This window comes from Saccharopolyspora endophytica, assembly GCF_018070075.1.
GTDB lineage: Bacteria > Actinomycetota > Actinomycetes > Mycobacteriales > Pseudonocardiaceae > Saccharopolyspora > Saccharopolyspora endophytica.
Genome location: NZ_JAGPXE010000003.1, coordinates 565,837 through 623,507, shown reverse-complemented (window position 1 = coordinate 623,507; position 57,671 = coordinate 565,837). Strand labels below are relative to the sequence as shown.

At 70.7% G+C, this 57,671-nt stretch carries 50 protein-coding genes and 1 riboswitch (1 of these 51 running past the window's edge); of the genes, 33 read left to right on the top strand and 17 right to left on the bottom strand.

Annotation, left to right across the window (positions count from 1 at the left end; translation table 11 throughout):
- The 3 genes in view from KBO27_RS10515 to KBO27_RS10505 are tightly spaced (at most 41 nt apart) and all read left to right on the top strand, a layout consistent with a single transcriptional unit that may run on beyond the window.
- Positions 1–1,406 carry the 3' portion of a (2,3-dihydroxybenzoyl)adenylate synthase gene (locus KBO27_RS10515; protein ID WP_210969749.1) on the top strand. Its footprint begins 220 nt before the window's first position, so the window shows 1,406 of its 1,626 coding nt (coding positions 221–1,626); its start codon lies off the left edge, out of view; the stop codon is at positions 1,404–1,406.
- 41 nt (positions 1,407–1,447) lie between these two features.
- A complete protein-coding gene (locus KBO27_RS10510) occupies positions 1,448–2,101 on the top strand; it encodes an isochorismatase family protein (RefSeq protein WP_210969748.1) in 654 nt (217 codons plus the stop codon).
- Positions 2,102–2,132: 31 nt separating this feature from the next.
- Entirely contained in the window at positions 2,133–2,369 is a 237-nt protein-coding gene (locus KBO27_RS10505; protein WP_210969747.1) for a phosphopantetheine-binding protein, read from the top strand.
- Between the two features lie 115 nt (positions 2,370–2,484).
- On the opposite strand, the gene KBO27_RS10500 is transcribed toward KBO27_RS10505, so the two are convergent.
- On the bottom strand, positions 2,485–4,071 hold the full coding sequence (locus KBO27_RS10500; RefSeq protein WP_210969746.1) for a beta-N-acetylhexosaminidase: 1,587 nt from the start codon (positions 4,069–4,071) through the stop codon (positions 2,485–2,487).
- A gap of 95 nt (positions 4,072–4,166) precedes the next feature.
- Positions 4,167–5,021 (bottom strand): NAD(P)H-binding protein, encoded by an 855-nt coding sequence (locus KBO27_RS10495; RefSeq protein ID WP_210969745.1) that lies wholly within the window; start codon positions 5,019–5,021, stop codon positions 4,167–4,169.
- Positions 5,022–5,154: 133 nt separating this feature from the next.
- Here KBO27_RS10495 and KBO27_RS10490 point away from each other — a divergent pair, with 133 nt between their 5' ends.
- A complete protein-coding gene (locus tag KBO27_RS10490; RefSeq protein WP_307870334.1) occupies positions 5,155–5,730 on the top strand; it encodes a TetR/AcrR family transcriptional regulator in 576 nt (191 codons plus the stop codon).
- Here the strand turns inward: KBO27_RS10490 and KBO27_RS10485 are convergent.
- Positions 5,727–7,640, bottom strand: coding sequence for a propionyl-CoA synthetase (locus tag KBO27_RS10485; RefSeq protein WP_307870333.1), 1,914 nt, complete (start codon positions 7,638–7,640; stop codon positions 5,727–5,729). The two genes, KBO27_RS10490 and KBO27_RS10485, sit on opposite strands and share 4 nt — an antisense overlap.
- Before the next feature lie 290 nt (positions 7,641–7,930).
- Here KBO27_RS10485 and KBO27_RS10480 point away from each other — a divergent pair, with 290 nt between their 5' ends.
- From KBO27_RS10480 to KBO27_RS10415, 14 genes are all read left to right on the top strand, one after another.
- Complete coding sequence (locus tag KBO27_RS10480; RefSeq protein ID WP_372448837.1) at positions 7,931–8,155, top strand: hypothetical protein; 225 nt, start codon at positions 7,931–7,933, stop codon at positions 8,153–8,155.
- Between the two features lie 151 nt (positions 8,156–8,306).
- Positions 8,307–9,002: a cardiolipin synthase ClsA gene (gene clsA, locus KBO27_RS10475; protein ID WP_210969742.1), complete on the top strand. Its 696-nt coding sequence runs from the start codon at positions 8,307–8,309 to the stop codon at positions 9,000–9,002.
- 84 nt (positions 9,003–9,086) lie between these two features.
- On the top strand, positions 9,087–9,488 hold the full coding sequence (gene gcvH, locus KBO27_RS10470) for a glycine cleavage system protein GcvH (RefSeq protein WP_246536634.1): 402 nt from the start codon (positions 9,087–9,089) through the stop codon (positions 9,486–9,488).
- A 118-nt stretch (positions 9,489–9,606) separates the two neighbouring features.
- The gene (gene garA / locus KBO27_RS10465; protein ID WP_132673653.1) at positions 9,607–10,074 is read left to right on the top strand and encodes a glycogen accumulation regulator GarA; all 468 of its coding nucleotides are present in this window, start codon (positions 9,607–9,609) and stop codon (positions 10,072–10,074) included.
- Between the two features lie 395 nt (positions 10,075–10,469).
- The gene (locus KBO27_RS10460; RefSeq protein WP_132626999.1) at positions 10,470–10,946 is read left to right on the top strand and encodes a bifunctional nuclease family protein; all 477 of its coding nucleotides are present in this window, start codon (positions 10,470–10,472) and stop codon (positions 10,944–10,946) included.
- 267 nt (positions 10,947–11,213) lie between these two features.
- On the top strand, positions 11,214–11,786 hold the full coding sequence (locus tag KBO27_RS10455; protein ID WP_132673654.1) for a MerR family transcriptional regulator: 573 nt from the start codon (positions 11,214–11,216) through the stop codon (positions 11,784–11,786).
- 83 nt (positions 11,787–11,869) lie between these two features.
- A riboswitch (glycine riboswitch) is annotated at positions 11,870–11,971 on the top strand.
- Positions 11,972–12,134: 163 nt separating this feature from the next.
- Positions 12,135–15,023, top strand: a complete 2,889-nt coding sequence (gene gcvP, locus KBO27_RS10450; protein WP_210969842.1) for an aminomethyl-transferring glycine dehydrogenase — start codon at positions 12,135–12,137, stop codon at positions 15,021–15,023.
- Positions 15,024–15,107: 84 nt separating this feature from the next.
- Positions 15,108–15,377, top strand: coding sequence for a HesB/YadR/YfhF-family protein (locus KBO27_RS10445; RefSeq protein ID WP_125089038.1), 270 nt, complete (start codon positions 15,108–15,110; stop codon positions 15,375–15,377).
- Positions 15,378–15,665: 288 nt separating this feature from the next.
- Positions 15,666–16,334, top strand: coding sequence for an energy-coupling factor ABC transporter permease (locus tag KBO27_RS10440; protein WP_210969841.1), 669 nt, complete (start codon positions 15,666–15,668; stop codon positions 16,332–16,334).
- On the top strand, positions 16,331–16,666 hold the full coding sequence (locus KBO27_RS10435; RefSeq protein ID WP_210969741.1) for a PDGLE domain-containing protein: 336 nt from the start codon (positions 16,331–16,333) through the stop codon (positions 16,664–16,666). Before KBO27_RS10440 ends, KBO27_RS10435 begins: the two co-directional genes overlap by 4 nt.
- Complete coding sequence (gene cbiQ / locus KBO27_RS10430; protein ID WP_210969740.1) at positions 16,667–17,434, top strand: cobalt ECF transporter T component CbiQ; 768 nt, start codon at positions 16,667–16,669, stop codon at positions 17,432–17,434.
- On the top strand, positions 17,422–18,198 hold the full coding sequence (locus KBO27_RS10425; RefSeq protein ID WP_210969739.1) for an energy-coupling factor ABC transporter ATP-binding protein: 777 nt from the start codon (positions 17,422–17,424) through the stop codon (positions 18,196–18,198). The genes cbiQ and KBO27_RS10425 overlap by 13 nt, the downstream gene beginning before the upstream one ends.
- 65 nt (positions 18,199–18,263) lie before the next feature.
- Positions 18,264–19,763 carry a class I adenylate-forming enzyme family protein gene (locus KBO27_RS10420; RefSeq protein WP_210969738.1) on the top strand — a complete coding sequence of 500 codons (1,500 nt, stop codon included), beginning with the start codon at positions 18,264–18,266 and terminating at the stop codon, positions 19,761–19,763.
- Between the two features lie 166 nt (positions 19,764–19,929).
- Complete coding sequence (locus tag KBO27_RS10415; protein WP_210969737.1) at positions 19,930–21,126, top strand: Bcr/CflA family multidrug efflux MFS transporter; 1,197 nt, start codon at positions 19,930–19,932, stop codon at positions 21,124–21,126.
- A gap of 18 nt (positions 21,127–21,144) precedes the next feature.
- On the opposite strand, the gene KBO27_RS10410 is transcribed toward KBO27_RS10415, so the two are convergent.
- A complete protein-coding gene (locus tag KBO27_RS10410; protein ID WP_210969736.1) occupies positions 21,145–22,833 on the bottom strand; it encodes a DUF8728 domain-containing protein in 1,689 nt (562 codons plus the stop codon).
- Positions 22,834–23,076: 243 nt separating this feature from the next.
- On the opposite strand from KBO27_RS10410, the gene KBO27_RS10405 reads away from it, so the two are divergent.
- The 4 genes from KBO27_RS10405 to KBO27_RS10390 are packed head-to-tail and all read left to right on the top strand — an operon-like array spanning position 23,077 to position 28,188.
- On the top strand, positions 23,077–25,158 hold the full coding sequence (locus KBO27_RS10405; RefSeq protein ID WP_210969735.1) for a DUF6541 family protein: 2,082 nt from the start codon (positions 23,077–23,079) through the stop codon (positions 25,156–25,158).
- Between the two features lie 2 nt (positions 25,159–25,160).
- Entirely contained in the window at positions 25,161–27,164 is a 2,004-nt protein-coding gene (locus tag KBO27_RS10400) for a DUF6541 family protein (protein ID WP_210969734.1), read from the top strand.
- On the top strand, positions 27,161–27,856 hold the full coding sequence (locus KBO27_RS10395; RefSeq protein WP_210969733.1) for a glycosyltransferase family 2 protein: 696 nt from the start codon (positions 27,161–27,163) through the stop codon (positions 27,854–27,856). Before KBO27_RS10400 ends, KBO27_RS10395 begins: the two co-directional genes overlap by 4 nt.
- Entirely contained in the window at positions 27,853–28,188 is a 336-nt protein-coding gene (locus tag KBO27_RS10390; RefSeq protein WP_210969732.1) for a DUF2304 domain-containing protein, read from the top strand. Before KBO27_RS10395 ends, KBO27_RS10390 begins: the two co-directional genes overlap by 4 nt.
- Here KBO27_RS10390 and KBO27_RS10385 read toward each other — a convergent pair.
- Positions 28,120–29,169 (bottom strand): NAD-dependent epimerase/dehydratase family protein, encoded by a 1,050-nt coding sequence (locus tag KBO27_RS10385; protein WP_307870339.1) that lies wholly within the window; start codon positions 29,167–29,169, stop codon positions 28,120–28,122. The genes KBO27_RS10390 and KBO27_RS10385 overlap by 69 nt on opposite strands.
- A 294-nt stretch (positions 29,170–29,463) precedes the next feature.
- Here KBO27_RS10385 and KBO27_RS10380 point away from each other — a divergent pair, with 294 nt between their 5' ends.
- The gene (locus KBO27_RS10380) at positions 29,464–30,780 is read left to right on the top strand and encodes a hypothetical protein (RefSeq protein WP_210969730.1); all 1,317 of its coding nucleotides are present in this window, start codon (positions 29,464–29,466) and stop codon (positions 30,778–30,780) included.
- 34 nt (positions 30,781–30,814) lie between these two features.
- Here KBO27_RS10380 and KBO27_RS10375 read toward each other — a convergent pair whose 3' ends face one another.
- From KBO27_RS10375 to KBO27_RS10360, 4 genes are all read right to left on the bottom strand, one after another.
- On the bottom strand, positions 30,815–31,693 hold the full coding sequence (locus KBO27_RS10375; protein ID WP_210969729.1) for a 3-methyladenine DNA glycosylase: 879 nt from the start codon (positions 31,691–31,693) through the stop codon (positions 30,815–30,817).
- 14 nt (positions 31,694–31,707) lie between these two features.
- Positions 31,708–33,405, bottom strand: a complete 1,698-nt coding sequence (locus KBO27_RS10370; RefSeq protein ID WP_307870332.1) for a protein kinase domain-containing protein — start codon at positions 33,403–33,405, stop codon at positions 31,708–31,710.
- A gap of 159 nt (positions 33,406–33,564) precedes the next feature.
- Positions 33,565–34,605 (bottom strand): hemolysin family protein, encoded by a 1,041-nt coding sequence (locus KBO27_RS10365; RefSeq protein WP_210969728.1) that lies wholly within the window; start codon positions 34,603–34,605, stop codon positions 33,565–33,567.
- A complete protein-coding gene (locus KBO27_RS10360; RefSeq protein ID WP_210969727.1) occupies positions 34,602–35,942 on the bottom strand; it encodes a hemolysin family protein in 1,341 nt (446 codons plus the stop codon). The genes KBO27_RS10365 and KBO27_RS10360 overlap by 4 nt, the downstream gene beginning before the upstream one ends.
- Positions 35,943–36,355: 413 nt before the next feature.
- Between KBO27_RS10360 and KBO27_RS10355 the strand changes: the two genes are divergently transcribed.
- Positions 36,356–37,834 (top strand): peptide MFS transporter, encoded by a 1,479-nt coding sequence (locus KBO27_RS10355; protein WP_307870331.1) that lies wholly within the window; start codon positions 36,356–36,358, stop codon positions 37,832–37,834.
- Between the two features lie 67 nt (positions 37,835–37,901).
- Here KBO27_RS10355 and KBO27_RS10350 read toward each other — a convergent pair whose 3' ends face one another.
- From KBO27_RS10350 to KBO27_RS10340, 3 genes are all read right to left on the bottom strand, one after another.
- Positions 37,902–39,419: an alpha/beta hydrolase gene (locus tag KBO27_RS10350; protein WP_210969726.1), complete on the bottom strand. Its 1,518-nt coding sequence runs from the start codon at positions 39,417–39,419 to the stop codon at positions 37,902–37,904.
- A gap of 100 nt (positions 39,420–39,519) precedes the next feature.
- Positions 39,520–41,601, bottom strand: a complete 2,082-nt coding sequence (locus KBO27_RS10345; RefSeq protein WP_210969725.1) for an FUSC family protein — start codon at positions 41,599–41,601, stop codon at positions 39,520–39,522.
- Positions 41,602–41,671: 70 nt separating this feature from the next.
- Complete coding sequence (locus tag KBO27_RS10340) at positions 41,672–42,265, bottom strand: TetR/AcrR family transcriptional regulator (protein WP_210969724.1); 594 nt, start codon at positions 42,263–42,265, stop codon at positions 41,672–41,674.
- Between the two features lie 253 nt (positions 42,266–42,518).
- Here KBO27_RS10340 and egtA point away from each other — a divergent pair, with 253 nt between their 5' ends.
- From egtA to egtD, 4 genes are read left to right on the top strand one after another with little or no spacing between them, the layout of a single operon-like run.
- Positions 42,519–43,679, top strand: coding sequence for an ergothioneine biosynthesis glutamate--cysteine ligase EgtA (gene egtA / locus KBO27_RS10335; RefSeq protein ID WP_307870329.1), 1,161 nt, complete (start codon positions 42,519–42,521; stop codon positions 43,677–43,679).
- Between the two features lie 26 nt (positions 43,680–43,705).
- A complete protein-coding gene (gene egtB, locus KBO27_RS10330) occupies positions 43,706–45,031 on the top strand; it encodes an ergothioneine biosynthesis protein EgtB (RefSeq protein ID WP_307870328.1) in 1,326 nt (441 codons plus the stop codon).
- Positions 45,032–45,033: 2 nt separating this feature from the next.
- Positions 45,034–45,810, top strand: coding sequence for an ergothioneine biosynthesis protein EgtC (gene egtC / locus KBO27_RS10325; protein WP_210969722.1), 777 nt, complete (start codon positions 45,034–45,036; stop codon positions 45,808–45,810).
- Positions 45,792–46,757 carry an L-histidine N(alpha)-methyltransferase gene (gene egtD, locus KBO27_RS10320; protein ID WP_307870327.1) on the top strand — a complete coding sequence of 322 codons (966 nt, stop codon included), beginning with the start codon at positions 45,792–45,794 and terminating at the stop codon, positions 46,755–46,757. The genes egtC and egtD overlap by 19 nt, the downstream gene beginning before the upstream one ends.
- 1 nt (position 46,758) lies before the next feature.
- On the opposite strand, the gene KBO27_RS10315 is transcribed toward egtD, so the two are convergent.
- A complete protein-coding gene (locus tag KBO27_RS10315) occupies positions 46,759–46,989 on the bottom strand; it encodes a hypothetical protein (protein ID WP_132683634.1) in 231 nt (76 codons plus the stop codon).
- Positions 46,990–47,448: 459 nt separating this feature from the next.
- Here KBO27_RS10315 and KBO27_RS10310 point away from each other — a divergent pair, with 459 nt between their 5' ends.
- From KBO27_RS10310 to KBO27_RS10300, 3 genes are all read left to right on the top strand, one after another.
- A complete protein-coding gene (locus tag KBO27_RS10310; protein WP_210969720.1) occupies positions 47,449–48,738 on the top strand; it encodes an aspartate aminotransferase family protein in 1,290 nt (429 codons plus the stop codon).
- 106 nt (positions 48,739–48,844) lie between these two features.
- Positions 48,845–50,302 (top strand): PrsW family intramembrane metalloprotease, encoded by a 1,458-nt coding sequence (locus KBO27_RS10305; protein ID WP_210969719.1) that lies wholly within the window; start codon positions 48,845–48,847, stop codon positions 50,300–50,302.
- 101 nt (positions 50,303–50,403) lie between these two features.
- Positions 50,404–51,279: a LysR family transcriptional regulator gene (locus tag KBO27_RS10300; protein WP_210969718.1), complete on the top strand. Its 876-nt coding sequence runs from the start codon at positions 50,404–50,406 to the stop codon at positions 51,277–51,279.
- A gap of 471 nt (positions 51,280–51,750) precedes the next feature.
- Here the strand turns inward: KBO27_RS10300 and KBO27_RS10295 are convergent, their stop codons facing one another.
- Positions 51,751–52,473 (bottom strand): haloacid dehalogenase type II, encoded by a 723-nt coding sequence (locus tag KBO27_RS10295; RefSeq protein ID WP_210969717.1) that lies wholly within the window; start codon positions 52,471–52,473, stop codon positions 51,751–51,753.
- A gap of 76 nt (positions 52,474–52,549) precedes the next feature.
- On the bottom strand, positions 52,550–53,551 hold the full coding sequence (locus KBO27_RS10290; RefSeq protein WP_210969716.1) for an aldo/keto reductase family protein: 1,002 nt from the start codon (positions 53,549–53,551) through the stop codon (positions 52,550–52,552).
- A gap of 124 nt (positions 53,552–53,675) precedes the next feature.
- Between KBO27_RS10290 and KBO27_RS10285 the strand changes: the two genes are divergently transcribed.
- A complete protein-coding gene (locus tag KBO27_RS10285; RefSeq protein WP_210969715.1) occupies positions 53,676–53,957 on the top strand; it encodes a hypothetical protein in 282 nt (93 codons plus the stop codon).
- A gap of 40 nt (positions 53,958–53,997) precedes the next feature.
- Here KBO27_RS10285 and KBO27_RS34545 read toward each other — a convergent pair whose 3' ends face one another.
- Entirely contained in the window at positions 53,998–54,849 is an 852-nt protein-coding gene (locus tag KBO27_RS34545) for a helix-turn-helix domain-containing protein (protein ID WP_210969714.1), read from the bottom strand.
- 156 nt (positions 54,850–55,005) lie between these two features.
- Between KBO27_RS34545 and KBO27_RS10275 the strand changes: the two genes are divergently transcribed.
- Positions 55,006–55,698, top strand: a complete 693-nt coding sequence (locus tag KBO27_RS10275) for a type 1 glutamine amidotransferase domain-containing protein (RefSeq protein WP_307870326.1) — start codon at positions 55,006–55,008, stop codon at positions 55,696–55,698.
- 49 nt (positions 55,699–55,747) lie between these two features.
- Here the strand turns inward: KBO27_RS10275 and KBO27_RS10270 are convergent, their stop codons facing one another.
- Positions 55,748–57,571: a glycoside hydrolase family 3 protein gene (locus KBO27_RS10270; protein WP_210969713.1), complete on the bottom strand. Its 1,824-nt coding sequence runs from the start codon at positions 57,569–57,571 to the stop codon at positions 55,748–55,750.
- Positions 57,572–57,671 lie beyond the last annotated feature (100 nt).

Below are 57,671 nucleotides of genomic sequence, written 5' to 3'. Positions count from 1 at the left end.
GCATCGGCAAGGGCGACCGGGTCGTCGTCCAGCTGCCCAACGTCGCCGAGTTCTTCGAGGTCTGCTTCGGGCTGTTCCGGCTCGGCGTGGTGCCGGTGTTCGCGCTGCCCTCGCACCGGATGACCGAGATCTCCTACTTCTGCGAGTTCAGCGAGGCCGCCGCCTACATCACCGTCGACACCGAGGCCGGGTTCGACCACCGGGCGCTGGCCGCCGACGTCGCCGCGAAGCAGGAGGGTCTGCAGGTCTTCGTCGTCGGCGACCCCGGCGAGTTCACCGCGCTGTCCGATGTGGACGCCGATGCGGTGGAGCTGGACGAGCCCACGCCGAGCGACATCGCGTTCCTGCAGCTCTCCGGCGGGAGCACGGGCGTGCCCAAGCTGATCCCGCGCACCCACGACGACTACATCTACTCCTTCCGCGCCAGCAACGACCTCTGCGGCGTCACCGAGGACACCGTGTACCTCGTGGCGCTGCCCGCCGCGCACAACTTCCCGATGAGCTCGCCCGGCACCTTCGGCGTGCTGCACGCGGGCGGTCGGGTCGTGCTCGCGCGCCGGCCGAGCCCCGATGAGGTTTTCCCGCTCGTCGAGCGCGAGAAGGTCACGCTGACCGCCGCGGTGCCGCCGCTGGCGCTGCTGTGGCTCGACGCGGCCGCCGAGACCGAGCACGACCTGTCCAGCCTGGAGGTGCTGCAGGTCGGTGGCGCCAAGTGCAGCGAGGAGGTCGCCCGGCGGGTCCGGCCGGTGCTCGGCGCGACGTTGCAGCAGGTGTTCGGCATGGCGGAGGGCCTGGTCAACTACACGCGGCTGGACGACCCCGAGGACGTCATCGTCACCACCCAGGGACGCCCGATCTCGGCCGACGACGAGGTGCTGGTCGTCGACGGCGAGGACAACGCCGTCGCGCCGGGGGAGACCGGGCACCTGCTCACCCGGGGCCCGTACACGATCCGCGGCTACTACAAGGCCGAGGAGCACAACGCGCGCGCCTTCACCCCTGAGGGCTTCTACCGCACCGGCGACGTCGTCCGGTTGACCGCCGAGGGCAACATCGTCGTCGAAGGCCGGGCGAAGGACCAGATCAACCGAGGTGGCGAGAAGGTCGCCGCCGAGGAGGTCGAGAACCACCTGCTGGCCCACCCCGCCGTGCACGACGCTGCCGTGGTGTCCATGCCCGACGACTACCTGGGGGAGCGGACCTGCGCGTTCGTCGTCCCGCGCGGTGAGCGGCCGAAGGCGCGCGAGCTGATCAAGTTCGTCCGCGAGCGCGGCCTTGCCGGCTACAAGGTCCCCGACCGCGTGGTGTTCGTCGAGCAGTTCCCGCAGACCGGCGTCGGCAAGGTCTCCAAGCGCGACCTGCGCGAGGCCATCAGTCGCGAGCTGGTGCCGAAACTCGGCCGCTGACAACGGCTTTTCACGACCAGAAGACATCGAAGGGGGAGCCCGTGGCGCTTCCGAGCATCGCACCCTACACCGTTCCGCAGGACGGCGAGCTGCCGAAGAACAAGGTCTCCTGGCGGCCCGACCCGGAACGCGCGGTGCTGCTGATCCACGACATGGAGCGGCACTTCGTCAACGCCTTCACCCCCGGCGCCGAACCGCTGAACCAGGTCGTGCCCAACATCGCGCTGCTGCGCGAACGGGCCCGCGCCGCAGGCGTTCCGGTGGTCTACTGCGCCCAGCCGGGCGGACAGACCCCGGAGCAGCGCGGACTGCAGCTGGAGTGGTGGGGCCCGGGGGTCGCCGACCCGGCCATGGAGGCGATCATCGACGAGCTGGCGCCCGGAGCGGGTGACGTCCAGCTGACCAAGTGGCGCTACAGCGCGTTCCAGCGCACGGACCTGCGTCGCCGGATGCAGGAGTGGGGACGGGACCAGCTGATCATCACCGGCATCTACGCCCACATCGGCTGCCTGATGACCGCTGCGGAGGCGTTCCAGCAGGAGGTCCAGGCGTTCTTCGTCGCCGACGCGGTCGCCGACTTCTCGCGAGCCGACCACGACATGGCCGTCTCCTACGCCGCCCGCAACTGCGGCGTCGTCGACACCACCCGCAACCTGTCCCGCGACCTCGTCGCCCACGAATCCGAAGTCGCCTGAGCCGGAACACCTTCCAGGAGAATCCCGAACCATGGCTGAGAATCTCACCCTCGAAGCGGTCCGCGAGCAGGTCGCCGAACTGCTCTACGAAGACCCCTCGGAGCTCACCGACGACGAGGACCTCATCGACTGGGGCCTGGACTCGGTGCGGATCATGACCCTCGTCGAGCAGTGGCGCAAGCAAGGCGTCCAGATCAGCTTCGCTGACCTCGCCGAACGCCCGACCCTCGCCGACTGGTGGAAGGTCCTCGAACCCAAGCTCCCCTGACACGGCCCCCGGACCCGCACGATTCGAATTTCGCGCGAAATTCGAATCGCCCCCGCCCAGCGGGAGCCGACGACGGTTCGGTTCAAGGCCGTCGGCTCCCGCTGGGTGGTGGTGGTCATGGGGTCCAGGGGATTTGGGGGCTTCGGTAGAAGTCCTGGCCCGCGGCTTGCCAGCGGGGGCCTTGGGTGGCCAGGCGGTTCTTGAACGACTCCCAGTTCAGCGCGCCCTTCGCCGACCAGCCGAGTTCGGCGATGGCCGGCAACCGCGGGAACGCCATGAACTCGATGTGCTGCGAGGTCTCCAGCGTCTCGCTGAACATCGGCGCCTCGACGCCGAGCACCGATTCCTCCGGCACGCCCTGCAGGTAACTGCCCGGGTCCCAGCCGTAGGCGTCGGCGACCTCGATGAACCCGGCCCACTGCAGGCCCAGCGGCGTGTTCTCGTCGTACTTCATGTCCAGGTAGGACTTGTTCGCCGGCGAGGCCAGGACCTTGTTGCCGCGCGCCACGGCTTCGGTGAGCAGCGGATCGCCGTTCGTGGTGCCCCAGAACTGCAGCACCGCGTCGCCCTGCGGGGCGGCCTTGCCGTACTCGTGCCAGCCGAGCGGCTTCTTGCCGTACTTCTCCACCAGCGGCAGCACCTTCGACATGAAGGCCACGTAGTCCTCGTCGGTGGTGGAGTGCGCCTCGTCGCCGCCGATGTGCAGGTACGGGCCGGGGGTCAGCGCCGCCACCTCGCGGATGACGTCCTCGACGAAGCGGTAGGTGATGTCCTTGTTGACGCACAGCGAGCTGAACCCGACGTCGATGCCGGTGTAGGGCGGCGGTGCCACGCCGTCGCAGTTGAGCTCGGCGTAGGACGACAGCGCGGCGTTGGTGTGCCCCGGCATGTCGATCTCGGGGATGACCGTCATGTGCCGGGACGCGGCGTAGTCGACGATCTCGGCGTAGTCCTGCTGCGTGTAGAACCCGCCCGGCGTGCCGCCGACCTCGGTCTGCGCGCCGAACTCGGTCAGCCGCGGCCAGCTGTTGATCTGGAGCCGCCAGCCCTGGTCGTCGGTCAGGTGCAGGTGCAGCTTGTTGATCTTGTACTTGGCGACCTGGTCGATGTAGCGCTTGACCATGTCGACGGTGAAGAAGTGCCGCGCCGGGTCCAGCTGCGCGGACCGGTGCCCGAAGCGCGGCTTGTCGGTGATCTCGCCACCGGGCATCGTCCACGGCCCCGGCTGCGCCGTCGGGCTCTCGATGCCCGCGGGCAGCAGCTGGCGCAGCGTCTGCACGCCGTTGAACAGGCCGTCGGTGCTGGTCGCGTGCACCCGCACCGCGTCGTCGGCGACCTGCAGGCGGTAGCCCTCCGGGCCCAGCGCGGGATCTCCGTCCAGCGCCAGCGCGATGTCGCCGGTTCCGGGCAGCGCGGGGTTGACCGGCACGGGGAAGCCGGTCGAGGGCCGCACCACGCCCGCCAGGTACTCGCCGACCCCGGCCGCCTCGCCGGGCGCCAGGATCGCGGTCTGCTCGGACAGCTCGAAGTCGGCCGCCGGGTTCGGCGTCACCGACTCCGGCGCGGGCACGATGGTGTCCATCGCGGAGGCCGCGGGGGCGGGATCACCGCCGGCCGGAACCGCGGTCCCGGCGGCCAGCAGGGCTCCGGCGACGACGGCCAGTCCGGCCTTCGCCGCCCTCGATCGGGGTCGTGCGCTCATCGTTCGGCTCCATCCTCGGGGGAACGGTGCCAACAAAGGTATAGACCAAAACGGAACCCGGAAGCCTCCGAACGGACGTATCGGACCGCTGCGGTTCATCCGGCGATGCCGTCCGCGAGCCGCTCGGCGACGTTCCGGGGTTCGCGTCCGAGGAGTTCGGACAGGAGCGGGTCGGCTTCGGCGAAGTGGCCGGCGCGGGCGGCCTGGTACCAGGTGAGAATGAATCCGGCTGCCTCCGGCGGCACGCCGCTCGCGACCTGGTCGGCGATCCACCGCTCGTCGTCCACGACGACGCGCTCGACGGTGCGGCCGATGAGGCGGGAGGCGGTCTCGGCGAGATGGTCGAAGGTGACGGCGGTCGGGGCGCTGAGGGTGACCGGGCCGTCGTGGTGGTGGCCGGCTGCCAGGACGACCGCGGTGCCTTCGGCCACGTCCGCGCGGTCGGTGTAGGGAACGGGGCCGTCGGCCGGCTGAGCGATCTTGCCGGTTCGCCGCCACGGGCCGAGCACCTCGTCGAGCGGGCCGTAGGCGGCGTTGCGCAGCGAGGTCCAGGCGATCCCGGAGTCGGCGAGCATCGCCTCCGTGGAGAGGTGCATCCGCGCTGGCGGGTACGGGTTGTCGGGGGTGGCGCCGTGCTGGCTCGTGTAGACGATCCGCTGGACACCCGCTGCCGCGGCGGCCTCGATCGCGTTGCCGTGCAGGCGGACGATGTCGGCCGTGGGGTCGTTGCCGGACACCAGCAGCACTTGCTCGGCGCCCTCGAACGATTCGCGCAACCCGGCCGGATCCTCGTAGGAGCCCTGCCTCACGCGCACTCCGCGGTCGGCGAGGTGGCGAGCTCTGCCGACGTCGCGGACGCTGACGCCGATCCGCTCGGCAGGCACGCGCTGGAGGAGGTGCTCGACGGTGGCGCCGCCCAGCCCGCCGGTCGCGCCGGTGACAACGATCATGTTCGCGCCCTTCCGCTCATAAGTTGACCGCATTGGTCAGGTTTGTCCTGCCTCGCCACCGTAGGTAAGCTGACTGGTCGAGTCAACTTATGGCGGGGTGAGGGACGGTGCGGGAATGAGCGGTGGAGCAGCTGTGGGATCACGCCTGCGCGCGGACGCCAAGCGCAACGCCGACCAGATCCGGCGCGCCGCGATCGACGCCTTTCGCGGGCGGGGTCTCACCGTGCCGCTGGAGGAGGTCGCCCAGGCGGCAGGGGTGAGCAAGGCGACGATCTTCAACCGGTTCGGCGGACGGATCGGCCTCATCGACGCCGTCATCGAAGAGGTCGTCGCGGTCGAGCTGCACGGCATCATCGACCGCACCCGCGCCATCGGTGACCCCTGGGAACGGCTCGCGCACTACGTCACCGCGATCCGCGACCTGCAGTACCGCCAGCCCGCCGCCAACGACGCGATGCTGCAGGTGTACCCCGACGCGCAGAGCCTGCTGGAGATCTGCAGGGTCGCCGGCGAGATCAACGAGGAGCTCATCGAGATGAGCCGCGCTGCGGGCGCGCTGCGGGACGAGTTCTCCGCGGACGACCTCCACGCGCTCCTGCACGACAACGCGCTCGCCCTCAAGCACGGAACCCGCCCTCGTCGGGAGGACTACGACCGCCGCACCACCTTCCTGCTCGACGGGATCCGCGGGCGATCCCGCCGGACCTAGCCGTCCCCGCGCAGCGAGGGGCGGAGCTGATCCAGGACCGAGGGGTCCTCGATCGTCGAGGGCACGACGGTGTCGCCGCGATCGGCGATCTCGCGCATCGACTTGCGCAGGATCTTGCCCGAGCGCGTCTTGGGCAGACCGTCGACCACCGCGACGTCGCGGAACGCCGCCACCGGGCCGATCTGGTCGCGCACCGCCGTCACCAGCTCCTCGCGCAGCGTCTCGGCCGAGATGTCCACACCGGACTTGAGCACCACGAACCCGCGCGGCACTTGGCCTTTGAGCTCGTCGTGCACACCGATCACCGCGCACTCGGCCACCGCCGGATGCGCCGCCAGCACCGCCTCCATCGACCCGGTCGACAACCGGTGACCGGCCACGTTGATCACGTCGTCGGTGCGGCCCATGACGAACACGTAGCCGTCGGCGTCGACGTAGCCGTTGTCGCCGGTGAGGTAGTAGCCGTCGTAGCGCGACAGGTACGACTCGCGGAACCTTTCGTCGTCGCCCCACAGCGTCGGCAGCGTGCCCGGCGGCAGCGGGAGCTTCAGGCAGATCGCCCCGTCGGTCTCCGGCGGCAGGGGTTCACCCGCCTGGTCCAGCACCGCGATCTCGTAGCCCGGCACCGGGACTGTCGGCGAACCCGCCTTGACCGGCATCGGTTCCAACCCGCGCAGGTTCGCGCAGATCGGCCACCCCGTCTCGGTCTGCCACCAGTGGTCGATCACCGGCACGCCCAGCTGCGCGGCCGCCCAGTGGTAGGTCTCCGGGTCCAGCCGCTCACCGGCCAGGAACAGCGTCTGCAGGCAGGAGATGTCGTGCTCGGCGAGCAGCCGGCCGTCCGGGTCGACGCGCTTGATCGCCCGCAGCGCCGTCGGCGCGGTGAACAGCGCCTTGACCCGGTGCTGGGCGATGACCCGCCAGAACGCGCCCGCGTCCGGGGTGCCCACCGGCTTGCCCTCGTAGACCACCGTCGTCGCCCCTGTCAGCAGCGGCGCGTAGACGATGTAGGAGTGGCCGACCACCCAGCCCACGTCCGAGGCGGTCCAGAAGACCTCGCCGGGGGAGATGTCGTAGATGTTGGCCATCGACCAGCGCAGCGCGACCGCGTGCCCGCCGTTGTCGCGCACCACGCCCTTGGGCTTGCCGGTGGTGCCGGAGGTGTAGAGGACGTAGAGCGGATCGGTGGCGGCCACCGGCACGCAGTCCGCCGGTTCGGCGCCCTCGACCGCCTCCTGCCAGTCGACGTCGCGCGGGCCCAGCTCGGCGCGCGCCTGATCGCGCTGGAGCACGATCACCGCGTCCGGCTGGTGCTCGGTCTGCCGCAGCGCCTCGTCGACGATCGGCTTGTACTCCACGACCCGGTTGGGCTCCAGCCCGCAGGAGGCCGCCACGATCACGCTCGGCCGGGCGTCGTCGATGCGGGCGGCCAGCTCCTTGGGCGCGAAGCCGCCGAAGACCACCGAGTGCACCGCGCCGATCCGCGCGCACGCCAGCATCGCGATCGCGGCCTCGGGGATCATCGGCAGGTACAGCACGACCCGATCGCCCTTGGCCACGCCCTGCGCGCGCAGCGCTCCGGCGAAGACCGCGACCCGGTCGAGCAGCTCGCGGTAGGTCCAGGTCTGCACGACGTCGGTCATCGCCGAGTCCCAGATCAGGGCGGGCTGCTCGCCCCGCCCGTCGCGCACGTGCCGGTCCAGCGCGTTGAAGCAGGTGTTGAGCTCGCCGTCGGGGAACCAGCGGTACATCGGTGCGGCCGAATCGTCCAGAGCCCGCGTCGGCTCGCGGTCCCACTCGATCGCCCGCGCCGCGTCGAGCCAGAAGCCCTCGCGGTCGGCCAGGCTCCGCCGGTAGTTCTCCGCGTACTCACCCATCGCTGCGACTACCTCCCGCGTCCGCTGTGACACCGCCTGTGTAGTACCCCAGATCGGATCTCGGCGCCAGGGGCTCGCGCGGCCGTTCGGCCGAAACGCGTTCGTCACGAGCGAAACATCGGCGTTCGGACGAACGGGGGAACGGAATTCGGTCGCGCTCCCACCTGATGCGATTCGGCGACGCCGCCGCGCCGCTGGGCGCTGGGGGTGCGCTTCCGGCGCGACAGTGCGACTCGCAGGCCCCACAATCGGCCACGAGCCGATGGCCGGGCTAACACCGAGGTGTCCCGCGCCGACAAATGAATCGGAGGTGCTACGAACTGATGAGCACGATGGAACCGGCAGAGCCTCCCAGGGCCACAGCGACCGTCGACGAGCCGAACGACCTACCGACCGCGCCGTGCAGCGTGGTCTGGAGCGGCGGCCACTCCTACGTCCGAGAGGGAACCGCGGGCGCCCGCTGGGCGGGCGTGGACGATCGCGGCAGAGCCCGGTTCCTCACCGATGCCGAGTTGCGCCGCCGGGGTTGGAGCCGCACTCGCGGCTGAATCCGCGGTGGTTCTTCCCGCGCCGCAGGCCGTCCCGCCTCCGGCTGGCCGCCAAGTGGGTTGCGCTGGCCATATGAGACCCTGATCGGGTAAGGATGCACAGGTGTGCACCCGTTGCGGGGCGGTGCGCACAACCATTCAGGGGAGGCTCGTGGTGCAGGACGCCGAGCGCACCACGGAAAACACCACGAGCGGCCCTCGTGCCGAAGCGGGGCAGGACCACTCGGGGCCGGGCGACCCCGGTCTGGACAGGATCCGCGAGGTCGCGCGAGACGTGTGGGCGGATCCCTGGTGGACGCTGCCCAACCTGCTCAGCGTGATCCGCCTGGCCGGCGTGCCGGTCTTCCTCTGGTTGCTGCTCGGCCCGCAGGCCGACCTGCTCGCGCTGCTGGTCCTGGTGATCAGCGGGGCAACTGACTGGCTCGACGGCAAGCTCGCCCGCTGGCTCAACCAGTACAGCCGCATCGGCGAGCTGCTCGACCCCGCGGCCGACCGCCTCTACATCGTCGCGACCCTGATCGCCTTCGTGCTGCGCGACGTCATCCCGTGGTGGGTGGCGGTCGCCCTCGTCGGCCGCGACGTCGTGCTCACCCTGTGCCTGCCGGTGCTCCGCTGGCACGGCTACGAGCCGCCCGAGGTGCACTACCTGGGCAAGGCCGCCACGTTCTGCCTGATGTACGCGTTCCCGCTGTTGCTGCTGGTGCAGGACGACTTCACCGGGTCCGACGTGGTCCGCCCGATCGCCTACGCCTTCACCGCCTGGGGCGGGGCGCTGTACCTGTGGGCCGGCATCCTCTACCTCGGGCAGGTCATCGCCGCCGTGCGCGGAGCCAGAGCCCGCGCCTGATCGGCGGCTGCGCGTCGCCTTGCGGCCCGCGGTGGCCGGTGAATACGCTCGCCGCGCCGATCACTCGGCACGTTGCAACAGCGGATGAAAGGCGGGACCATCGTGGCGGCCCCGGAGATCAAGTACACCGAAGAGCACGAATGGGTCCAGCGCGTCAGCGAGGACACCGTGCGCATCGGCATCACCGACTACGCCCAGCAGCAGCTCGGCGACGTGGTGTTCGTCCAGCTCCCCGAGGTGGGGCAGCAGGTCGCCGCCGGGGACTCGATGGGCGAGGTGGAGTCGACCAAGAGCGTCTCCGACATCTACGCCCCGGTGACCGGTGAGATCACCGCCGGCAACTCCGCGCTGGAGGACCAGCCGGAGCTGGTCAACTCGGACGCCGCGGGCGAGGGCTGGATGGTGGAGATCCGGCTGGCCGACCCGGAGCAGCTGTCCGGTCTGCTCGACGCCGAGGGTTACCAGAAGCTGATCGACCAGGCATGATCGTCCTGCCCGGAGGCATCCGTGGGATGATGACGGGAGTCGCTCGTTCCGAGGCTGTCCAGGCACGGTACGTTGGGCGCATACTTGGCACGATCTATCCGCGTAGAGGAGAGCTCAGGTGAGCCAAAACAGCGGCTTCGGCGACGTTCCGCCGGAGCAGTCACCGGAGACCACCTCGGTCTTCAGGCCCTTCCTCTCGGAGCCGGAAAGCACCGAGAGCGCGGCCCCGGAACCTGCCCCCGCGTCCGGGGTCGATGCGCTGCCGGCGGGTTCCGCCCTGCTGGTGGTCAAGCGCGGCCCCAACGCGGGTTCGCGGTTCCTGCTGGACCGGGAGACCACCAGCGCCGGCCGGCACCCGGACAGCGACATCTTCCTCGATGACGTGACGGTTTCCCGGCGGCACGCCGAGTTCCGCCGCGAGGGCAACGACTTCGTGGTGGTCGACGTGGGCAGCCTCAACGGCACCTACGTGAACCGGGAGCCGGTGGACACCTCGGTGCTCGCCAACGGCGACGAGGTCCAGATCGGTAAGTTCCGCCTGGTGTTCCTGACCGGGCCGATCGATGGGGGCCAGGGCGGCCGCTGAGGCCGTCGAACAGGGCTTTTCAACCCGTCAGCGGGGCGACGCCACACGAGGCGTCGCCCCGCTGACGCATGAGGCAGCTGCGCCGCCCGCGCGCGGATGTCGTCCCCTTCGCCGGGAATTTCCCGGCGCCACGAGCGGTTTTCACAGCGCAGCAGGGTATTTCCGGCGGCTTCGACCGGGCTCTGCGCGGTGTATCGTGCTGGGTATTGCTCAACGACGAGCTCGCCAGCGGTCCGGGCCGTGGGCCCCGACAACAACGACCGCGACGGTGGTGGTCCGCCGGGACCACCGATGGAAGGGCGTGTCCGCCGTATCGCGGGTAGCGTCGGAGGCGTCGGTGCGGGACCCTCGACGGGGATGTCACGCTTCGGCGCGCTGGAGGAGGCGATGTGACGATGAGCAGCGAGATGCGCGTCGTCGGCGTGCGAGTTGAACTACCAGCCAACCAGCCGATCCTGCTGTTGCGCGAGGCTCAGGGCGAGCGCTACCTGCCGATCTGGATCGGGTCGGTCGAAGCGACGGCCATCGCCCTGGAGCAGCAGGGCGTGCGGCCCCAGCGGCCGCTCACGCACGACCTGCTCAAGGACGTCATCGGAGCCCTGGGACGCGATCTGGAGCAGGTGCGGATCACCGACCTGCAGGAGGGCACCTTCTTCGCGGAGCTGGTGTTCGACGGTGATGTGCGGGTGTCCGCGCGGCCGAGCGACTCGGTGGCGCTGGCGCTGCGCATCGGAGTTCCGATCCACGCCGACGAGTCGGTGCTCGACGAGGCCGGGTTGATCATTCCGGACGAGCAGGAGGATGAGGTCGAGAAGTTCCGCGAGTTCCTCGACTCCGTCTCCCCGGAGGACTTCCGCGGTGCCGACACCTGAGGACCGGCGCTGATCTAGTCCGAACAGACCACACCGGCCCCCGGGTTGCAGCAGCAGCCCGGGGGCCGGGTTCTTGCTCCGGCGAACGAGAGCGCGCGCGGCCCGCGCGTCGCGTTGACCCGCCTGCTGAGCGGGCATACCGTCGGACTTACGCGAATTGCCCCGGTGTGATTCAGCCGGTGTACGGCTTCGCGGCCCTGGACCGCAAACGGTCCGGGCGCTGGTGATCGTCGTCGTCGGCTTCGGGCCGGACGAGGGGAGGCAGGCGTGGTGGAGGAAGCAGCGACCTCGGATGCTGCGGAGCAGGGTGAGCTGTTCCCCGACGCCTCTGCCCCGGACGAGCTGGTCGGTTACCGCGGGCCGGCGGCCTGCCAGATCGCGGGCATCACCTACCGGCAGCTCGACTACTGGGCTCGCACCAAGCTGGTCGGGCCGTCCATCCGCGGCGCAGCCGGGTCGGGCTCGCAGCGGTTGTACTCGTTCAAGGACATCCTGGTGCTCAAGGTCGTCAAGCGCCTGCTGGACACCGGGGTGTCGCTGCACAACATCCGGGTCGCGGTGGAGCACCTGCGCAAGCGCGGCGTTCAGGACCTGGCGAAGCTGACGCTGTTCAGCGACGGCACCACGGTCTACGAGTGCACCTCCGCGGAGGAGGTGGTCGATCTGCTGCAGGGCGGCCAGGGAGTGTTCGGCATCGCCGTCAGCGGTGCGATGCGCGAGATCAGCGGGACCATCCACGAGTTCCCGGCCGAGCGGGCCGACGGTGGCGAGAACATCGAGTCGGCGATCAACGACGAGCTCGCGGCCCGCCGTCGCGACCGCCAGGCGGAGACCGGCTGAACGATCGGCATCGTCCATGTGTGCGGTAGCCGACATTGATGGTCTGATAAACCGCGTTGATCGGGTACTCTGAGCGCCATCGCCGACCCCGTGCGGGAGAGTCCGGTCCTGGTCCTGCCAGGGCAGGCGCCGAAGGAGCAACTCTCCCCGACAACCTCTCAGGCCACCTGGACCGCACGGGCGAGATACCTCTGGAAAGCGGGCACACCTGATGAGTGGGCCCCGCCGACGGTGCAAGCCCGGTCCGCCGGGTGAAGCTCTCAGGCGTTCGCTCCGCGAACGGGGACAGAGGGGGAGAGCAGCATCCGCTGCCGCCCTTTGTTCGCCGCGATGAGTGAGGTTTTGGCGATGACCGACGCGACGCACGACCGCATCCCTCTGGCCGCGCTGGAGCACGGCAGGCCGTTCGCTGACCGCCACGTCGGGCCGATGCCCGCCGAACTGGCCCGCATGCTCGACGTCATCGGCGTCGGCTCCCTGGAAGAGCTGGGCCAGAAGGCCGTGCCGGACACCATCCGCGAGGGAGACCTGCAGCTGTCGCTGCCGGAACCGGCCACCGAGACCGAGGCGCTGGCGGAGCTCCGCGACCTCGCCGGTCGCTGCACCCCGCACACCGAGATGATCGGCCTGGGCTACTACGGCACGGTCACCCCGCCGGTGATCCTGCGCAACGTGCTGGAGAGCCCGGCCTGGTACACCGCCTACACGCCCTACCAGCCGGAGATCTCGCAGGGCCGGCTGGAGGCGCTGCTGAACTTCCAGACCGTGGTCGCCGACCTGGCCGGGGTTCCGGTCTCCAACGCCTCGATGCTCGACGAGGCCACCGCCGCGGCCGAGGGCATGACCCTGGTGCGCCGCGCGGGCAAGTCCAAGTCGCCGCGCTTCCTGGTCGACGCCGACACGCTGCCGCAGACCATCGCGGTCATCGAGACCCGAGCTGAGCCGCTGGGCATCGAGGTCGTGGTGGCCAACCTGACCTCCGGTGAGCTGCCCGAGGGCGAGTTCTTCGGGGCGCTGCTGTCCTACCCGGGTGCCTCCGGCGCGGTGCGCGACCAGGAGGCCCTGATCGGCGCGATCCACGAGCGCGGCGCGAAGGTCGTCGTGGCCACCGACCTGCTGGCGCTGACGCTGCTGCGCGCGCCCGGCGAGATCGGTGCCGACGTCGTCGTGGGCAGCACCCAGCGCTTCGGCGTGCCGATGGGCTTCGGCGGTCCGCACGCCGGGTTCATGGCCGTCGCCAAGGGCCTGGAGCGGCAGCTGCCGGGCCGCCTGGTGGGCGTGAGCGTCGACGTCGAGGGCAACCAGGCCTACCGGCTCGCGCTGCAGACCCGCGAGCAGCACATCCGCCGGGAGAAGGCCACCAGCAACATCTGCACCGCGCAGGTACTGCTGGCCGTGGTCGCTTCGATGTACGCGGTCTACCACGGTCCGGACGGGCTCAAGGCGATCGCGACCCGCGCGCACCGGATGGCCAGCGTGCTCGCCGAGCAGCTGCGCCGCGGCGGCGTCGAGGTCGTGCACGGCGAGTTCTTCGACACCGTGCTCGCCAAGGTCCCCGGCAAGGCCGACGAGGTGCTGGCGGCCGCGCGCCGCGGCGGGGTGAACCTGCGCCGCGTGGACTCCGACCACGTGGGCATCAGCTGCGACGAGACCACCACCCGCGCCCACCTGGCCGTGGTGTGGGAGGCCTTCGGCGTGACCGCGGGTGACGTCGAGCAGCTCGACGTCGAGACCGGCGACGCGCTGCCGGGCGCGCTGGCCCGCACGTCGGAGTACCTGACGCACCCGGTGTTCCACACGCACCGCTCCGAGACCTCGCTGCTGCGCTACCTGCGGCAGCTGTCGGACAAGGACATCGCGCTGGACCGCAGCATGATCCCGCTGGGCTCGTGCACGATGAAGCTCAACGCGACCGCGGAGATGGAGCCGATCACCTGGCCCGAGTTCTCCTCGCTGCACCCCTTCGCGCCCGCGCAGGACGCCGAAGGCCTGCTCAAGGTCGTCTCCGAACTGCAGGAATGGCTCGCCGAGGTCACCGGCTACGACGCGGTCAGCCTGCAGCCCAACGCGGGCAGCCAGGGCGAGTTCGCCGGCCTGCTGGCCATCCGCGCCTACCACCACAGCCGTGGTGAGGCCGAGCGCGAGGTTTGCCTGATCCCGGCGAGCGCGCACGGCACCAACGCCGCCAGCGCCGTGATGGCCGGGATGCGCGTGGTCGTGGTCCGCTGCGACGAGCAGGGCAACATCGAGATGGACCACCTGCGCGAGCTCGTCGGCAAGCACGCTCAGGACCTCGCCGCGATCATGATCACCTACCCGTCCACTCACGGCGTCTACGAGGACACCGTGCGGGAGGTCTGCGGGCTGGTGCACGACGCGGGCGGCCAGGTCTACGTCGACGGCGCGAACCTCAACGCGCTGATCGGGCTGGCCCGGATGGGCAAGTTCGGCTCCGACGTCTCGCACCTGAACCTGCACAAGACCTTCTGCATCCCGCACGGCGGTGGCGGTCCGGGTGTGGGCCCGATCGGCGTCCGCGAGCACCTCTCGCCGTTCCTGCCCAACCACCCGCTGCAGCCCGCCGCCGGCCCTGCGACCGGTGTCGGTCCGATCAGCGCCGCCCCGTGGGGCAGCGCCTCGATCCTGCCGATCTCCTGGGCCTACGTGCGGATGATGGGCGCCGACGGCCTGCGCCGCGCGACGCTGACCGCCGTGGCCGCGGCCAACTACGTGGCGCGGCGGTTGAGCGAGTACTTCCCGGTGCTCTACACGGGCGCGGGCGGTCTCGTCGCCCACGAGTGCATCCTCGACCTGCGGCAGATCAGCAAGACCAGCGGCATCACGGTCGACGACGTCTCCAAGCGGCTCGCCGACTACGGCATCCACGCGCCGACGATGTCGTTCCCGGTGGCGGGCACGCTGATGGTCGAGCCGACCGAGAGCGAGAACCTCGCCGAGCTGGACCGCTTCTGCGAGGCGATGATCGCCATCCGCGCCGAGATCGACAAGGTCGTCGCAGGTCAGTGGCCCGCCGACGACAACCCGCTGGTCGGTGCCCCGCACACGGCGGCCAGCCTCGCCAAGGAGTGGGACCACGCCTACTCCCGCGAGGAGGCGGCCTACCCGCTGGGCACGGACGCGATCAAGGTGTTCCCGCCGGTCCGGCGCATCGACGGTGCCAAGGGCGACCGCAACCTGGTCTGCTCCTGCCCGCCGTTGGAGGCGTACCAGGGCTGAGTCGGCGGGTCGGTTTGCGCGTCCGGTCGCGACGATGACACGGTGGCCCCTTCAACCGACCGGCTCCGAGAGGAGTTGAGCACCATGCTCACCATCAGTGAGAGCGCCGTTGAGGTCATCAAGCTCGTCCTCGTCGGCGGCGACTCTCCGGCCAGCTCGGGCTTGCGCATCGCGCCGGCCGGACAGGGGCTGCAGGCGTCGATCGCCGAGGAACCCCAGGAGGGCGACGAGGTGATCGAGGAGAACGGCGTCCGGATCTTCCTGGAGAAGGAGGTCTCGGAGCTCCTGGGTGACAAGACCCTGGACGCCGAGAAGGACAGCAACGGCGAACTCGCACTGGCCGTGCGGGACTGACCTCTGCAGGTGATTCCGCGTGGCCGGTTGATTGGCGGTGCGGGTTGCGAGGGCGGTCTTCACGCCTCGCGGCTTCGCCGCTCGCACAACCTCAGAGCGGGCTCTTGAGCCGTCGACCCGGGTGTTGCACCCGGGTCGACGGCTTTTTTCGGGCCTGATTGCGACGAGCACCTCTTGCCAGGACCTGGTGATAGCGGGTGATCGGCAACTACCCTTGACCGGCGGTTGCTCCACCCGGGAGCACCGGCTCGCAGGAGAGGAAGTCCAGTGCCGACCACGACGCTCGCCATGCACATGAGCGACGGGCTGCTCGACGCCCGCACGGCGGTCCTGTTCGCCGTCGTGGCGATAGCCGGCCTGGCGGTGGCGCTGGTGCGCGCGAGGGCCGATCTGGACGACCGCACGGCCCCGATGGCGGGTCTGGTCGCGGCGTTCGTCTTCGCCGCGCAGATGATCAACTTTCCGGTGCTGCCCGGTGTGAGCGGGCACCTGCTCGGCGGTGCGCTGGCCGCGATCCTGGCGGGCCCGTGGGTCGGGGCGCTGTGCGTGGCGATCGTGCTGGTCGTGCAGTCGCTGCTGTTCGCCGACGGCGGCCTGACGATGCTCGGCGCGAACATCACGAACATGGCGCTGATCGGCACCGCCGTCGGCTACCTGGTGGCGCTGGCGCTGCGGAAGCCGGCCACCCGCAGCCGCGCCGGCCTGCTGGCCACCGCGTTCATCGCGGGATGGGTCAACACCGTGCTCGCCTCCTGCGGGTTCCTGCTCGAGTACGCCATCGGTGGCGCCGCCGGGTTCGGCCTGGCCACGGTGTCGGTGGCGATGATCGGCGTGCACTGCCTGATCGGGCTCGGCGAGGGCCTGATCACCGCCGCCACGGTCGGCGCCGTCGCCTCGGCCCGGCCGGACCTGGTCCACCTGTTGCGCGGTGCCCGGCGCGAGGAGGTCGCCCGATGAAGCGCTTTCTGCTGATCTTCGCCTTGGTCGTGCTCGCCGTCGCCGGTGGAGTCGCCTACTTCGCCGACTCCGATCCGGACGGTCTCGACGCCGTCACCCAGCAGGGCTGCTCGGTCGTGCAGACCGAGCGCGGCGAGTCGCTGGAGGGCAACTGCATCGCCCAGCACGCAGGCGACCACGCCTTGTCCGACGGCCCGCTGGCGGACTACGCCGTCGGCGGTGACGAGAGATTCACCGGTGTCGCCGGGGTCCTCGGCGCGGTGGTCACCCTCCTCGCGGCGGGCGGGCTGTTCTGGGGACTGCGTCGCCGCTCCGGTTCAGAGGAGCGGTAGGTGGGCACCGGGCACGCCGACGCCCTGCACCTGCCCGGCGACACGGCGGTGCACCGGCTCGACCCGCAGGTGAAGATCACCGCCGCGTTCCTGCTGGTGCTGTGCGTGGTGGCCACGCCGCGCGAGATCTTCTGGGCCTTCGGCGGCTACGCGGTGCTGCTCGCCGCGCTGGCCGCGATCGCGCGCATCCCGCCGCGCTGGCTGGCCGCGCGGCTGCTGATCGAGGTGCCGTTCGTGGTGCTGGCGCTCCTGCTGCCGTTCACCGCGGGCGGCCCGAGCACCGAGGTCGCGGGTGTCGCGCTGTCCACCGAAGGACTGCTGGCCGGGTTCAACATCATGGCCAAGGGCACGCTCGGCCTCGGGACCTCGCTGCTGCTGGCGGCCACCACCGCGCCGCGCGAGATCGTGCTCGGCCTGCAGCGGCTGCGCGCGCCGAAGCTGGTGATCACCATCATCACCCTGATGCTGCGCTACGCCGAGGTGATCGTCGCCGAAGCCGGCCGGATGCGGATCGCGCGGATCTCCCGGGGTCACGACCCGAGGTTCCTGTGGCAGGTCGGGGCGACCGCGCGCGGCGTCGGCAGCCTGTTCATCCGCTCCTACGAGCGCGGCGAGCGCGTGCACCTGGCGATGCTCTCGCGCGGTTGGGAAGGCGAGATGCCCGAGTTGGAACCGGCTCGCCGCACCTCGTGGAAGACCTGGAGCACGGGCTTGGCCGCGCCCGCCGCAGCGGCCGTCGTACTGGGGGTGTCGTTGTGGACCGCGTGACCGAGCAGCCCGCCGGGGTCCGCGAAGCGGTGAGCGCGCCCGCGCTGGAGATCTCCGGTCTGGCGCACGCCTACCCGGACGGGCATCGCGCGCTGCACCACGTCGACCTGCGGGTCGAGCCGGGGGAGCGGGTCGCCGTGCTCGGCCCCAACGGTGCGGGCAAGACGACGCTGACCCTGCACCTCAACGGCGTGCTGCGGCCCACGGCGGGCAGCATCACCGTGGGCGGGCTGCCGGTGGAGACCCGGCATCTGAAGGAGATCCGCCGCCGCGTCGGCCTGGTCTTCCAGGACCCCGACGACCAGCTGTTCATGCCGACCGTCCGGGAGGACGTCGCGTTCGGACCGGCCAACTTCGGGGCGCGCGGCGCCGAGCTCGAGCAGCGTGTCCAGGAGGCGCTGGACGCGGTCGGGATGACCGAGCACGCCCACCGCTCACCGCTGCACCTGTCCGGCGGCCAGCGCAAGCGCGTCGCGCTGGCCGCGGTGCTGGCGTGCCGCCCGGAACTGCTGGTGCTCGACGAGCCCTCGGCGAACCTCGAACCGGTCGCGCGCCGCGAGCTCGCGGAGGTGCTGCTCGCCGTGGGCGGGACGACGCTGATGGTCACCCACGACCTGCCCTACGCGCTTCAGCTGTGCCCGCGCAGCGTGATCATCGACGACGGCAGGGTGGTCGCGGACGGGTCCACCGCCGAGCTGCTCGCCGACGAGGAGCTGCTCGCCGCGCACCGGCTGGAGCTTCCGTTCGGGTTCCGCGTGCCGTGACGGCTTGACCCCCGCCATCCGGCGAGTGACCGTGATCACGGTCCGCGCGACGGGGAGGTCAGGCGATGTTCGACAGGTCCGGCATCGAACGCGACGAGCGGGGCACCGCCCACTACACCGGGCTGGCCGAGTCCCTGGTGGACGTGCTGCGAGGCACGGTCGAGCGGTTCGGCGACCGCGAAGCGCTGGTGGAGGTCGGCGGCGGTCGCCTGACCTACCGGGAGCTGTGGGACCGGGCCGCCCGGGTCGCCGGTGGGCTGCGCGAGGCCGGGATCTCCCGCGGCGACCGCGTCGCCAACCTGCTGCCCGCCGGCGTCGACTGGGTGCTGGGGTTCTTCGGCACCCAGCTGGCCGGAGCGATCGCGGTCCCGGTCAACACCCGCTTCGCCAAGCCCGAGGTCGACTACGTGCTGGGCGATTCCGGCGCGGCGTTCACCTTCCACCCCGGCGAACCGCTGCCGGACGGATCACCCTTCGCCGTCGACGACCTCGCCCGGGACGAGGTGGCGGCGATCTTCTACACCAGCGGCACCACCGGGCGCCCCAAGGGCGCGATGACCACCCACGAGAACTTCCTGTCCAATGTGGAGAACGTCTGCCGGGTGAAGGGCATCGACGTCGAGAACGGCTGGCGGACGCGCAATCTCGTATCCGTTCCGCTGTTCCACGTCACCGGCTGCAACACGCAGCTGCTGCTGCAGATCTCCTACGGCGGATCGACCGTGGTGATGCCGTCCTTCGACGTGCGGCGGTTCCTGCGGGTCATCGCCGAGGAGCGGATCAACCTGTTCACCACGGTGCCCGCGATCTACGCGCTCGCGCTCAAGCAACCGGACTTCTCGGAGTTCGACACGTCCTCGGTCGAGCACGTCTCCTACGGCGGTGCTCCCATGGCGCCCGCGCTGGTCGAGCGCATCAAGGCGGCGTTCCCGCGGGCGCGGGTGGGCAACAGCTTCGGGTTGACCGAGACCTCCTCGATCTCCACGTTCCTGCCGCACGAGCACTCTGTCGCCCACGCCGACTCGGTCGGGTTCCCCGCGCCCGTGGTCGACGTGGCGGTGGACGAGCCCGACCCGGGCACGGGCGTCGGCGAACTGCTGATCCGCGGGCCCAACGTCGTCGCCGGCTACTGGAACAAGCCCGAGGCCACGGCCTCGACGTTCGTCGACGGCTGGCTGCGCACCGGTGATCTCGCCCGCGTCGACGAGTCCGGGTTGGTCTACATCGTCGACCGGGCCAAGGACGTGATCAACCGGGGTGGCGAGAACGTCTACTCCGTGGAGGTCGAGAACGCGCTGGCCGCCGCGCCGGGCGTGGTGGAGGCGGCGGTCGTCGGCGTGCCGGACGACGTGATGGGGGAGAAGGTCGGCGCGGTCATCGTCGCCGACGACGACTTCGACGCCGAACAGCTGCTGGCTCATCTCGCGGACCACCTGGCCGACTTCAAGATCCCGCAGTTCTTGCACCTCAGCGAGCGGCCGCTGCCGCGCAACCCCGGCGGCAAGCTCCTCAAACGCGACCTGCGCTCCACCTCCACCTGGCGAGGGCCGCTCTGGGGTCGGTGAGGCACCGGGCGGTTCTGGCCCGAACCGCCCGTGATCGAAGTCCTTTTCGTCCGGTCGGTTCGGACCAAAACCGCCAGCTGGTGCGATGAACGACTCATCGCGAGGGCGCTCCGCCGCGGGTTACCGTTGAGCCGAACTGATTTGCGGTGCGAACGATCGAGGGTGGATGTCAGAGCAGTCGCGCGGGAAGTACGCGCTGATCCTGGGCGGGATGTCGGCGTTCGGGCCGCTGTCGATGGACATGTACCTCCCCGCCCTCCCGGCGATCTCCGGCGAGCTGAACGCGGGCGCGTCCCAGGTGCAGCTGTCGCTGATGGCCTGCACGATCGGGCTCGCGCTGGGGCAACTGGTGATGGGCCCGCTGTCGGACACCTACGGCCGTCGCCGCCCGCTGCTCATCGGTGTCGTCGTCTTCGCCCTCGCCTCGCTGGCCTGCGCGCTCGCGCCCTCCGCCTACGCGCTGGCCGCGCTGCGGCTGGTGCAGGGCTTCGGCGGAGCGGCCGGCATCGTGATCGCGCGAGCCGTCGTGCGCGACCTGTTCTCGGGCGTCGCCCTGGCGAAGTTCTTCTCCCTGCTGATGCTGGTCAACGGCGTGGTCCCGGTGCTCGCGCCGGTGCTGGGAGGTCAGCTGCTGCGGGTCACCTCGTGGCGCGGGGTGTTCGTGACGCTGTGCGCGATCGGTGCCGCGCTGCTGGTCGCCGCGCTGCTGGCGCTCCCCGAGACCTTGCCGCCGGAGCAGCGGCGTCCCGGCAGCCTGCCGCAGACCCTGCGCACCTTCGGCGGACTGCTGCGCGACCGGATGTTCACCGGTTTCGCGCTGTCGGCGGCGCTGGCCTTCGCCGCGATGTTCGCCTACATCTCCGGTTCCTCGTTCGTGCTGCAGGACGTCCACCACCTCTCGCCGCAGATGTTCAGCGTGGTCTTCGGCGTGAACTCGATCGGCATCGTGGCGATGGGTCAGATCAACGGACTGCTGGTCGGCAAGGTCGACTCGCGGCGGCTGCTGGCGATCGGGCTGGGTGGCAACGCCCTCGGCGGCCTCTCCGTGGCGGCCTCGACGGTGCTGGGCCTGGGGCTGTTCGCGCTGCTGCCCGCCCTGTTCGTGACCGTGGCCAGCATCGGCCTGGTGTTCCCGAACGCCACCGCCCTCGCCCTGTCCGGGCACCGCGAGACGGCCGGGAGCGCCTCGGCGCTGCTGGGCGTGCTGCAGTTCATGATCGGCGGGCTGGTCTCCCCGCTGGTCGGCATCGCCGGCTCGGACACCGCGGTGCCGATGGGCCTGGTGATGGGCGCGCTGTCGGCCTCGGCGGTCGTGGTGTTCGCGGTCCTGACCAGGCGCCGCGCCGAACCCGAGCGGCGGTGACCGCTCGCGCCGACGGCGTCAGCGGCCGACCCGGAGCACGGGTCCGCAGGTGCGGTCGGGGGCGGTGGCGTCGCGGTGGTTGATCTCGTCGATGCGACGACCGGCCTCGGCGCGCAGCGCCGCGAGCAGTCCGGGATCCGGAACGGCTTCCCGGCGGATCCAGTCCTGGTTGGGGGCCAGGACCTGGTCGGCGTGGACGAGCACGTAGTCGCGGGCCAGTCGCGGGTCGCCGAGGATGCCGGTGGCCGCGCTCCAGTGCCCGTGCGCGTGGATGATCGTCGGGCGCGCGCGGTCGAAGACGTGGTCGCGCAGTCCGCGCATGTCGCCGTGGCGGTGGTGCTCGGCGATCGCCGGGTCGGTGAGCCCGGCGAGGTCGACGATGCGGAGTCGGCTGGTCAACGCCGTGCCGCCGACGTCGGGGACGAGCAGGGTTCCGCTGCGCAGGCCCAGGAGATCGGCGTAGCGGTCGGGCACGTGACCGTAGCGCTCGGCGACCGAGCAGAGCGGAACGTCGGGAGCGGCGCGGAACGCCGCGGCATCGCGATGCAGTCGGGGTGCGCCGACCAGTCCGGCGACCACGACGGCCAGCACCAGCGCGACGCGCCATCGTCTGCGGTGGCCGGCTAGGCCTGCTGTGACGACGAGTGCGGTGGTCAGCGCGGCGAGCGTCCACACCGGGGTGGCGAAGCGGTGCTGGCTCATCCAATCCTCGGGGAGCAGCGTGTAGGCGACGACCGCCAGCGCGAGCGGGATCAGCAGCGCGGGAAGCGCGGCGCGCTGGTCGCGGCGGAGCACCAGCGAGACCACGCCGAGGAGGAACGCGGCGGTCGCCGGCCATCCGGGGTAGGCGAGGAGTTCGCCCAGCCGTTCCAGCTGAGGCGCACCGAGCGCGATCCCTCCCTTGGCGACAGCGGTGTTGGGCACCAGCAGTCCGAAGTGGACGAATCTCCACGCGGCGAAGAGTCCGAAGGGGACCATGAACGACGCGCACGAGACCGAGATCGCGCGAATCGTCCCGCTGCGCGCGGAACACGCGGCGAGCAAGGGGAACGCGGCGGCGAGCACGGCGCCGTCGGGCCGCGTCATCGCGGCCAGCACCGCCAGCGCTCCCGACGCCGCCGCGACGCCCGGGTGCAGCAGGGTTCCGGCCAGTCTCGCTCGCAGCAGCAGCACGGCGAGCGCCGCGGTGATGAGCGCGTAGAGCGGGTTCTCCAGGCCCGAGAAATTCCAGATCACGAACGACGGCAGGGCCGCGAGCACCGCACCGGCGACCAGCGGAGCCCACGCCGCTCGAGAAGTCAGCGGCCGGGCGGCGAGGTAGGTGCAGACGAGCACTCCCGCGCAGCAGATCAGCGCCAGCAACTTCGGGTAGACGACGTAATCGGGAATTCCGAAGAGTGTTCCGGAATCGAACAGGCCCAGTGCCCGACCGAGGGCCAGCAGGACCAGCCACGTCGGGTTGGAGTAGCCCTCGACCGACATCGCGCCCGGCTGCAGGACGAGTCCCGCTCCGCTCCCGAGGTTTCGCGCGTAGGCGAAGGTGATGGCCGCGTCGTCGATGAGCCAGGAACCGTAGGCGCGCGCGTGCACGGCGATCAACGCGGTGCCGCAGCCGACGGAGAGGATCGGGGCCCACGCCGATCGGTGCCGCAGCGTCGTGCGGAGCGAGCGTGCCGGTGCGGAGCGATCGGCCAGCGTCTCGGCCATCGATACCCTCTTTTGAGTAGTGAACGGATGTTTCTGCGCGGCGGCTTCGTCGCGACGCTAGTTTCGAAGCGGGGTGCGCGCGAACGCTCGATCACTCGTCCGGGCACCGGTTCTGGGACTGCGATCATGAGTGCTCTGATTTAGCTTGCCTGTGCCGTGATCAGAGCCGTCATCGATTGCGGTGACGTGCGACGTACGTCGCCGGAAATCACCCGGCGACGCAGTCAACGCAAGTGGGGCACGGTGGAGAGCTTGTGGGTGCTCGCGATCGCGACGTTGGTGCTGTTCGTCCCCGGCGCGATCGTGCTGCTGGCGGCCCGGGTGAGACGGGCGAGCTGGATCGCGGGAGTCGCGCCGCCGATCTCGTGCGGAATCGCCTCGCTGACCGCGATGGGCTGCGCGTTGATCGGCGTGCCGTTCGGACCTGTTCCGCTCTGCGTGGTCGTCGGGCTGGTGGCGCTGGTCGGCGTCGGGGTGTGGTGGCGTAGCCCCCGCGAACCGTCGACCGGGCCGCGGCGTCGACCGGTCGAGCTGGTCGGAGCCGTCTGCGGTGTCGTGCTGGTCGTGGGTGCGATCGCGGCGGGGACGCGGTCGTGGTTGGCGGGCATGGGTTCGCTCCGCACCGTGCCGCAGGAGCACGACATGGTCGTGCACACGACGTTGACGGCGTTCATCGAACGCACCGGGCGGGGCGCACCCTGGCAGCTGCTGCCGGCCGACCTGCTCACCGGAGCACCTGCCCAGCCGTATCCGGCAGGATTGCACCTGCTTTCGGCGATCGTGGCCCGGTGCGCCGGGGACGCCGTGGTCGGGTTGAACGCGGTGGCCGTCGTGGTCTGCGCGGTCGTGTGGCCGGTGTCGGTGGCGACCCTGGGCGTCATGGCGGCCCGGCGGGCGCGAATGGGCTTCGGAATCGCGATGGTCGCCGGCGGGATGGCCGCTGTGGTGGCGATCGGCCTGCAGCAGCCCATGTTCCTGCTCAACCACGTGGGCGGGATGCTGCCGAACGCGACCGCGCTGGCGATGGCGCCGGGCATCCTGACGGTCCTCGTGACGATGGCACCGGCCGTGGGGCCGGTGCTCGTGGCCGGTCTCGCGTGCGCGGGCGCGGTGGCGGTGCACCCGAGCGCAGGGGTGACCGTGGGGGTGAGCGTGGTGGCCTGGTGCGCGGGCGAGTTGTTCACCCGGGGTGGAGCGGGTTTCGCCAAGGACCGGGTGCGCGCGGTGGGCGCTGCCGTCGTGGTGGCGGCGGTGATGTCGCTGCCGGGACTCGCCGCGGTGCTGTCGCAACGCGCGACCGTGACCACGTTCCCGTCGGAGAAACCGCCCGAGTCGGTGACGCAGGCGATGGGCCGGGTGTTCGCGGTTCCCTACGACGGGTTCCCCGGTGACGTGGTGCCGCTCGGTTCCGGGCAGTTCGCGGTGATGCTGCTGTTGCTGGCGGGTCTGGTGGCGATCTTGGTCAGAGGAGGGCCGTGGGGGTTGGTCGCGGCGTGGGGCGCGTGGGCGGTAGTCGTCGTGGCCATGTACGTCAGCCCGGGCCGTGGCTGGGAAGCCGGGATCACCCGCTACTTCTACAACGCGACCTTCCGGATCTCCAGCCACCTGAACCTGTTCGTGCCGGTCATCGCGGCGTTGGGAGTCGTGTTCACGGCTGCGGTGGTGGCGCGGAGGCTGCCTCGGCTGCCGTCGCTGCGCCCCTCGGCGGGCCGGTGGGCCGCGGTCGGGCTGGTGATGGTGCTGGCCGCGGTCTACGGGATGGCCGTCCTGCCGGGATACCTGCGCATCGCGCAGTCCACGGTCGCCAGCCGGTTCAGCAGTCCGACGCCGTACGTGCGCGTGTCGCCCGACGACCTCGCCGCGATCCGGTGGCTCGCTCCCCGCGTGCTCCCCGGCCAGCGCGTGCTGAACTCCGCGAACGACGGGTCGACCTACCTCTACGTCCTGGGCGGGGTGCCGGTGGTGAACGTGCTGACGCTGGGCGCCGCCGCCTGGCCGCCGAGCTACGCGCTGCTGGAGGACTTCAACCGGTATCGAACCGAGAGCGACATCCGGCGCGCCCTGACCGATCTCGACGTCGCCTGGATCTACGTGGACACCAAGACCCCGACCATCAGCTCGGCGGGAGCGCCCGAGAACTGGGTCTCCGCGCCGTCGTTCGGGCTGGCACCGGGCCTGCTGAACCTGGAAGCGCTGCCCGAGGTCCGTCCCGCGTTCCGCAGCGGCACGGTCGCGGTGTACTCGGTGGACCTGAACGCGATTCGCGCCCTCGACGCGGGTCCGCCGGCCGGACGACCTCCCGTCGTCGTGAACTCGACGAGGTGACGATGGCCGACGCTTGGGTGCACGCGGTTCCGCTGTGGGCAGCGGCGGTGGTGTGGTTGGTGCTGTCGGGGTTGCCGATCGCGTCGGCGATGGGACTGCGGGGATGCGCGGCGTGGGCCGCGGCTCCGGCGCTGGCGGTGGCGACGCTGTCGATGGCCGCGGTCGTCGCCGGAGCCGCGTCGGTGCGGTGGTCGCCGATCGTGGCGCTGGCCGCGGTCGTTCTCGCGACGTTGCTCGCGATCGCGGTGAACTCGCTGGTCGGCGGACGCCCCGCGCGTGACCGGGGAACGGTGCGGGCCTGCGCCGCCGGCGGTGTGCTGGTCGGGGCCCTGCTGGGGGTGGCCGCGCTCGTGCTGGCGCTGCGGACACCGGCGGCCCTGTCGCAGAGCTTCGACGCGGTGTTCCACTACTCGGCGCTCGCCGCGATCCGGGACTCCGGTGATGCGTCGTCGCTGACGTTGGGCGCGCTGGACGTGCCGGGGGCGCCGGCCCGGTTCTACCCGGCAGCGTGGCACGACGTCACCGCGCTGGTGCTCGCCACCGTCGGAGGAGCGATCCCGGCCGGGGCGAACGCGGTCGCCGGGGTGATCGCCGTCCTGGTGTGGCCGCTGGCGTGCGTCTTCCTGGCGCGCCAGGTGTTCGGTCCGCGGCCGGGGACGTTGGCCGTCACCGGGCTCTACTCGGTCGGGTTCACCGCGTTCCCGTGGGGTTTGCTCAAGTGGGGCGTGCTGTGGCCGAACCTGCTGGGGATGAGCCTCGTTCCCGTGGCGCTGGGCCTGGTGCTGGCGGTGACGGGCCGAGCCGTCGACGACGCGGTCGGCCGGCCTCGCGCGCTCGTGCTGCTCGCCGTGACGCTCGTGGGGATGGCGCTCGCCCACCCGAACACGGTGGTGTGCCTGGTGGTGCTGGCCTCGGTCCTGATCCTGGTGACGACCGCGCAGCGGGCGCGCGAGCACGTGGCCGACGGCCGCGTCGGTCGCGCCGGGTGGACCGTGGCCGCGGCGGTGGTCGTGCCGCTGGCGCTGCTGGCCGCGTTGCGCACGACGTCGCTGATGCGGGAGGTCGCGGCCGTGTGGTGGGCGCCGACCACCACCGCTGCCGGAGCCGTCGGCGAGGTACTGCTGCACGCCACGCACGGACGTCGCGCGGAGTGGCTGCTGGCGGCGGTCGTCCTGGTGGGAGTCGTGCGATCGCTCCGCGACCCGGCGCTGCGGTGGCTCGCGGCCGCCCACGCGGTGTCTGCCGCGCTGTTCGTGATGGCCGCGTCGATCCAGTCGCCGTGGACGATGGTGCTGACCGGCTTCTGGTACAGCGACTCGTGGCGGATCGCGGCGATGCTGCCGATCACCGGGGTGCCGCTGGCCGTGCTGGGCACCGTCGCGATCGCCGAGTGGCTCCGGGCGCGGATCGACCTGCGGGTCGCGGTACCGGTCGGCGCGACCACGCTGCTGATCGCGCTGATCCTCGCGGGCGCCACCAAGGGCCTGCACCTGGGCCGCACCGCGCTGGCCGTGCACAGCTCCTTCGCCGCCGAGGACGCCCCGGCGACCAACATGGTCAGCCCGGACGAAGCGGAGTTCTTCGCGCGGATCCGCGACCGCATCGAACCGGACGCCGTGGTCGCCAACAACCCGTGGGACGGCAGCGCCCTGCTGTGGCCGCTGCAGGGCCGCCGCGTCCTGTTCGGACAGCTGGACGGCCGGAAGCAGACCGCCGAGCAGGACTACCTGGCCCAGAACCTCGTGTTCGCCGCCACCGACCCCCGCGCGTGCCGGCTCGCGGCGAAGATGGGCGTGCGCTACCTGCTCGTGGGCGAGGTGCACTTCTGGCCGACCGACCCCAGGGTCGATGACTACCCCGGTGTGCGCGATCCGGGAGCACTTCACGGTTTTCGGCTGGTCGAACGGCAGGGTGAACTGGCCTTGTTCGCGCTGTCCTCCTGCTCCGAGACCCCCAACCTGGATTCGTCGGCGCCAACGCCCGACCGACGGAGGGGAACGCGATGACTGCACGGGACGACATCTGGGTGATCATTCCGATGTACAACGAGGCGACGGTCATCCACGAGGTGGTCACCGAGCTCAGGCAGACGTTCCCGAACGTGGTGTGCGTCGACGACGGGAGCGCCGACGATTCCGCCGCCCTGGCGCGCCAGGCCGGCGCCGTGGTGGTGCGGCATCCGGTGAACCTCGGGCAGGGCGCCGCGCTGCAGACCGGGGTCGAGTTCGCGCGAACGCGCCCGGGCACCCGGTGGTTCCTGACCTTCGACGCCGACGGCCAGCACCAGGTGTCCGACGCCGTCCGGTTGCTCGACGAGCTGGCGACCGGCGATCGGGACATCGTCATCGGCACCCGGTTCGGCGATGGCTCAGCGTCCGTGCCGATCCTCAAACGAGTGGTCCTGCGCACGGTGGTGCGGTGCAGTCCGAGCCTGCGGCGCCTGCAGCTCTCCGACGCGCACAACGGGTTGCGGGCGTTCAACCGATCGGTCGCCGACACGATGGAGATCACCTGCGACGGCATGGGTCACGCCTCCGAGATCATCGGCATGATCCGGTGTCTGGGCTGGCGGGTCGCCGAGAGCCCGGTGACGATTCGGTACACCGCCTATTCCATGGCCAAGGGACAGTCACTGCTCAACGCGGTCAACATCGCGTTCGAGACGGTGGTGCGGACCAAGACGGAGCACATCAGATGACAATTCAGGTGATCCTCGTCGCCGCCGTGACGGCGCTGCTGGTGTTCTTCCTCCGGCACCACGGCACGACGTACGTGACGGCCGCGGTCCGAATCGGATTCATCATGTTCCTGGCGTTCGGCGTGTTCGCCGTGTTGCGCCCCGACACGCTGACGGTGCTGGCAGCCGCCGTCGGCGTGGGCCGGGGCTCGGACCTGCTGCTGTACGGGCTGGTGACGGCGTTCGCGTTCTTCTCGCTCAACACCTACCTGCGGTTCAAGGAACTACGGGTGCGGTTCTCGCGGCTGGCGCGCGCGGTCGCCCTCGACGAAGAGCGTGACCGGACCTCCTGAACCTTCTCGCGAGACGTCTTCGGATCGGTGGCGTCGGGGGCCTGGAACCGGGATGCCGCTCTGCGACAGCAGGTGCTCCACGACGGTGCCGATGCCGGTGACGAGGTCGATCTGCGGCTTCCAGCCGAGTTCGCGGCCGATGCGGGACCAGTCGAGCACGGAGTCCCGCACGTCGCCCTGCCGCGCGGGCAGGAACGCCGGTTCGTCGGGCGCACCGGTCGCCTCGGCGACGATGGAGTGCAGCTCCCGGTCGGAGGTCGGCACGCCGGTGCTCACGTTGTAGCGCTTGCCGGAACCCCGTGCTCCCGAGGCCGCGATGAACGCGGCGATGACGTCGTGCACGTGCACGTAGTCGCGGGTGTTGCGGCCGTCGCCGTAGATCGAGGTCGGCGATCCGTCGAGCATCGCGCCGGCGAACACGGACACGACACCCGCCTCGCCGAGCGAGAGCTGGCGGGGACCGTAGACGTTGGCCATCGCCAGGTGCGTGCACTCCAAGGCGTGCAGTCGCCGGTAGGTGTCGAAGTAGATCTCGCCCGCGAACTTCGACGCCGCGTACGGCGAGAACGGCTGCACAGGTGCGGATTCGTCGGTCGGAATGGTCGTGGCGTGCCCGTAGATGGAGCCTCCGGAGGTGGCGTAGACGACCTTGCGGGCGCCTGATGCCCGTGCCGCCTCGGCGACGTTGACGACGCCGAGGACGTTGGAGCGCGCGTCGGCGAGCGGGTCGGCGACGCTGGCGCGGACGTCGATCTGCGCGGCGAGGTGGTAGACGACCTCTGGTCGGTGTTCTCTCGCCAGGGCAACGAGTTCGGAAGAGCAGGCGTCGACGCGGTGCAGGCTGATCCTTCCGGTGTCGAGCGACTCCGCCAGGTTGGCCGCGCTTCCCCGGCTGAGGTCGTCGACCACGCACACCTCATCACCATCACGAACGAGCTGATCCACGAGGTGTGAGCCGATGAATCCGGCCCCGCCCGTCACCAAAGCGCGCACAAGTTGCCTCCTGAAATGGCGAAAACGATTCTGAATTCAGGTTTTTGCGTCCGCTCGCTGCCACCTGATACCTGCGAGCGTGTGTTGCGCGGAGCGAGAGCCGCAAACCGGGAGGTGGCACACCACTCACACGTGATGCTCCCGACGACCGCGCAGCTCCTCGAACGGGAAGGCTCTGAGCGGCGCGGTTCCGCGGTGATGTTCGTCCTTTGGGGACACCGCAGCCGTGGCGGAGCTCGTGCGTTCTGCGGGGGTGTTCCGGCGCGCGTAGCGTGCGATTCCGTGACCGGAGGTGCGCAGTCGGGGGCAGTGGCGCTCGCGGTGGGAACCGTTCTGGTCGGAGCGGCGGGCTACGCGTTCGTCGCGTTGGCGGGACACCTGTTCGCCCCGTCCGAGGCGGCTGCGGTGTCCACGGTGTACATGGTCGTCAACATCCTCGGTCCGGGCGTCTTCCTCGCCTTGGAGCAGGAGGTGAGCCGCCGCACCGCGCACGCGGTCGCGCTGGGACGTTCGGTGCGAGAAGCGGTGGTGCGAACGGCGATTCGCGGAGCGGGGTTGCTCGCCGCAGGGTTGCTCGCGCTCGTGGCGTGCGCGCCGTTCCTGGTCGACGACGCGCTCGCGGGCCACTGCGGGCTGCTGGTCGTGGTCGCGGCCAACACCGCGCTCGCCGCGATGATGTCGCTGGTGCGGGGAGTGCTGGCAGGCATGGACGATTTCGGCGGGTACGCGGCGTCGTTGGGCGCGGAGGGGATCGGACGGCTCCTGCTCGTCGGCTCCGCGTGGTTCGCGGGTCCGGTTCCGGTGACGTGGTACGCGGCCACGTTCGCGGCCGGCACCGGGTGCAGCGCGCTCGTCGGCGCGCTGTGCGCGTCGAGGCGGCGACGTTCGCTCGTGCGCCCTGGTCTCGGGGATGCCGTCGCGAACGGCGGTTCCCGGCCGGCCGCGTCCGGCGGGTTGCCGTCGCTGGCGGTGGCGACGCTGCTGACCTACGTGATCGCCAACCTCTCGGTCGTGATCGTGACGACCCGGCTGCAGGACGCCGCGCTGGCAGCGGCTTTCGCTGCCGGACTGCTGCTGGCGAGGATGCCGATGTTCGTGTTCTCCCCGGTGCAGGCGTTCCTGCTGACAGCGCTGACCGACGCTCAGGCGCGCGCGGAACGACGTCGCTTCCGGGCGACGATCAGGAACGGCATGGCGGTGGCTCTGGCGTTCGGAGCCGCCGGGCTCCTGGGCGTTCTCGGCCTCGGCGGTTGGGCTCTGCGGGAGCTGTTCGGAACGCGGGTCGCCCTGTCGACGCTGACCCTGGTGTGCCTGGTGGGCAGCACGGTGCTGCTGATGGGAGCGCAGGTGCTGCACGCGGCGCTGGTCGCGCGCGGTCGGCACCGCAAGGTCGCGGTGTCCTGGCTGGCGGGAGCCGTGGTCCTGGTGGCGGTGCTGACATCACCGGGGGAGCCGGTGGCCGCCGCGGTCGCCGCGCAGGCGCTCGCGGCGCTGACGGTGGCGGTCGGCATGGCGTGGGCGCTGAGCCGGTCCTCCGCGGCACCCGGGAACGCGGGAACACCGGCGGGCGCCGTCGGCACCCTGGCGGCCGAGCACTAGCGGCCGGGCGGGAACCCGGTCCGCAGGAGAGCGTTCAGACCGAACTCGGCGCGGCCCAGGCCAGGATGTCGCGGCAGGTGTCGATGAGCCGTTGCCGCAGCCCCGCGGCCTCCTCGGCGAACTCGCGCTGCCGCCGGACGTAGTCGGCGCGCCCCTGCGGTGTCTCGATCGGCACCGGCTCGTACCCGAGCTCGGAGAGGTCGTAGGGGCTGGCGCACATGTCCAGCTCGCGCACCCGCACCGCCAGCTCGAAGCAGTCGGCGATGAGCTCGCCGGGCACGAACGGGTCGAGCTTGTAAGCCCACTTGAACAGGTCCATGTTCGCGTGGAGGCAGCCCGGCTGCTCCAGCCTGACCTGGTCGGCTCGGGACGGTTGCAGCTCGTTGAGCGGGCGGGCCTGCGGGGTGAAGAACCGGAACGCGTCGTGGTGGGTGCAGCTGATCGGCATCGACTCCACGACCTCGTCGGTGCCGTCGTGCCCCAGCCGCAGCGGCCAGCCGCTGTGCCGGACGTCGCCCGGCTCGGTGCGGTAGACCATCGCCCACTCGTGCAGCCCGAAGCAGCCCAGCCGGGCCGGGCGGGAGGCGGTCGCGCTGAGCAGGCCGAGGATGAACTCCGCCGAGTCGCGCCGCTTGTCGGTCAGCGCCGCCGGTTCCAGCGCGACACCGCCGGGCACTTCGGTGAAGCCCTTGCGGGACAGGAACTCCTGACCGTTCTCCAGCACCACGCCGACGCCGGGCTGCCACCGCTCCAGGCGGGCCGGGCGGAACGAGTAGTACGTGAACAGGAAGTCCAGCACCGGGTGTGCGCGGTGCTGGTGCTGACGTCGGCGGTGGGGCTCGGTCCACTGGGCGACCCGTTCCCGGTGCGCGGTTCGCCGCTCGCGCCACTCCTGCTTGCTCAACACCAACATCGCTGGTCAGGGTATCAGTGGCGGAACTGCACCCAGTCAAGCTGGAGGATCTCGCTGGGGACGGTCCCGCTGACGACCAGGTAGACCGTGTGCGTACCGGTGATGCCTCGGAAAAGCGGTGCTCTCGAGGTCATCGGCGTGGGGGTTTCGTCGGGACGACCGATTCTGAGCTCGCTGATGTACTCGCCCGTGGGGCTGTCCAACCGCAGGGTGATCCTGCCGCCGTCGGACACCGACCGCGCGGTGCGGAATCGGAGGACCATCCCGTTGGCGGGGCTGGCGCCGAAATCGACCCCGTCGAACCGCATCACGTCACCCGATCTCAGCGGGGCGGCGTAGGTGGCACCGTTCGAGGACACGGTGTGCAGCGGGCGACCGATCCAACCGGACCTCTCGGCCTCGATCACCTCGAAGGCGCTGCCGATCGGCTCGCTGGGCTTGATCTCCGTTTTCTGGTTCTGGTTCTCGTTCCCGTTCTCGGACGAGTCCTCGGTGACCATCGCGTAGCCGAGCGCCAGTCCGGCCACGACTACCAGCGCCGTCGCAGCGATGACGATCCGCCGCCGGCTGCGGCGCGGCGCCGGGGGTTCTGGCTCGTGCGGGCGCTCGGACTGCGCGGGCGAGACGGGCCGCGCGGCGCGCACCTGCTGTGGCGGGACCGGCGGGCGCGGGTGCGACGGCGGCGCGACCCGCGGGACCGGTTGGCGGCGCTCGGCGACCCGGGACTCGCGCGGCGTGGACACCGGCGGCAGCGGGTGCGCGGAGACCGACGGCATCGGACGCCGGCTCGGGATGCGCTCGGTGGCTTCCGGAGCGTTGGGGTCCAGCAGGGGCTCGAACGGCTCGTCACCGGCGGACCTGACGATCTCGTGCAGCCTGCGGCGCACCTCCACCAGCGGCATCCGCCGGTCCGGCTCCTTGACCAGGAGCCCGCCGAGGACCTCGCCGATCGGTCCGGTCTGGTGGTGGCGGGGGATCGGCCCGTGCACGATCGCGCTGATGATGACCAGCGGATCGCTGGTCTTGTCGTACGGCGGGCGGCCCTCGGCGGCCGAGTAGAGCGTGGCGCCGAGGCTCCACAGATCGGCCCGCGAGTCGAGGGCGCCCCGGCGCGCGATCTCCGGCGGCAGGTACGCGGGCGTGCCCAGCAGCATCTCGGATCGGGTCATGGTGGTCTCGGCGATGTTGCGGGAGAGCCCGAAGTCGGCGAGCTTGACCTGCCCGCGCGGGCCGAGCAGCACGTTGCCCGGCTTGACGTCGCGGTGCACGATGCCGACCCGGTGCGCGGCGTCCAGCGCCGCGGCAACGCCGTCGATCATGACGGCCAGCTGGTAGTGGTTGAGCGCGCGGTGCTTCTTCAGGATCGCCGACAGGCTCCGCCCCGGCACCAGTTCCATGACCACGAACGGACCGGAGGCGTCCTCCCGGACCACGTCGTAGAGCATCACGGTGTTGGGGTGGCTGAGGGTCGCCATCGCCCGCGCTTCGCGCAGGGCTCGTTCGCGCAGGTCAGCGGCCCCTTCTTCGGGCAGGTCGGCGGGCAGGTGGAGCTCCTTGACCGCCACCGGGCGCTCCAGGACCTCGTCCGTCCCGGACCAGACGTAGCCCATCCCGCCCTTGCCGATGGTGCGGTCCAGCCGGTACCTGCCGCCGATCACGCGGCCCGAGGAAGATGTGTCCGCGTGGGACGGCGAGAGCTGATCATCTCGCACGCATGGACACTACCGAGCGGAGTTCCTGGTTCGCGCCGGGGGCATCCCCGGCGCGAACTGGGAAAACGGGATTTTGCGGCCGTTCGGGCACTCCCGTGCACCCGCGGTTTCGGGTGAAGTTGCGCCATCTGGAGGAGGCGCGTCCGCCCGCGCATCCGGTCAGTGGACGTGCGTGCCGTCGCGGACGGTGCCCACGTACTCCTCGACGAGGTCCTCCAGGGCCACCACGCCGACCGCCGCGCCACCGGCGTCCACCGCCGCGGCCAGGTGGCTTCCCGCCCGGCGCAGCGACGTCATGGCCTCGTCCAGGCGCGCGGTCACCGGCACCGTCGGCAGGTCGCGCCTGCGGGCGTCGGAGATCGGCGTCTGCGGATCGTCGCCCGCCTGGTCGAGCACGTCCTTGATGTGCAGGTAGCCCAGCAGCCTGCCGTCGTCGTCGCGCACCGGGAACCGGGAGAAGCCGGTGTCGGCCACCAGCCGCTCCACGTCGCCCAGCGTCGGACGGCCCGGCAGCGTCGTGACCTCCGGGAGCGGGACCAGGACGTCGGCGACGGTGTGCTCCACCGACGACAGCGTCTGGGCGAGCCTGCGGTGCTCGGAGTGCTCCAGCAGCCCCTCGCGCCGCGACTCCACCAGCAGCTCGGCCAGCTCGGCCGAGGTGTAGGCGGTCTCCAGCTCGTCCTTCGGCTCGATCCGCAGCAGCTTGAGCACCGCGTTGGCCATCATGTTGAACAGCGCGATGAACGGGCGCGCCAGCTGCACGAACCCGACCAGCGCGGGCACCAGCCACAGCGCCATGCGCTCCGGCTCGGCCAGCGCCAGGTTCTTGGGCACCATCTCGCCGACCAGCACGTGCAGGATCACCACGATCGTCAGGGCGATCGTGAACGCCACGGCGTGCGTCACCGGCTCCGGGATGCCCAGAGCGCTGAACGGCGCTTCCAGGGTGTGCGCGACGGCGGGCTCGCCCAGCCGTCCCAGACCCAGCGAGCACAGCGTGATGCCCAGCTGCGCGCTGGTGAGCATCAGCGAACCTTCCTGGCTCGCCTTGATCACCGTGCGCGCCCGGCCGACCCCTTGGGCCAGCAGGGCCTCCAGCCGGTCGCGGCGGGAGGACAGCAGGGAGAACTCCGCGCCCACGAACAGCGCGTTGAGCAGCAGCAGGAGGACGCCGAGCAGCAGCGCGTAGGAGTCGCTCATCGGGCCGCCTCCATCGACTCGGCCTGGGCCGGCTGCTTGGTGAGGCGCAGCTCGGCGATGCGGTGCTTGTCCATGCGCATGACGGTCAGCCGCCAGTCCTCCAGTTCGAGCTGGTCACCGACCGACGGGATCCGGCCCAGCCGCCACAGCAGCAGGCCGGCCACGGTCTCGTAGTCGCCCTCGGGCATCTCGAAACCGGTGGCCTCGGCGAGCTCGTCGGGGCGCAGCAGGCCGGAGATCAGCCACGAGTCCTCGCCGAGCCTGCGCACGGCGGAGATCTCCAGCCGGTCGTGCTCGTCGCGCACGTCGCCGATGATCTCCTCGACCACGTCTTCCAGGCTCACGATGCCTGCGGTGCCGCCGTACTCGTCGACGACGACCGCCAGCTGGAGGCCCGATCCGCGCAGCCGGTTGAGCAGCGCGTCCCCGTCCAGCGTGGCCGGCACCGTCGGCACCGGGCGGGTCAGCGTCTCCACGCGGGTGGACTCCCGGCGCGAGGCCGGGACGCCGAACGCCTGCTTGACGTGCACGACGCCCTGGACCTCGTCGAGGTCGCCGCCGTGCACCGGGAACCGGGAGAACCCGGTCCGGCGGGCGAGGTCTAGCAGGTCCACGAGGGTCTCGCCGACCTGCAGCGACGCCACCCGCACGCGCGGGGTCATCAGCTCTTCCGCGCTGCGGTCGCCGAAGCGCAACGAGCGGTCCATCAGCCGGGCCGTGGACTCGTCGAGCGTGCCGTGCGCGGCGCTGGAGCGCACGATCGAGCCGAGCTCGTCGGGGGAGCGCGCCGAGCGCAGCTCCTCCTGGGGCTCGATGCCGAACCTGCGCACCACCCAGTTCGCGCTGTTGTTCATGGCGTCGATCAGCCACTTGAACACCTGCGAGAACCGAGCGTGGTAGCCGGACACGGCGCGCGCCGTGGGCAGCGGGCGGGCGATGGCGAGGTTCTTCGGCACCATCTCGCCGAAGACCATCGACAGCGCCGTCGCCAGCAGGATCGCCAGCGCCAAGGACACGCCCCCGGCCACGCCCAGCGGCATGCCCAGGGCCGTCAGCACCGGCTGGATCAGGTCACCGATGAGCGGCTCGGCCACGTAACCGGTGATCAGAGTGGTCAGGGTGATCGCGACCTGCGCGCCTGAGAGCTGGAACGACAGCGTGCGGTGCGCGCGCTGCACGGCGCGGGCCCGCTTGTCGTCCACGGAGTGCACGTGCGCGTCCACCGTGGAGCGTTCCAGCGAGGTCAATGAGAACTCCGCTGCCACCGCGAGACCGGTGCCCAGCGTGAGCACTGCGATGAACAGAAGGCCGACAACGGCCAGCAGGATTTCGATCAACCCTCGGCCCGCCTCGTGTGAGTGACCGACGATCGGAGATAGCCGGGTCTACTGCCCGGCTCGGTACTGCTTCCCTCTGGGGATTGTGCCGCTGGCACTGAAGTGCTCACTCCCGTGAATTGAATGGACCAGTTGGAAAAGGTCATACCGAGTATACCGGCGCTGATGCGATGCAATCGGTAGCGGCGCGATCACGATTCCCGGGTTTCCCGGAGTTCGGCGTCGGCCGGGTGCGCGCGCGGGTGCTCCTCGCGGCCTGCTCCCACCAGCTGCGTTGGGGCGGAGGGGAGTCCGTTGTGGCCGGTCGTTGGCTGCTTCTCGCCCCGATGGTCTGATCCTGTCTACCTAGAAGTAACCTGCGACAAAGTTGTCGCGGTCACCGCCGCGCTGAACAATCACGAGAGGACGTGATCGTGAGCACACCCACGGTTGCGGACGCGCCGCAGAAGGGTTTCTTCGGGCACCCGCGCGGTTTGTTGACGCTGTTCTTCACCGAGATGTGGGAGCGGTTCTCCTACTACGGCATGCGCGCCATTCTGGCGTACTACCTCTACTACGCCGTGTCCGAAGGCGGCCTGGGAATCCCCGAATCGACCGCGCTGTCGGTGGTCGGCGTCTACGGCGCCTCGGTCTACATGACCGGCGTCCTCGGCGGCTGGCTGGCCGACCGGGTCGTCGGAGCCCAGCGCGCGGTCCTCTACGGCGGCGTGATCATCATGCTCGGCCACATCGCGCTGGCCCTGCCAGGTGGCATGACCACCGTGCTGATCGGCCTGGTGCTGCTGGTCATCGGCACCGGCCTGCTCAAGCCGAACGTCTCCGGACTGGTCGGCGGCCTCTACGACGAGCAGGACAACCGCCGCGACGCCGGTTTCTCGATCTACTACATGGGCATCAACCTGGGTGCCTTCATCGCGCCCTTCGTCGTGGGCACCCTCGGCGAGAAGGTCAACTGGCACCTGGGCTTCGGCGCGGCCGCGGTCGGCATGGCGCTGGGCCTGGTCCAGTACACCCTGGGTCGCAAGAACCTCGGCAGCGCGGGCCTCGTCCCGGTCAACCCGCTGCCCGCCGAGCACAAGGGACGCGTCCTGGGTCGCGCGGGCGGCATCGCGCTGGGCTTCGTCGTGGTGCTGGTCGCGCTCTCGGCGACCGGTGTGATGGGGCTCGACGGCCTGGTCAACCTGATCAGCATCATCTCCGCGGTGCTGCCGATCATCTACTTCGTGGTGATGCTCTCCAGCAAGGAGATCACCAAGGTGGAGCGCGACCGGCTGATCGCCTACATCCCGCTGTTCCTGGCCACCGCGCTGTTCTTCCTGCTGTTCGAGCAGCAGCCGAACACGCTGGCGAACCTGGCCGAGGCCGACACCGACCTCAACGTGTTCGGCTTCGCCATCCCGGCGTCCTGGTTCCAGTCGGTCAACCCGCTGGCGATCATCATCCTGGCGCCGGTCATGGCCGCGCTGTGGATGAAGCTGGGCTCGCGGCAGCCGTCGACCCCGCAGAAGTTCGTCGGCGGTCTGTTCTTCGTCGGCGTGTCGTTCCTGTGGGTCGTGCTGTCGAAGTTCGCCGCCAATGACGACGGCAAGCACCTGCCGATCATGCTCGCGCTGGTGTTCGTGATCATGACCGTGGGTGAGCTGATGCTCTCGCCGGTCGGCCTGTCGGCGACCACGAAGCTCGCGCCGAAGGTCTTCACCTCGCAGATGATGGGCCTGTACTTCCTGGCCCCGGCGATGGGCCAGGGCCTGGGCGCCCAGGCGGTGAAGCTGTACTCGGTGGAGAACCAGCAGCTGTACTTCTCGATCGTCGGCATCGCCACGATCGGGTGCGCGGTCCTGCTGCTGGTCTCGGCGCGCGTCATCAAGCGCTACATGCACGGCGTGAACTGACGGTTCAGCGCACGAAGAAGGCCGGTCCCGTTCCCGGGGCCGGCCTTCTTCGTCGTCGTGGCGAGGATCAGCGCAGGTCGAAGGTGCGGGAATCCCGCGTGTCCGACGCCGACGGGTCCGGCTCGGGATGGCCCGGGATGGCGACGTCCTCGGCCGGTAGGGCGCCGTGCACCAGGTAGTCCGCGCCGATCCGGTCCGCCTCGGCGTTGCCGGACAGCGCCCAGACCCCGTGCTTGCCCGCGTCGCGCTCGGTGACCAGCACCGACGACGGCAGCGAGTGGTGCATCTCGACGGCACCCGCGTACGGGGTCGCCACGTCGTGCTCGGAGTTGAACATCAGCACCGGCGGCAGCTTCTCGCCGGTGATCTTCGTGGGCTGCTGCCGGGGCGCGTGCCAGGTGCGGCACGGCGCGACGGTCCAGCTGTTGAACCACGCGGCGAACGGGTGCCCGCTGGCCATCCGGCGGGAGTCGCGCTCCCACTCCGCGCGGCGGGTCGGCCAGGGCGCGTCGGCGCACTCCACGGCGTTGTAGATCGCGTTGCCGTTCTCGGCCAGCGCGTCCTTCGGCGTGACCATCGCCGCCAGCGCGCGGTCGTCGCCCCGCAGCTGGAAGTCGGCGAGCCCCTGCGCCAGCGGCTGCCAGTCGGACTCGCCGTAGAGCGCGTTGAAGCTGATCTCGATCAGCTCCGAGGGCCCCAGCGGTCCGCGCGGTGCCTTCCGCAGCTCCTCCTGCGTGCGCTGCCACGCGGCCTTCACGGCCAGCCCCTCGGTGCCGAGGTGGAAGACCCGGTCGTGCCGGGCGACCCAGTCGAAGAAGTGGTCGAGCCGCTGCTGCGCGGCCACGTCCTGGGCGAGGTTGTTGCCGTACCAGATCTCCGAGACGTCGGGGTTGACCGAGCTGTCCAGGACCATCCGGTCCACCCGTTCCGGGAACAGCTGCCCGTAGACCGCGCCGAGGTAGGTGCCGTAGGAGTAGCCGAGGAAGCTGATCTTCTGCTCGCCCAGCGCGGCCCGGATGAGGTCCATGTCGCGGGCGTTGGTGGGCGTGTTCAGGTGCGGCAGGTACTTCCCGGCGCGCTGCGCGCAGCCGTCGGCGTAGGCCTGCGCGCGCTGCCAGTTGGTCTCGCGGGCGGCGGGGGAGTCCGGGTCGGGAAGCGGGTTGGCCCAGTAGGTCGCCGGGTCCACGCAGCTGATCGGGGTGCTGTGCGCGGTGTTGCGGGTGTCGAAGCCGATCAGGTCGTAGGAGTCGCGCACCTGCGGCGGCACCAGACCGCCCAGCGTGCCGGCGAAGTCGGCTCCGGGACCTCCGGGACCGCCGGGGTTGACCAGCAGCGAGCCGCGCCGCGCCTGCGGGTTCCGCGCGGGCAGCTTGGAGACCAGGATCTGCACCCGCTCACCGCCGGGATGGGCGTGATCGAGCGGGACCTCGACGGTCGCGCAGCTCAGCTGCGGGTACGGCGTGGCGATGTCCTGCGGGCACGGCCCGAACTGCAGGGCAGGCCGGGGCGCCGCGATGCTCGCCGCGGGTGGCGCGACGGCCAGTGCCGCGACCGCAGCCAGACCGAGCGCGATCGAACGCTTCACGTGGGGGCTCCTCAGACGCGTGGAGGCAGTTGATCTCGCAGCGTAGGAGCGGGGGCGGTGGCGACCTACGGACTCGGTGCCGTGTCGCCGGAAGGGGGTGTCAGCTTCGCCCGGCCAGGTGAGCGTCGGTGCCGAGCTCGCGCGGCAGCTCGTCGAGGACCTGCGTCGTGCGGTCCAGCCACCGGATGCTGCGGTGCAACGACGTCGGTCCGTCGGTGAGCGATTCGGCCAGGTCGTGGAGCTCGTCGGAACGTCGGTGCGCCGCCGCGATCGCCTCCTCGAACGGCACCTGCCCCTCGTCGGTGAGGGACTCGGCGGCGTCGGCCAGCGCCCACAGCTGCTCGGCCAGCCGCTCCCGGGTGTCGGCGTCGACCATCTCGGCGGTGTCGCCGAGGGCCACCGAGAGGTTGCGGACGTAGTAGGCGCAGCCGCTGAGCTTGGTGGCCGTGCGCTGCACCTGGCTGCGCCGGGACCGGAACCGGTAGGCCGTCAGCGGGTTCGCGCTGACGAGCACCTGCTGCAGCGCGTCGTCGAGCGCGCGCGTGGGTTCCTGCAGGCCCGAGGCCGTGCCCTGCTCGCTGAGCTCGGTCCCGGTGCTGCGCAGGAAGTCCCGCAACGCCTTGAGGAACTCGCCGGTGTTGGTGCGGACCAGCTCGCGGGTGCGGGTGGGCAGCACGAACACCGCCGCCAGCACCCCGGCCAGCGCCCCGACCGCGGTCTCGGCCAGGCGCGTCTCCAGCACCGAGGCGTCGAAGGTGCCGAGCATCCCGTACAGCGCCCCGAGCAGGGTGGTGATGAAGAAGGTCATCGCGGCGTAGGAGTAGCCGACGAAGTAGAACGCCAGGAACACGCACAGCAGGATCACCGACAGCTCGGCGGTGAGGTCCCCGCCGACCTGCGCGGCGACCACGATGCCGGCCAGCACGCCGAGGATGGTGCCCGCCGTGCGCTGCCAGGCGCGCACCAGCAGCTCGCCGCGGCTGTTGGCGCTGATGAACACCACGAACGCGGTGATCACCGCCCAGTACCAGCGGTTCGGCGAGACGAGCTGTCCGAGCACGATCGCCAGGCCCGCGGCCACGGTGACCTGGATGGCGGTGCGCAGCTCCGGTCGTGCCAGCCCGGTCTGCTCCTCGCCGGACTCCTCGGTGTCCTCCTCGGCCGCGCTGTCTGTTTCGTCCCGCTGCTCGCCGAGCTCACCGGCCGCTTCGGCGAGCTCGGCCAGTTCGGTGCCGAGCCTGCGGACCGCCATCGCGAGGTCGACCGACCCCCGGTCCTCGATCTGCTCGGACACCCGCCGGGTGGCCTCCCGGATCTCGCGCGGGCGGCTCTCCAGCACCGACAGCAGCGCGCCGACCGCGTGCGGCACGGCACCACCACCGCTGGGGTGGTCGACCAGCCGCAGCAGCCGCGTCACCAGGTTCTCCGCGGCCAGCTCCACGTCCAGGATCCGCTGCCGGAGCACGTCGCGGCCGGACTCGGAGAGCTCGTCCATCCGGCCGACCGTGGTCTCCAGCATCAGCGCGGTCTCGTTCAGCCGCGCCGAGCGGTTGTGCAGCTTGCGCCGCCGCCGCGCGGACGTCGGCTGGTCGGCGACGTCGCGCACCGCGTGCAGCAGGCCGTGCACCTGGGCGCGCAGCGTGCGGCGACCGCGCGCCAACACCCCCTCGGGATCGTCGCGCAGCACCAGGAACCGCAGGCCGGCGGCCATGATCGTGCCGATGAGCACCGCCGCGATCAGCGCCGGGAACTGCGCGACCTGCGGGCGCAGGAACATCGCGAAGAAGTAGCCCATGAACGCGACCATGCCCAGCGGGAAGTACCGCGGGCCGAACCTGCGCACGTACACGGCCACGAAGATGACCAGCAGGAAGACCCCGCTGTGCAGCGGCGGCGAGAACTCGGTGGCGATCGCCAGGCCGAGGGCCGCCAGCGCCGGAAGCGGCAGCAGCGCGTAGGTGATGGCCTGGCCGCGCCGGTCCGGATCGTTGACGCCGAGCGAGCCGTTGATGGCCACCACCGCGCCGATCATGGCGCTCGGCAGCGGCTGCCCCCACCAGGCGAGCAGCGGCACCGCGGTGGCCAGCGTCAGCGCCACGGCGAGGGTGACGCGCACGGCGGTGCGCAATCTCCGCAACGACGGATCGGAAGCGAGGAAGCGGTTCCACCACTCGCTGCCCATGCCGCGCGTTCTCCTTCGCCTCAGCTGTCGTTGGCGTGAGATTACGCCGAACGGTGCCCGTGCTGTTGGATCACCGGCCGCGGTGCCGTCGCACGCTCTCCTCGACGACGTCGAGCACCGAGGTCAGGTGCTTGGCCGGGAGTCCCATCGCCAGGTGCGAGACCAGTCCTTCCAGGACCAGCTCGAGGTAGGCCGTCAGCACGTCGACGTCGACGTCGTCGCGCAGGTTCCCGGCCCGGTGCTGCCACTGCAGGCGCGCCCGGGTGGCGGCCGTGAGCAGCTCGGAGCGCTGCGCCCAGCGGTCCCGGAACTCGGTGTCGGTGCGCAGCCTGCGGGAGACCTCCAGCCTGGTACCCAGCCAGTCGGCGCCGAGCGCCCTCGCCTCGACACCGGAGGGGGCGTCGAGCAGGTTGCGCATCACCTGCACCAGGCCCTGCTCGGCAACCACGTCGGCCATCCGCGCGGCGTCGTCCTCGGCCAAGGCGAGGAACAGCGATTCCTTGTCCTTGAAGTGGTGGAAGATCGCGCCGCGGGACAGGCCGGTGGCTTCTTCGAGGCGTCGCACGGTGGCACCCTCGTACCCGAAGCGCGCGAAGCAGGACCGCGAACCGTCGAGGATCTGACGGCGTCGCGCGTCCAAGTGGTCCTGGCTGACCCGGGGCATGGCGTGAATCCTGGCAGGACAGTCGTCGCCATTGCAATCCGTACGTACGTTTTGTTGGCTTTTCGAGCTGATTCCCGCGCAACTGCACCGGATCGGGCGGTGTTTCGCGCCGCTTCTAACAGGTGCCCGAGCGCAGAACAAGGGTCGCGACTGTCGGGGGCTGCCGGTAGCGTCGGTAACCGGCCAATCACGGGCGGTGATCATCTTGGCGATATCGACCGATCCTGCAACCGGCGAGTTCCCGACCTCACGAGTGCGGACCAGGGCGGAGGCGGAAGCCTACGTCGCGTCGGTGTGCTTCAAGCACGGACCTCCCCGGCTGCTGGGTGTCGAACTCGAATGGACCGTGCACCACCGATCTGATCCGGGACGTGCCCTCGACGCCGCGACGCTCAGCGCCGCGCTCGGCCCGCACGCACCCCGCTCCCTGGTTCCCGACAGCCCGCAACAACCGCTGCCGAACGGCTCCGTGCTCACCGTTGAGCCTGGTGGCCAGGTCGAGATCTCCAGTCTTCCCACCACATCGCTGCGCTCCCTGCTGAGCGTCGTGGCCGCCGACGCCGACCACCTGCACCGCCTGCTGGACAGAGCGGACCTGGCGCTGGGCGACAGCGGAACCGATCCCTACCGTCATCCGAACCGGATCCTGCGCGTGCCGCGCTACCAAGCCATGGAGACCGCGTTCGACCGCATCGGCCTGGACGGCAGGCTGATGATGTGCAGCACCGCCGGCGTGCAGGTGTGCCTCGACGCCGGTGAGCCGGACCGGATCGCCGCGCGCTGGAACGCGCTGCACGCCCTCGGACCGGTCATGATCGCCGCCTTCGCCAACTCGCCCCGGTTGTTCGGCGAGGAGACCGGCTGGGCCTCCACCCGCACGCGCGTGCTGCTCGACACCGATCCGCCGCGCACCAGACCCGGCCCCACCAAGGGCGACCCGGTCAGCGGATGGGCGCGACGGATGCTCGACATGGCGGTCGTCTGCCGGCGTCGGGAGGGCGAGGACTGGTCGGCGCCCAGCGGCCTGAGCTTCGCCGAGTGGATCCACGGCGGGCTGCCCGAACCGCCCACCCGCGAAGACCTGGACTACCACCTGACCACGGTGTTCCCGCCGGTCCGCGCCCACGGCTACCTGGAGGTGCGCTACCTCGACGCGCAATCCGGAACCGACTGGATGCTGCCCACCGCCGCGCTCGCCGTGCTCTTCGGCGACGAGTCCATCGTGGACAAGGTGGCCGTGATGGCCGCGCCCGCCGCCCGGCGGTGGGTGCACGCCGCCCGCTTCGGCCTCGCCGACCCCGTGCTGGCCCGCTGCGCCCGCGACATCTTCGACCTGGCCTGCCGACTGCTGGGCGGCACGGGCGACGGACTGTCCGACCGACTCGCCGAGCACATCGCCCGGCGCCTGAGCTGAACCCGTCACGACCGGAGGGGTGCACGGTGAAAGACCTTCAAGAACTGGGAACCGAGGACTTGCGCGAGCACGTCGCCGCCGAACTGGCGCGCACGCGGCAGCGCAGCGCGCAGCTCACCGACGCCGTCGACGACGAGGAGCTCGTCAAGCAGCACTCACCGCTGATGTCGCCGCTGGTCTGGGACCTCGCGCACGTCGGCAGCCAGGAGGAGCTGTGGCTGGTCCGCGACGTCGGCGGGCGCGAGGCCGTCCGGCCCGACATCGACGACCTCTACGACGCCTTCCAGCACCGCCGCGCCGACCGGCCCGAGCTGCCGCTGCTCGGCCCGCGCGAGGCCCGCGACTACATCGCCACGGTGCGCGACAAGGTCTTCGACCTGCTCGACGAGACACCGATGGAAGGCCGCAGGCTCGTCGAGCGCGCCTTCGCCTTCGGCATGATCGTGCAGCACGAGCAGCAGCACGACGAGACGATGCTGGCCACCCACCAGCTCCGCGACGGCCCGCCCGCGCTCACTGCCGAACCGCCGCCGCGCTCCTCCGGCGCGCTGCCCGCCGAGGTGTTCGTGCCGGGTGGGCCGTTCACCATGGGCACCTCCACCGAGGCGTGGGCGCTGGACAACGAACGCCCCGCCCACGAAGTGCACGTGGACGCCTTCCACCTGGACACCGCACCGGTCACCAACGCCGAGTTCGCCCGCTTCATCGACGCCGGTGGTTACCACGATCCGCGGTGGTGGAGCGAGGCCGGACAGCGCTACCGGCACAAGGCCTCCCTGGAGGCGCCCCGGTTCTGGTTCCGCGACGGACAGCGCTGGATGCGCCGGCGCTTCGGCCACGTCGAAGAGGTGCCCGGCGACGAACCCGTGATGCACGTCAGCTTCTACGAGGCCGAGGCCTACGCCGCCTGGGCGGGCAAGCGGCTGCCCACCGAGTCCGAGTGGGAGAAGGCGGCCCGCTACGACCCCGGCACCGGACGTTCCCGCCGGTACCCGTGGGGCGACGAGGACCCGACGCCCGAGCACGCCAACCTCGGTCAGCAGCACCTCCAACCCGCGCCCGCCGGGGCCTACCCGCTGGGCGAGGCGCCCTGCGGTGCGCGGCAGCTCATCGGTGACGTGTGGGAGTGGACCTCCAGCGACTTCCTGCCGTACCCGGGATTCGCGGCGTTCCCGTACCGCGAGTACTCCGAGGTGTTCTTCGGCTCCGACCACAAGGTGCTGCGCGGCGGCTCGTTCGGCACCGACCGGTCGGCCTGCCGGGGCACCTTCCGCAACTGGGACTTCCCGATCCGGCGGCAGATCTTCGCGGGTTTCCGCTGCGCCCGCACCCCGAGCGGGGACGAGCGCTGAGCATGTGCAGGCATCTGGCTTACCTCGGAGCACCCGTTCCGCTGGCCGAGCTGCTGCTCGACCCGGCGCACTCGCTGCTGGAGCAGTCCTGGGCGCCGAACGACATGCGCGGCGGCGGGACCGTCAACGCCGACGGCTTCGGCGCGGGTTGGTTCCGCGATGACGGCACCACCGGCGTCTACCGCAACGGCGCGGCGATGTGGACCGACACGTCGTTCCCGCGGCTGGCCCGGGACCTGCGGGCGTCGGCGGTGGTGGCGGCCGTGCGGTCGGCGACCGTCGGCATGCCGGTGGGACCCGAGCTGTGCGCGCCGCTGACCGACGGCCGGTGGCTGTTCAGCCACAACGGCAAGGTCGGCGGCTGGCCGGACTCGCTGGCCAAGCTCGCCGCGCGGCTGGACCCGGCGGAGCTGCTCACCGCCCAGCCCACCGACTCCGCCGTGCTGTGGGCGCTGCTGCGCCGGCGCCTCGCCGACGGCGCCGAGCCCGAGACCGCGATGGCGGAACTGGTCCGCGACGTGCACGCCGCCGCACCCGACTCGCGGCTGAACCTGCTGCTCGGCGACGGCGCCCGGATCGTGGCCACCACCTGGACGCACTCGCTGTGGGTGCGCCGGGACCCCGATGCGGTGACCGTCGCCTCCGAACCGTTCGGCCAGGCCGCTGAGCCCGGCGGAACCCGATGGGTCGAGATCCCCGACCGCTGCTTGATGGTCGCCGACACCGAACACACCGAGGTCGTTTCCCTGGGGGAGGATTCGTGCGAATTCCCGAGCTGACCGTGCGCTTCACCGAAGCCGACGCCGATCGCGAGCTGCGGGCCGAGGTCCGCGAAGGACTCACCGACCACCCGAAGTGGCTGTCGCCCAAGTGGTTCTACGACGCAGCGGGCAGCGAGCTCTTCGAGCGCATCACCGAGCTCGACGAGTACTACCAGACCCGCGCCGAGCACCAGATCCTGCGGCGGACGGCGCTGACCATCGCCGAGCTCACCAACGCCGCCACGCTGGTCGAGCTCGGCTCCGGCTCGTCGGAGAAGACCCGGCTGCTGCTGGACGCGCTGAGCAAGCACGGCACGCTGCGCCGGTTCGTGCCGCTGGACGTCTCCGAATCGGCACTGCGGTCGGCGGTCGCCGCCATCGAGGCCGACTACCCGGACCTGGAGGTCTCCGGGGTCGTCGACGACTTCACCACCGGCCGCCTCGACCACGGCGAGGACCGGCTGGTGGCGTTCCTGGGCGGCACGATCGGCAACCTCCTGCCGGAGGAGCGCGCCGGGTTCTTCGCCGCCCTGCACGCCGCGATGCGACCGGGGGAGTGGCTGCTGCTGGGAACCGACCTGGTCAAGGAGCCGTCGCGGGTGATCCGCGCCTACGACGACGCCCGGGGCGTGACGGCCGAGTTCAACCGCAACGTGCTCAAGGTGCTCAACCACCGGCTCGGCGCGGACTTCGACGCGGACGCCTTCGAGCACGTGGCGCGCTGGAACACCGATCAGGAGTGGATCGAGATGCGGCTGCGCGCCACGCGGGCGATGCACGTGCGGGTGCGCGAGCTCGCGCTGGACGTCGACTTCGCCGAGGGCGAGGAGATCCGCACCGAGATCTCGGCGAAGTTCCGGCGTAATCGCATCGCCGACGAGCTGGCGGTCGCCGGTTTCGACCTGGGGAGCTGGTGGCTGGACGACGCGTCGGAGTTCGCGCTGTCGCTGTCGATCGCGCGCTGACTCACCGCTCGAGCTCCGGCTCGGAGGAGCCGGGCAGCCGCGACATGCACCGCACGCAGGGCATCCCGGCCGGGTGGTCGGACACCTCGGCGACGTACGAGGGGATCTGGATGCCGCACAACGTGCGCCACGCGGCTGGGAACGGTCCTTCCGGTTGGGCCGCGAGGTGCGTTTGGCGACGCGACTCGGCGACCACGCCCGCGGCGAACCTCACCGCGACCACTGAGCTCATAGTGCCGCCCCCGGTGGTTGTGCCCGGCCCGGCCGCAGGCTGGTGTCCACCGGGTCTCCCGGCAGACCGCGGGCGGGCAGGGCGATGTGGACTCGGTTGATCATCTGCCACCTCCTGCGGACGGGACTCGTCCGCCGGAAGCACGTGACGCGAGGCTAGGCGTGTTGACCCGTTCGGCCTAGTGACGTTGCGCGAGAACGACCAACTGATCACCCGAAGGGATTGCCCGAGTGCGGCTGTCCGGACTGCTGAGCACGGGGAGTGGAGCTGATAGGGCCGGCCACGCGGCGCCAGCTACTGGGGGGAGGTGCTGGTGCGGCGTGACCGGCGGGGCACAGGCTACACCCGGTGCGCGAGCCGTCATCGGGGGTAGCCGGTCAGCGGTCGGGTCATGGCCCGCAGGCCTTCGACGCGCGACACTGGCCTGACCGCAACGTGGTCGCAAGAGCAGGAGGAAGCATGTCGGATTCGCTGCTGGCTCGGCACAAAGCCGTGCTGCCGGACTGGCTGTCGCTGTACTACCAGGAGCCGATCGAGATCGTCAGCGGCTCGGGACGGCACGTCACCGACGCCGACGGCAACACCTACCTGGACTTCTTCGCCGGCATCCTCACCAACGCCATCGGCTACGACATCGACGAGATCAGCGATGCGATCCGCCGCCAGGTCGACACGGGAGTCCTGCACACCTCGACGCTGTACCTGATCAGGCAGCAGGTGGAACTGGCCGAGCGCATCGCCGAGCTGTCCGGGCTGCGCGAGCCGAAGGTGTTCTTCACCAACTCCGGCACCGAGGCCAACGAGACCGCGCTGATGCTGGCGACGCAGAAGCGCCGCAGCAACCAGGTGCTGGCGCTGCGCAACTCCTACCACGGGAGGGCGTTCGCGACGCTGGCCGTGACCGGAAACCGGGGCTGGTCGGCGACGTCGCTGTCGCCGGTGAAGGTCAGCTACGTGCACGGCGGCTACCGGTACCGCAGCCCGTTCTCGGAGTTCTCCGACGCCGACTACATCGCCGCCTGCGTCGACGACCTGCGCGAGGTCATCGAGACCACCACCGCCGGTGACGTGGCCTGCATGATCGCCGAACCGATCCAGGGCGTCGGCGGCTTCGCCACCCCGCCGGACGGTTTGCTCGGCGCGTTCGCCGAGGTGCTCGACGAGTACGGCATCCTGCTCATCTCCGACGAGGTGCAGACCGGCTGGGGGCGCACCGGCGAGCACTTCTGGGGCATCCAGGCGCACGGCGTCACGCCGGACGCGATGACCTTCGCCAAGGGGCTCGGCAACGGCCTGGCGATCGGCGGTCTGGTCGCCGAGGCCTCGCTGATGGACGACATCGGCGCGAACTCCATCTCCACCTTCGGCGGCAACCCGATCTCCACCGGTGGTGCGCACGCCGCGCTGGAGTACCTGCTCGCGCACGACCTGCAGGGCAACGCCGCGAAGCTCGGTTCCCAGCTGCTGCAAGGACTTCGCTCGCACGACAGCGCGCTCATCGGCGACGTGCGCGGCAAGGGCCTGATGATCGGTGTCGAGCTGGTGGCGCCGGGCGGGAAGAATCCGGTGCCGGAGGCCGCCGCGCGGGTGATGGAGCTGGCCAAGCAGCGCGGCCTGCTGATCGGCAAGGGTGGGCTGCACGGCAACGTGCTGCGCCTGGCACCGCCGATGACGCTCACCGAGTCCGAAGCGACCGACGCGCTGCGGATCCTGACCGACTCGATCTCGCAGGCCGAACGCGAGCTGTGACGTCCTCTGTGGACTCATCGTCGAGGCGGTGAAGCACGTCCGGTCGGCCCGGTGAATTTCGGGGCTGACCGGACGTGATCGGGGTTCATCTCCTACGCTGCCGGGCATGCCCGCTCTGAGCCCGCAGTCGGTCCTGGAAGGCCGCAACTCCAACCGCGCGCCGGTGTCGCTGATCATCGGCCTGGTGGTCTCCGGCATCTGCATGCTGCTGGCCCTGGCGTCCTACTTCCTGCTGGTCCCCGGCGCACCGGGCAACGTCGTGCTCGGCATGCTGCTGGCGCTGCCGACCGCGATCGTGCTGGTGGCGCTGTTCCTGCTGGTCGACCGCCTGGAGCCGGAGCCGCGGCTGAACCTGCTCGTGGCCTTCGGCTGGGGCGCGGGAGTGGCGCTGCTGGGCGCCTTGATCGTCAACACCGTCGGCGAGTCGGTGCTGGCCGTGGTCTTCGGCCCGGAAACGGCGACGGTGCTGACCGTTTCGGTGATCGCACCGGTCGTGGAGGAGAGCTTCAAGGGCGCTCTGCTGCTGTTCCTGCTGGTGGTCCGCCGCAACGAGATCGACGGCCCGACCGACGGCATCGTCTACGCGGGCCTGTGCGGGCTGGGCTTCGCGCTGGTCGAGAACGTCCTCTACTACATGCAGGGCCTGGCCTCGGTTCCCGGCGAGATCTGGGGCACGGTCCTGATCCGGGGCGTGGTGGCCCCGCTGGGACACCCGATGTACACGGCGATGACCGGACTCGGCATCGCCTACGCGGCCACGCACCGAGGTTTCGGCCGGATCTTCGCGATCTTCTTCGGCTGGTGCGCGGCGGTGTTCCTGCACGCGCTGTGGAACGGCGGGTCGGTGCTGTTCGGGCTCGGCGGCCTGATCCTGGCCTACATCGTCGAAGCCGTCGTGCTGCTGATCCTGGTGATCATCCTGATCCGCGACCGCCGGCGCCTGGTGCACCTCATCGGCCGGTACCTGCCCGCCTACATCCCCAGCGGCCTGGTCGCCCCGAACGACCTGAACATGCTCGGCACCATGCGGGGTCGCAGGCAGGCCCGGCACTGGGCGCGCTCCCAGGCGGGCAACGTCGGAGCGCAGGCCATGGGCGACTACCAGCTCGCCGCGACGGAACTCGCGCTGCTGCACTCCCAGGCCGAGCGCCGCACGATCGAGCCGCAGGCGTTCTTCACCCGCCGGGACCAGATCGTCGCGCTGATGCGCGTGGCCCGGGACGCCTTCTTCCTCCGCAGGCCCCAGCCGGCACCGGCACCGTGGGCCCGCAACGAGCAGTCCGGCTTCTTCACGCTTCCCAAGCAGCTCAACGAGATGCCGACCCACAAGCTGCGCGTCCAGCCGCCGTCGCAGCCCCCACCGCCGCAGCACCCTGGTCAGGCACCGGGCAACCCGCCCCACCCGGGGGCGCAGCCGCCGATGCCTCCAGGCCAGCAGATGCCGCCCGGTCCGCCGATGCCGCCTGGTCAGCACATGCCGCCCGGTCAGCAGTGGCCAGGGCAGCCGGGTCCGGGTCAGCAGGGGCCTCCGCCGGGGCAGCAGGGACCGTGGCCGCCGCGGTAGTGGCGGTCTGACGGTCGGATTCCGGCTGCGGCCCCAGTAGGGTGAGCCACTGATGCAGGACCGGACCTGCTGAGGCGGCCACCGATACTGAGGCGGCATCGATGTTCACCCTGACCCACCTGACCGGTTTCGTCGCGGTGGCCGAGGAGCAGCACTTCGGCCGCGCCGCGCAGCGGCTCCGCATGACCCAGCCACCGCTGACGCGGCAGATCCAGCAGCTGGAGAAGGAGCTGAAGGTCCAGCTGTTCGACCGCACCAGCCGCACGGTGCGCCTGACCCCGGCCGGACGCGCCTTCCTGCAGGACGCGCGGCGGCTGCTCAGCGAAGCGGAGAACGCGGCCCTGTCGGTGCGGCGGGTGACGGCCGGGCAGGCCGGGATGATCCGCGTCGGTTTCACCGCGACGTCGGCCTACGGCGAGCTCGGCAGGGTGCTGGCGACGGTTCGGGAACACCTGCCGCACGTGGACGTCGTGCTGCACGAGCTCGTCACCCGGGACCAGGTCGAACGCCTCTCCGGCGGTTCCCTGGACCTCGGCCTGGCCAGACCCCCGGCCGCACGCCCCGAGCTGGCGTCGCGCCGCTTGCGCGCCGAACCGCTGCTGGCGGCCCTGCCCGAGGGACATCCGCTGGCCGATGACTCGGAACCGTTGGAGCTGAAGCGATTCCACGGCGCGAACATGGTGATGTACTCACCGACAGAAGCCCGCTACTTCCACGAACTGCTGGTCACGATCTTCGGCAACGCCGACGTCCAACCGACCTACGTCCAGCACGTCAGCCAGATCCACACCGCCCTGGCCCTGGTCCAGGTAGGACTCGGCTCCGCCCTGGTCCCCGCCACCGCAGCCCGGCTCCGCTTGGAGGGCGTGACCTTCCGCCCGATCCACCTCCCAGAACCAGAACCGGTCGAACTCCACCTCCTCTGGCGCCACGCCAACGACAACCCAGCCCTCCGCGCCTTGCTCGACCTGCTCTGAGATGTCAGCCCCCGGGGGAGCGTCGGGTTCTTGGCGCGAGTTGGTCTCGAGCTGGTAAATGCTGGCAACGTTGGGATTTCGACCGTGGCGGCGACGGCGCTGAGGGGGCCGTTCCAACGCAGATCCAGGTCGCCCGACCTGCGCCGGTGGCGCCGTGTGCAAGTGCGCCCCCGAAGACAAGGCCTATCGACCGTCCCCGAACATGCTCGGCGCCTCAGGGGCACCGACCTCAACCGGCCAACAGCCCGACTGCCTCGTCCCCACCTGGACTCCCGATTTCAGTGGAAGTCAGGTCCCGGATTTCCACTGAAATCCGGGACGCCGGGCGACCACCGCGTGCCCGGGCGGTCTACGACCCCGATTACCGCCGTAATCAGGGACCGGATTACTGCCGTAATCCGGTGCTCTGGACAGGACCGGCGGATCATCGGTCGACGGTTCCGGCCGGATCCGCCCTTCACCGGACAGCCCTCAGCCCGGGACGTGCTGGGGGAGTTGGACTGAGAGGTCGACGATGTCGTGGGCGATGACGTCCCACTGGCCCGTGGCGTGGAGGTCTTGGCGTTGGGTCGGGCCGTACTCGGTGGGGCGCGGGATGAACGCCGTCCGGAGGCCCGCCTGCTGGGCCGCTTCCAGGTCGGTGTTGTGGGCCGCGCAGAGCATGACGCGTTCCGGAGGGAGGCGGAGGATCTCGGCTGCGCCGAGGTAGGCGCGGGGGTCGGGCTTGTAGGTGCCGAGCAGGTCGGACCCGAGGATCACGTCCCACGGCAGGCCCGCGTGCTTGGCCATGGTGGTCAGCAGGGCGGTGTGGCCGTTGGACAGCGGGCCGATGATGAAGTGCCGCTTCAGCTCCGTCAATCCGGGGACGCTGTCGGGCCAGGCGGGGAGCCGGTGCCACGCGCGGTTGAGCCAGTCCACATCGGACGGATCGGTGGTGTCGAGGGGGATTCCGAGTTCGGCGGCGGTTGCTTCGAGGTTCTCGTGGTGCAGCACGTCGAGGTCGACGAACTCCCGCTCACCGCTGCGAACCGGGGCCATCGAGGGCTGGTAGCGACCGCGCCACGCCAGCGCGAACTCATTCGGGTCGACGGCGCCGGAGAACTCCGCCACCGCCTGGGAGATGCCGCTCCTCCAGTCGACGACGGTGCCGAAGGTGTCGAACAGCACCGCGTCCACCAGGCGTTCCGGTCGCATCGTCGCCCTCCCGGGTCGTGTCCAACGCTCGCAGGTTACGGGCTCGTCGGCACGCCCGGAAGGGCGACGTGGTGGGTCAGCTGCGGGACTTCGGGGCGTTCTCGGCGGTCTTGCCCGGATCGGTGACCACGACCGGCGCGAGGATCTCGTTCATCTTCGCCACCAGCTCCCCGTCCAGCTTCACACCTGCGGCGACGGCGTTCTCCGACACCTGCTCGGGCCGGGAGGCACCGATGATGGCCGCCGAGACGTTGTCGTTCTGCAGCACCCACGCCACCGCCAGCTGCGCGAGCGACAGGCCCGCTTCCTCGGCCAGCGGCGTGAGCTGCTGGACGCGGTCCAGGACCTCGTCGCGCAGGTAGCGGGCCACGAACGTCGACCCGCGCTCGTCGGTGGCGCGCGAACCGGCAGGCGGCTCCGCACCGGGCCGGTACTTCCCGGTCAGCACGCCCTGGGCGATGGGGGAGAACACGATCTGCCCGATTCCCAGTTCGCGGGACGCCGGCACGACCTCGCCCTCGATGACCCGCCACAGCGCCGAGTACTGCGGCTGGTTGGACACCAGCGGGATCCGCAGCTCGCGAGCCAGCGCGTGACCCGCGCGGATCTGGTCGGCGGTCCACTCGGAAACCCCGATGTAGTGCGCCTTCCCGCTGCGGACGACGTCGGCGAAGGCCTCCATCGTCTCCTCCAGCGGAGTCTCCGGGTCGTAGCGGTGCGCCTGGTAGAGGTCGACGTAGTCGGTCTGCAGCCTGCGCAGCGAGTTGTCGATCGACTCCATGATGTGCTTGCGCGACAGCCCGCGGTCGTTCTTGCCCTCGCCCATCGGGTGGTAGACCTTCGTGAAGATCTCCAGCCCCTCGCGGCGCTCCGACTTCAACGCCCGCCCGAGGACTTCCTCGGCGCGTCCACCTGCGTAGACGTCGGCGGTGTCGAAGCTGGTGATGCCGTTGTTCAGCGCAGCACGCACGCAGGCCACGGCCGCGTTCTCCTCGACCTGGGAGCCGTGCGTGATCCAGTTGCCGTACACCAGCTCGCTGATGATCAAGCCGCTGCTGCCCAGATGCCGGTAGTGCATTCGCGTCCTCCTGGTCGCCTCGAAGCGCAAGCCGCCGTTCGCAGCATAAGCCGCTGCTCCACCCGATCGGCTCAACTCTCCATCGATCATCCCAGGTCAGACGTGCATTTTCGATCAACTGAGCGTGTTCGCCGGTGATGCTCTCTTGCGTAAACGCGAGGTAACCGCCAAGGTATCCAGCGCACGCCGCGCTTCGGCCGGGTGTGTGGCCTGGCGAGACAACGGAGTCTTGCCAGGCGTCGAAAGTTCAGGGCCGCTGTGCGACGACGCCCGGCCCGACGGATTCGAAGAGGACTTCCAGGTGCGCCACAACCGCCGGCAGCAGACCGCCGACGACAACGCAAGCCCCGCCCGCCTCCTCCTCCGCGCAGCCTGGCTGCAACTGTTCACCTCCTTCGTACGCTGACCAGCCTGTTCGCGGGCGTACCGACACCGTTCGTCGGCCGTCAGTCCTGGTCCAGCGCTGCTGGTGCTGCCCAGCTGGCGAGGAGGTCGAGGGCTCGGTGGGACGGTGAGTGGGGTTCCGTCGTGTAGAGGAACAGGGTCGTGTCGGGGTCGCCGGGTGGGGTGAGGGTTTCGAACTCCACCGTGAGATCTCCGACGACGGGGTGGCGGAGCCGTTTCGAGCCGCGGGTGCGCTGGTGGACCCGGTGCTGCTCCCACCACCGGTCGACATCCGCGCTCTGCCGGCGCAGTTCGTCGACCAGGTGGGCCGTGGCGCGGTCGTGAGGTTCGCGGCCGAGCTCCAAGCGGAGGGTCTCCACGGTGTTGCGGGCCTGGAGCTCCCAGTCGACGAACAGGGAGCGGGCCGCCTCGTCGAGGAACATCCAGCGGGCGTAGTTGCGCTCGGTGGCGGGCATCTCGTCGAAGTCGGTGAACAGCGCCTTGGCCATGCGGTTGGCGGCGAGGACGTCGAGGCGTCGCCCGAGGATCAGCGCGGGTTCGTCGACGACGGCCAGGAGCTGGTGCAGACCTGGGCGGAGACGTTGGACCGCGGTGGGACGGCGCGTGCTCGTCGCCGGTCCGATGAGGTCGTCCAGGTGGGCGCGCCCGGCCGCGTCGAGGTCGAGGGCGCGGCCGATCGCCTCGATCACCGACGGGGACGGCGTGATGCGACGGCCCTGCTCCAGGCGGGAGTAGTAGTCGGTGGACACGCCCGCCAGCCGGGCGACCTCCTCGCGGCGCAGTCCGGGAACCCGGCGGACACGTCCGTCCGGCGGCAGGCCCGCGCGGGACGGGTCCACCTGCGCTCGGGCGCGGCGCAGGAAGTCGGCGAGTTCGCGGTTGAGGTCGGCCACGCCGTCATTGTTCCCGGCAACGCACCCGCGCGCCTGGGTCTGAGCGTCCTAGGTTGCCGCGACCGAGGCTTCGCAGGGCGCGCTATGGCGCCTTGACGTGCGGTTTCGTCGGCCAAGCTGGGAGTCGTCCGCAACTCCGAGAGCGAGGAAACCGCCGTGAGCCGCATTCTGATCGTCATGTCCGCCGCCGACGCCTGGGAACGCACCGACGGCACGTCGTACCCCACCGGCTACTGGGCCGAGGAGCTCGCCGCGCCGCACGACAAGTTCGTCGGAGCCGGCTTCGAGGTCGACTTCGCCTCGCCCGGCGGCGTCCTGCAGCCGGTGGACGCCCACAGCGCCGACCCGGCCGTGGCCGGTGAGGACTGCGGGCGCTACGTCGAGCACGCCGAGAAGGCGCTGCGCGAGTTCGGTCCGCTGCTCGCGCTCACCGACGTCGACATCGACGACTACGTCGCCGTCGTGCTGCCGGGCGGGCACGGTCCGGTCGTCGACCTCTTCCAGGACGCCGACCTCGGCCGCCTGCTGACTGCGGCCGACCGGGAGGGCAAGCTCATCGGCGCCGTCTGCCACGGTCCCGCCGCGCTGCTGTCCGCTGTGGACTCCGACGGCAAGTGGTTGTTCGCCGGTCGTGAGATGACCGCGTTCACCGACGAGGAGGAGCAGCTGTTCGGCACCGCCGAGGGAGCTCCGTGGCTCCTGGCGAGCCGGTTGCGCGAACTGGGCGCGAAGCACTCCGGCGGACCGGCCTACCAGGCCCACACCACGCGCGACGGCAACCTGTTCACCGGGCAGAACCCGGCTTCGAGCGGACCGCTGGCCGACGCCATGATCGCCGCTCTCTCCTGAGCGGGTTCGGGCGCTCACCCCGAGAGCTGGGGTGAGCGCCCGGATAACGTCAGTACTGCAGGCCGAAGCCGTAGGGGAACAGGGGCTTCTGGCCGTCTCCGTCGTTGATGGGTTGCTGATCGGCCGAGTTCATCCAGGTCATCGGCAGGGTGCCGGTGGGGTTGTAGTCGCCGAAGAGGACGTCGGCGACTCCTGCGCCTTCGGTGCCCGGGAGCCAGGAGGCGAGCAGGGCGTCCCAGTTCGGCAGGTTCTGGCTGATGTCCAGCGGACGTCCCGAGACCGTCACCGCGATGACCGGAACGCCGCTGTCCTCCAGCTTCTTCAGCGTCTCCAGGTCCTCCTGGTCCAGGTCCATGCCCGACGGGCGATCGCCCTTGCCCTCGGCGTAGGGGGTTTCGCCGACCACCGCGATGGCGGCGCTGTAGCTGTTGTCGATGCCCGTGCCGTAGCGGTCGTAGGTGACCTGCGAGCCCTTGGCCGCGTCCTTGATGCCCTGCAGGATCGTCGTGCCCGGGGTGATCGGGCCGCTCTCGCCCTGCCAGCTGATCGTCCAGCCGCCGGACTGGTTGCCGATGTCATCGGCGTTCTTGCCCGCCACGAACAGCTTCCCGCCGTCCTTGGGCAGCGGCAGCAGCCCGCCGTCGTTCTTCAGCAGCACCTGCGACTTGCGGACCGCGTCGCGGGCGAGCGCGCGGTGCTCCGGGCTGCCGACCGTGCCGGTGAACCGCCTGTCGGTGTAGGGGTTCTCGAACAGGCCGAGCTCGAACTTCTTGGTGAGGATGCGCCGGTTGGCGTCGTCGATGCGCGACATCGGCACGTGCCCGTTCTCCACCTCGCCGCGCAGCAGCTCGGTGAACTTCTTCCAGTCGTTGGGCACCATGATCATGTCCAGGCCGGAGTTGATCGCGGTGGCGACCTCCTCGGCGGTGAAGCCCAGTTGTCCGTCGATCTGGTCGATCGCGTCGTAGTCGGAGATCACGAAGCCCTTGAAGCCCAGCTCGCCCTTGAGCACGTCGTTGACCAGGTACGAGTGGGCGTGCAGCTTCAGACCGTTCCAGCTGCTGTAGGAGATCATCACCGAACCCACGTCCCGGTTGACGGCCTCCTGGAACGGGGGCAGGTGCACGCGGCGCAGCTCCTGCTCGTCGATCTCGGTGTTGCCCTGGTCGTCACCGCCGGTCGTGCCGCCGTCGCCGATGTAGTGCTTGGCCGTGGCCAGCACCGATCCGGGCGCGTTGAGCGCTTCGCCCTGCAGGCCGTTGACGGCGGTGGCGTGCGCGGTGGGCCGCTCCGGGGTTTCGCCGAAGGACTCGTAGGTGCGTCCCCAGCGGTCGTTGCGGGCCACGCACAGGCACGGGGCGAAGTCCCAGTCGATGCCGGTGCCCGAGATCTCCTCGGCGGTCGCGCGCCCGATGTCCTCGGTCAGCTTCGGGTCGTTGGCCGCGCCCAGCCCGATGTTGTGCGGGAAGATCGTCGCGCCGTGCACGTTGTTGTGCCCGTGCACCGCGTCCACGCCGTAGATCAGCGGGATGCCCAGCGGGGTGGCGGTCGCCGCGCGCTGGTAGTCGTCGTACATGTCCGCCCAGGACTCGGCGGTGTTGGGGTCGGGGGCCGAGCCGCCGCCGCTGAGCACCGAGCCGAGCGCCGACGAGGCCGCGGTCTGCGGGTCCGCCGCGACGCGCTCGGCCTGCGTCATCTGACCGATCTTGTCCTGCAACGACATGCGCGACAGCAGGTCCTCGACGCGGTCGGGGACCGGCGCGGACGCGTCGCGGTAGGTCGGGCCGGCGGCGGCCACCGTCGGGGTGATCACCGCCGTGCACGCGAGGGCGGCGCCGATCGCCGCCACGCGCATCCGTCTGCTGAAGGCCATGAACGCATCTCCTCCGCGTTGAGAAAACACAGTGCTGAAAGGCATTCGCTCGACTGCGGGTCGAATTCCGAAAGATTTCGGAATTCCCGCGCTGGTCGAC

Coding starts and splice junctions, on each gene's coding strand:
- KBO27_RS10290 (WP_210969716.1), bottom strand. CDS start 53,551: ATGCACTACCGGCATCTGGGCAGCAGCGGCTTGATCATCAGCGAGCTG.
- KBO27_RS10395 (WP_210969733.1), top strand. CDS start 27,161: ATGACTGCACGGGACGACATCTGGGTGATCATTCCGATGTACAACGAG.
- KBO27_RS10300 (WP_210969718.1), top strand. CDS start 50,404: ATGTTCACCCTGACCCACCTGACCGGTTTCGTCGCGGTGGCCGAGGAG.
- egtC (WP_210969722.1), top strand. CDS start 45,034: ATGTGCAGGCATCTGGCTTACCTCGGAGCACCCGTTCCGCTGGCCGAG.
- KBO27_RS10460 (WP_132626999.1), top strand. CDS start 10,470: ATGAGCAGCGAGATGCGCGTCGTCGGCGTGCGAGTTGAACTACCAGCC.
- KBO27_RS10435 (WP_210969741.1), top strand. CDS start 16,331: ATGAAGCGCTTTCTGCTGATCTTCGCCTTGGTCGTGCTCGCCGTCGCC.
- KBO27_RS10390 (WP_210969732.1), top strand. CDS start 27,853: ATGACAATTCAGGTGATCCTCGTCGCCGCCGTGACGGCGCTGCTGGTG.
- KBO27_RS10375 (WP_210969729.1), bottom strand. CDS start 31,693: ATGTTGGTGTTGAGCAAGCAGGAGTGGCGCGAGCGGCGAACCGCGCAC.
- KBO27_RS10340 (WP_210969724.1), bottom strand. CDS start 42,265: ATGCCCCGGGTCAGCCAGGACCACTTGGACGCGCGACGCCGTCAGATC.
- KBO27_RS10495 (WP_210969745.1), bottom strand. CDS start 5,021: ATGATCGTTGTCACCGGCGCGACCGGCGGGCTGGGCGGCGCCACCGTC.
- KBO27_RS10480 (WP_372448837.1), top strand. CDS start 7,931: ATGAGCACGATGGAACCGGCAGAGCCTCCCAGGGCCACAGCGACCGTC.
- KBO27_RS10315 (WP_132683634.1), bottom strand. CDS start 46,989: ATGAGCTCAGTGGTCGCGGTGAGGTTCGCCGCGGGCGTGGTCGCCGAG.
- KBO27_RS10445 (WP_125089038.1), top strand. CDS start 15,108: ATGCTCACCATCAGTGAGAGCGCCGTTGAGGTCATCAAGCTCGTCCTC.
- KBO27_RS10410 (WP_210969736.1), bottom strand. CDS start 22,833: ATGGCCGAGACGCTGGCCGATCGCTCCGCACCGGCACGCTCGCTCCGC.
- KBO27_RS10440 (WP_210969841.1), top strand. CDS start 15,666: ATGCACATGAGCGACGGGCTGCTCGACGCCCGCACGGCGGTCCTGTTC.
- gcvP (WP_210969842.1), top strand. CDS start 12,135: ATGACCGACGCGACGCACGACCGCATCCCTCTGGCCGCGCTGGAGCAC.
- KBO27_RS10270 (WP_210969713.1), bottom strand. CDS start 57,571: ATGGCCTTCAGCAGACGGATGCGCGTGGCGGCGATCGGCGCCGCCCTC.
- KBO27_RS10420 (WP_210969738.1), top strand. CDS start 18,264: ATGTTCGACAGGTCCGGCATCGAACGCGACGAGCGGGGCACCGCCCAC.
- KBO27_RS10365 (WP_210969728.1), bottom strand. CDS start 34,605: ATGAGCGACTCCTACGCGCTGCTGCTCGGCGTCCTCCTGCTGCTGCTC.
- KBO27_RS10505 (WP_210969747.1), top strand. CDS start 2,133: ATGGCTGAGAATCTCACCCTCGAAGCGGTCCGCGAGCAGGTCGCCGAA.
- KBO27_RS10415 (WP_210969737.1), top strand. CDS start 19,930: ATGTCAGAGCAGTCGCGCGGGAAGTACGCGCTGATCCTGGGCGGGATG.
- KBO27_RS10310 (WP_210969720.1), top strand. CDS start 47,449: ATGTCGGATTCGCTGCTGGCTCGGCACAAAGCCGTGCTGCCGGACTGG.
- KBO27_RS10345 (WP_210969725.1), bottom strand. CDS start 41,601: ATGGGCAGCGAGTGGTGGAACCGCTTCCTCGCTTCCGATCCGTCGTTG.
- KBO27_RS10305 (WP_210969719.1), top strand. CDS start 48,845: ATGCCCGCTCTGAGCCCGCAGTCGGTCCTGGAAGGCCGCAACTCCAAC.
- KBO27_RS10400 (WP_210969734.1), top strand. CDS start 25,161: ATGGCCGACGCTTGGGTGCACGCGGTTCCGCTGTGGGCAGCGGCGGTG.
- KBO27_RS10295 (WP_210969717.1), bottom strand. CDS start 52,473: ATGCGACCGGAACGCCTGGTGGACGCGGTGCTGTTCGACACCTTCGGC.
- KBO27_RS10500 (WP_210969746.1), bottom strand. CDS start 4,071: ATGAGCGCACGACCCCGATCGAGGGCGGCGAAGGCCGGACTGGCCGTC.
- gcvH (WP_246536634.1), top strand. CDS start 9,087: ATGAAAGGCGGGACCATCGTGGCGGCCCCGGAGATCAAGTACACCGAA.